The sequence below is a fragment of the Paraburkholderia phytofirmans PsJN genome (assembly GCF_000020125.1).
GTDB classification, from domain to species: Bacteria; Pseudomonadota; Gammaproteobacteria; order Burkholderiales; family Burkholderiaceae; genus Paraburkholderia; species Paraburkholderia phytofirmans.
Genome location: NC_010676.1, coordinates 57,672 through 115,342, shown reverse-complemented (window position 1 = coordinate 115,342; position 57,671 = coordinate 57,672). Strand labels below are relative to the sequence as shown.

Genomic DNA, 57,671 nt, shown 5'->3' with positions numbered 1-57,671 from the left:
CCGCGCTCAGGTAATCGGGGAATGCAGCGATGATCCGGCCGGCAAGCGAAATATCGCGCGTTTCGACGATCACGTCGGACGAGCGCGTGAACGCCTTCACGATCGGCAGCAGCGAGTAAGTCGCCAGAGCAGGCGCTTCGTCGGTCAGGGTGTAGATGATCTTCGGCGGTGTGGACATGTTCGGTGCTTTGCTAGGTGAAGTGTTAGACAGAGCGTTGGGCGGTGCCGACCAGCGCGTTGCGGCAAAACAACGTTGCGGCGCGACGCACGGCACTACTTTCTACGGCCAAGCCGTGAGTATATGCGTGTTTTCCTCTACTCGCTGCTAAACAAACATATCGCGGAAACGTTGCTCACAGGGTCGAGCCCCGCCGGATAAGGCTTTCGGCAGATTTAGCTACGTCTTATGACAGATGTCTTATAGATGACTAACGACCTTCGACAAATATATTGTTAATGCGAATCAGATGCATTAACATTTGCACGCAGCCGTGTTCTTACGTTTCGATTACTCCAACCACTCGCTTTCGATGAGGCCTCTCCGCACAGTTCCAGGTGCGCGACCGGCGTCGTCCTGTCCAAATTCGAACAACATGCAGAAATTCTTTGTCGCCGGCCGACCGGCGTTTGTGCGCGGCCCACGCCGCACTCCCTCGCTGTTGAGCGCGGGCCTTCTGGCAAGTGTCGGTTTGACGCTTTCCACGCTGTCGACTTCGGGTTGGGCGCAGGTCGCGGCCAGCGACGCCGGCACGACGCTGCCGGCCGTGAGCGTCTCGGCGGCAAAAGACACCACTGTGGCCCAGGCCGACACCATCAGCGCGGGCGCGCTGGGTTCGCGCAAGCAGGTGGACACGCCGTTCTCGACCCACGTCGTGACGAGCGACGAGGCGCAGGACCTGTTCGCGACAACCGCCAACGATCTGTACAAGTACGATCCGGCGGTCTCGGTGATCAGCGACAACGGTGTCAGCGAAAACTCGATGTTCACCGTGCGCGGCATGCCGATCGACACGCTGAACAGCGTCAAGGTGGACGGCCAGACTTTCCCCTCGTGGGATACCGACCTCTCGCTGGAGCCGTTCGAGCAGGTCGAATTGCTCAAGGGCCTGTCGGGCTTCATGTACGGCTTCGGCTCGCCGGGCGGCATCGTGAACTACGTGTTGAAACGCCCCACCGACACGCCGTACCGCAGCATCTCGGTCGGCTACAAGTCGGCCGGCGTGTTCAGCGAGGCGGTGGATCTGGGCGGCCGCTTCGGCAATGACGATCGTTTCGGCTACCGCCTGAACCTCGCCAACGAAAACGGCAACACCGCCGAAGACCACGGCCACGTGCGCCGCCAGGTCGCGTCGCTCGCGTTCGACTTCCGCATCACGCCGGACCTGACGTGGAGCGCCGACGCGTTTTACCAGAAGCGCAGAACCAACGGCACGCTGTTCGGCCTGATGTTCGGTGGCGACGCCGGCGGCATTCCCGACGCGAGCAAAGTCACCCACGCGCTCACGCAACCGCAGAACTACTACGAGACCGAGATGGCCTCGTTCGGCACGGGCCTGGATTACCGCATCTCCGAAAACTGGCATGCGAGCATCAAGTACCGCTTCGCCAAGGAGAACCGCACTAATTCGGACAGCTTCCTGTTCGTCACCGACCCCGCAGGCAACTACTCGAACACGCTCTATGCGGCCCTCACGCGCTACTTCTATCAGAACGTCGACGGCATGGTGCAAGGGCATTTCAACACGGGCACCATCAAGCACGATGTGGTGGTGGGCGCAGGCTTTCTGACGCAAACCAGTGAGTACAGCAACAGCACGGGGTGGAACGAAGGCTACTTCCTCGGCAACGGCAATCTGTACGCCAGCACCTTGCTGACCAACGACGAAGTCAGCATCAGCTCGAACCTGTACCGTCAGCAGCGCACCACGCAAGCCGCCGTGTACGCGAGCGACACCGTGCAACTTACGTCGCGTCTGGCGGCGCTGGTCGGCGTGCGCTATACGCAATACCAGCAGCACGTGTACGACCCGAGCGGCGCGGTGTCGTCGCAATACCAGGCGGACCCGGTCACGCCGACCTTCGCGCTGATGTTCAAGACCGATCCGTACTCCACGCTGTACGTGAGCTACGTGGAGTCGCTGGAACAGGGCGGCGCGGCGTCGAACACCAACCTCAACTACCCGGACACGTTCGGCCCGCTGCGCAGCAAGCAGTACGAAGTCGGCTTCAAAACCGATCACGCGAAGTGGGGCGCCAACCTCGCGCTGTTCCGCGTCGATCAGGGTTACAACTACACGAACGTCGACAACATCTTCGTGCAGGACGGCACCAAGCGCTATCAAGGCCTCGACGCGAGCGGCTGGCTTGCGGTCACGAGCGAATGGCGCGTGCTGGGCGGCGTGATGTGGCTCGACACGAAGGCCATGGACGTGAACGATCCGACCGTGGAAGGCAAGCGCATCTACGGCGCGCCGCGCTTCACCGTGACGGGCCGGATCGAATACAACCCGTCGTATCTGCGTCCGCTGACGCTGGCGTTCGGCGGCAAGTATGTGGGCAACCAGGCCGTCGACGCGCAGAACACGCAGTTCGTGCCGGCTTACACCACGTTCGATCTGAGCGGACGGTATGAGACGAAGATCGCCGGCAAGGACGTGACGTTCCGCGCGGGCATCAACAACCTGTTCAATCGCCGTTACTGGACGACGGCGTGGGGCTACTACGTGGCGCCGTCGGCGACGCGCACTGCCGTGGCCAGCGCAACGCTGCAGTTCTAAGCATCGCGTGAACGAGGGGCGCCCGGAGCGGGCGCCCCGATCATGGCGGGAATCTCCGCGACCAACGCATCGATCGCACAGCGCGTTTTCAGCGCCAGATAGCGACTCTTCGGCCACACCAGATGAATCTCCTGAGCAGGCCGGAAACAATTCTCCATCACTGTCACCAGCTCGCCCGTTTTCTCATAACGGGTCAATAGCCAACTCGGCAGCCACGCGAGGCCGAAGCCAGCGAGAGCGGCATCCACGATCCCCTTCATGTCGTCGAAACCGAGCTGCGGCTGAACCTGCGCGCGGCGAATTTGGCCGTCGACATCGACCACATCCCACGGCTGCGCCGATCCTGCTCGCAAGTAGCCGATCACAGCGTGACCGCGTAATTCCTCCACGTTGCGTGGCGTGCCATGACGCGCCAGATACGCCGGCGCGGCGCCGATACTCGCATGCTGCATGCCGAGCTTGCGCGCGGCGAGACTCACGCTGTCGGCCAGCGGGCCCACGCGCACCACGAGATCGAAACCCTCTTCGATCACGTCGACGAAACGATCGGTAATCGAAATGTCGATCTTCAATTGCGGATGCTTGCGCGCAAGTCCGAGCAGCACCGGCGCCACGCAGTAGTGACCGAATGCCTGCGGCACGCTCACGCGCAAACGGCCTTGGGGCTCGCGACGGCCGGAGTCGAGATCCGCCTCCGCGGCTTCGAGCTCGGCCAGCGCGCGCACGCAGCGGTCGTAGTAAGCCTGCCCGTCTTCGGTGAGGCTCTGGCTGCGCGTCGTCCGATTGAGCAGGCGCACGCCGAGGCGCTTCTCCAACCGCACGATCACTTTGCCGACCGCCGAGCGCGTCAGGTTCATCCGCTCCGCCGCGAGCGCAAAACTGCCTGTTTCGACCACGCGCACGAACGTCGTCACACCATCGAGGATGTCGCTCATCTGCTTTGCCCTATTGGTTCCCATGGAGACGCATTTCCGGGACTTTCACGCGTCAATCGGGACCTGAATTCCCCCTATATTACACAGTCCATGGTGGGCGAGCCCATCGACTAACGAGGTAAATTCCATGTCCCATGACCCGATCGCGCCGCCACGGCGTGAAGAATGGCGCAGCACAAACGCAGCAGTTGGGCATCAACCGACTTCGCACGAAGCGCATCGCGCAGGAGCGGTCGCGAGCGACAAGACCCCGCAATCAGCCACTTTCCTCTCGCTCCGCAAAAACACTTTGGCGTTGGGCGCGGTGTGCCTCGCCTCGCTGATGTTCGGCCTCGAAATCTCCAGCGTGCCGGTGATCCTGCCAACGCTCGAACGCGTACTGCACGGCGACTTCAAAGGCATGCAGTGGATCATGAACGCCTACACGCTCGCGGTGACCACCGTGCTGATGGCGACCGGCACGCTGGCGGACCGCTTCGGCCGCCGGCGCATCTTCGTGGTCGGCATCGCGCTGTTCGGCATCACGTCGCTGATCTGCGGACTCGCGCAAAGCGTGCCGACGCTGATCGTCGCGCGCCTGTTGCAAGGCGCGAGCGGCGGCGCCATGCTGATCTGCCAGGTGGCCGTGCTATCGCATCAGTTCAATGAAGGCCCCGAACGCGCTCGCGCCTTCAGCGCGTGGGGCATTATCTTCGGTATTGGACTCGGGTTTGGGCCGATCATCGGCGGGGCCATCGTGGCGTTGTCGAGTTGGCAATGGGTCTTCTGGGTGCATGCGCTGCTCGCGGTCGTGACCTTGATGCTCGTTTTCAGCGGCGTGCAGGAATCGCGCGACCCGCATGCGCATACGCTCGACGTTGCCGGCATCGTCACGTTGTCGTTGGCGGTGTTCGGGCTCGTGTATTTCATCACGCAGGTTCCGGCGCTTGGATTCAGCAATCCGCGTGCACTCTTCATTATCGCGGCAACGTTGGTCGCATTCGTGGCCTTTCTGTTTGCCGAGAGACTCAATACGCGGCCCATGTTCGACTTTTCAGTGTTCAGGATTCCGCAGTTTTCCGGCGCACTGATGGGCTCGGCGGGCATGAACTTCAGCTTCTGGCCGTTCATGATCTATCTGCCGATCTATTTCCAGATCGGCCTCGGCTACGACAGCGTGAGCGCCGGACTGGCGTTGCTCGCTTACACGCTGCCAACGCTTCTCTTTCCGCCGCTCGGCGAACGTCTCGCACTGCGTTACGGCTCGGGAATCGCCATACCTGCCGGCCTGTTTACGATCGGCCTCGGCTTCATGCTGATGCGTTACGGTAGCGGCGCCGCGCATGCCGACCTATGGACCTTGTTGCCCGGTTGCATGATAGCGGGCGCGGGCCTCGGTCTCACCAATACGCCCGTCACCAATACGACCACAGCCGCGGTTCCCGCGGAACGGGCGGGCATGGCGTCGGGCATCGATATGAGTGCGCGGATGATTACGCTCGCGATCAACATCGCGTTGATGGGTGCAATCCTGGTCGGCGGAATTCTTGCCAGTCTGAAGACGCGCTTGCCGAAGACGCTCGACACTGCGCCGCTCGGCAGACTCGCAGAGAAGATTGCGGCGGGCGATGTCGAAGCAGTCAGAACGGGGATGCCCGCGCTGGCGCAAATCGACCCATCAGGAAGCGCCGTGCATGCCGCGTTGATGCACGGATTCGGCTGGGTGATGGTCTACGGCGGAGTCGGCGTGTGGGTGCTTGCCGCGCTCAGTTTCGTGATATCCGGCAGCGCGTCGAGAAGGCTAAGCGGCGAGAAATGCGCGCCGGCGCAAAAGCAGCAGCATCAACCAGCTCAATGCGACGCGTGTAGCTAGCGCTTCTTCGACGGCACCGTGCACAAGTGGATAATTTCAGAGCGGCGCCTGTGCACCGCTTCACCGCTCATGCCTCGACTTGCACCGTTTGCCCCGCCATTATCGCGAGCCCTTCGTTCAGAGCCGGGAAAAGACTTCGGTTGAAATTGTTCCAGCGCAGTTCGAGGATCGTATCGTCCTTATCGATTTCGGTGTTCAGCACGTCGTGAATCACCTCGCCCGAATCGATTCCGTTGTCGACATAGTGAAACGATGCGCCCGTCAAATAAAGCGGTTCGACCGCCACGGTTTCCATCGTCTTCCAGTTGACCACCTTCTTGCCGCGCGCGCCGTAGAGCGCATCGAGCGTCGCATACGCGCCGCGCCGCTCGTATGGCGATTCGGCGCGCGTCACGCCCGGGTGAATGTTCACGATCTTGCGATAGAACGGCGCACCCGGCCGAACCAGTTCGTCGAGAATGATCAGCAACCCGTCGAGCACGACGATGTCGGCCTTCAACGCCACCAGCGTGTCGAGCAGATGCTTTTCGAAAGCGCTCTTGCCTGCCGGTCGTCCGGGTGCATCGAGCGGCTCACGCCGGTACGTCGATGGAATGGCGAGCAGAAGATCGTTGACCGGCTTGCCCTGCACACGCAGATTCGGCGGATACAACCAACGCTTGCCCGGTTCGTAAGCGAAGCCGTATTCCTTCAGTTTCTCGCGATCCACGCTGGAGCCGGCGTCGTCGTCGTAAATGACTTTTTCGAGCGAGTACTGATCGCCCAGTTCGGTGTCGTTGAGCGCCTCGACGAGCGACTCCAGCACCGACTTCATGTAGCGCGTGCCGCTCTTGTATGCAATCTCCTGGCCGGCCTTGTCGGCGGCGGCATTTCTCAGCGACCAGATGTAAACGAGTTTCTTCTTCGACATGGTGGGTTCCTATGTGTGTGTCATTGCCACATGCTTACCAGTCGTATCTTGCAGTTGCTATCACTGTGCGTGGATTCCCGTAAAAACAGGTATTCACGGACTGGCAACCGCTCACGAACCGGCGATTGAAAATATTCTGACCGTTCACCGCGAAGCGCCAGTTGCGCGTTTCGTAGTGAACCGCCGCGTCGTACACGGTGTAGCTCGGCACGTACAGCGAGTTGTCGGCGGCGCCCGCCGCGCCACTCTGATAGCGAATGCCCCCACCGAAGCCGAGGCCTGCCAGCGGCCCGGCGTGCCATGTCCAGTCGCCCCACAGCGACGCCATCTGGCGCGGCCGCGGAATATCCACCGGCCACTTGCCCAACGTATCGTCGCCGGCCTTGATGTTCTTCACGTCCTGGTACACATACGCTGCGATCACCGAAAAGTTGCGCGTGACATTGCCCACGCCGCTCAACTCGATCCCGCGTGAACGCACCTCGCCGGTCTGCACGCTCGTGCCGCCGGTCGGATCGATGCCGAAATCAGGCGTCACGACGTTGGTCTGATTGATCTGATAAACCGCGGCGTTCAGCATCAGGTTCTTGCCGGCCGGCTGCCAGCGCAAACCCGCTTCGATCTGCTTGCCTTTGGTCGGCTCGGCAATGCCGCCGCCGACGATCTTCACGCCAACCAGCGGATTGAACGACGTCGAGTAGCTGATGTACGGCGACAATCCGTAATCGCCGAGATACACGACACCCACACGCCCGGAGAATGCATGATCGTTCTGCTCGAGACGGCTGCCACCGGCGATATCGTTCTGCGTGGTGTTGCTCCAGTCCTGGCGTGCGCCGAGCGTCAGCACCCAGCGCTGCCACTTGATCTGGTCCTGCGCATACACGCCGAACGCGTTCATGGTCGACTTCGTGTCGGTACGCGGGAACGCGTCCGGTCCGCTGAAGATCGCGTTGGTGATCGGCGTATAGACCGGGTTATACATGTTCAGACTCGGACCGGTCGCCATCGATTCGCTATCGGTAGTCGCCTGCCGGTTGTATTCGAAGCCGAGCAGCACCGTATGATCGAGCGGACCGGTGCCGAAGCGAGCCAGCGCCTGATTGTCGACATCGAAGCGGCTGTAGTTCAACTGATACAAACCGACATAGCGCAGCAGCGACGCCTCGGTCGGATCGGCCGGATCGAGACCTCCGCCGAACACCTGCCCCTGATCGAGCGAGAGGTGCATCAAGCGCGTGTTCTGCCGGAAAGTCCACACCGGATCGAACTTGTATTCGAACTGATAGCCCACCGACCACTGCTTCTTGCGATAGTGCGAGAACTCGGGATCTCCCGTGTACAGGTCCGGCGAAATCTTGCCGTTCGGATTCGGCAAGACCGTGCCCTGCGCCGGCAGGAAGTTATTCGACGCGTCGCCCCAATCCTGCAGATAGCTCGCCTCGACCGTCAGCGAAGTCTTCGCGTTCGGCTGCCATTTCACCGAGGGCGCCAATGCCACGCGTTGCTCCGGATTGGGTCCGGTCTGCGAATTGCCATCGCGTCCCACGCCGAGGAAACGATAGGACAGCGTGCCGGCCTGATCGACCTTGTCGCCCACATCGAATGCGATCTGCTTGCGCGCGTAGTCGCCCAGTTGCATTTCCACTTCGCGAATACGCTCGCCGTTGGCAAGCTTGCTCTGCACGTCGATGATCGCACCCGGATCGCCCTGCCCGTACAGCACCGAGGTCGGGCCGCGCAGCACGGTGATGCTGTCGATCATGAACGGATCGACACGCCAGCTCGCGAGATTGAGCGTATTGGGCACCTGCAGGCCGTCGACGAACACCGTCGGCGTGAAGCCGCGCAACACCGAATACCAGTCGGAGCGCACGTCCGCGCCATAGGTCGAGAAGCCCGGAATGTAGCGCAGCGCCTCGTTGATGCTGGTTGCGCCGGTCTCTTCGATCTGCTGCGCCGTGACGACGTTGATGGTCTGCGGAATTTCCTTCAGCGGGGTATCGGTCTTGGTGCCGGTGTTGCTACGGCGGGCAACCAGGCCCACCGTGCCGTCGTTGCCGGCCAAGCCGTTGACGCTGATCGAGGGCAGCGTAGCGGGCTGCGTCGCAGCCGGTTGGCCGCTACGAGCTCCTTGCTGTGCATTGCCCTCGGATTGCGCCGGCTGTTGCGCCGACTGTTGCGCCTGCGCGCTGGCGGCTGCCGCCGCATAAAACGCCACGCTCGCCGTAACGGCGGTTGCACTCCGGCGCGTGCCTGTTGCCCACTCCATCTCTCGATGCTCCCAAGTTTATAGGCGGCCAAACAAGCCGCTTTCTGTTAAAGAGCAAAGGCCATGCGGCCCACGCCCGTCGCGTTTTCTTGTGCTTGTGGTGTCCGGCCGCCAGATCGGTCTTGCGATGCATGGCGTGCGAGAGACGTGGCGATTTCGTCCGAGCGCAGCGCGAGCACCGACAGCAGCGTGTCGGAGAGCCCATGACTATCTTCGCAACAGCCCTGCAGATAAACGCGCGGCTTGAAACTCGCCGGCGTGGCGAGCCGGTAGTCGCGCTCGACGTTGCCTTGCGCAAGCGCATCGCCGAGATGCGGCGCGAGCCCATCCAGCAGGTCGAAATGCGTGTCGCGGCGATAGCCCGTCGCGAGCACGAGCGCGTCGAATTGCTCGGCTCGCGCGTGGCCGCTCAGACGATCACGCAGCGTGAGTTCGATCTGCCCGCCCGCCGTGCGCACCGCCGTTTCGATGCCGGTGTTCGCCAGCAGCCGGTGCCGCGGATCGGCGGACACGTTCTGCAGATAAAGCATTTCGTAGATCTGCTCGATGAGCGGACGGTCGACCACCGCGTAATTGGTGTCACGAAAGCGCTCGATCAGCGAACGGCGGCCGTCGCGCGGCTGCGCGTAGACGATATCGGTAAAGGCGGGGCTGAAGATCTCGTTGACGAAGGGGCTGTCGTCGGCGGGTTTCAGCGCGCTCGAGCGGATGATGAGGCTCGCATCCACGTGCGGAAAGCGGCGCGTCAGATCGACGAACACCTCGGCCGCGCTCTGCCCCGCGCCGATCACCGCCACGCGTTTTCGCGCGCCGTCAGCGGGTCCGACCGCACGGTCGATGGACGTCAGGTACTGCGACGAATGCACGATGTTATGCGTGCCGAGCGCGGCAAATGCTTCCGGCACTTGCGGACCGCCGCCGATGCCGACCGACAGCGCCCGTGTCACGCGCTGCCACTCGCGGCCTTCGCTGTCGCGCGAGAAAACCCGTAGTGCTTCGACGTCATTCGTATTCGCAGTGCTCCTGACCGCTTCGATGCCGGTGACGGTTTGCCCGTAGTTCACGCGATCGTCGAACGACGCCGCGACCCAGCTCAGGTAATCGTGAAACTCCACGCGCGTCGGATAGAAGTTCTTCAGATTGACGAAATCCGCCAGACGTCCATGCTCGAACAGATAATTGATGAACGTGAAGCGGCTTTTCGGATCGCGCATTGTCACGAGATCCTTGAGGAAGGAAATCTGCATCCGGCAATCGTCGAGCAACATGCCGCGGTGCCAGCCGAATTCCGGCTGACGTTCGATGAAGCAATGCGCGAGGTCCGACACGCCGGCCTCTTCGGCGAGGCGAACGGCAAGCGCGAGATTCGACGGTCCGAAGCCGATTCCGATCAGATCAAATACGGTGTCTCTGTGCATGTCGCAGGTCCTTATCGGTGGAAGCCGGCGCGCCGCATGCGCGGGCCGGTGAAAAATCTTTCGTGATTGATGCGGTTTTTATTGACTGCATTTTTTTGCCGGCTTTCTTTTTTTGCCGGCGTTCTTACTGGTCTCATGCGCCGTCCCGTAACTCGACGACACGCGATCCCCGCGCAACGAGCCTTGCCGCAAGCTGTGCGAAGGTCGGCGCGGCGAACACATCGGCGATTTCCAGTGCATGGCCGGCGGAACGTGCGGCATCGACGAAGCGGACCACGTCGAACGAACTCGCGCCCGCTTCGAACAGGTCGTCGTGATGCGCGGGCGTGTTGCCTTCAAAGAGCTCGCTCCAGACGCGTTCAAGAACCTCGGCTCGCTGCGATGCTTCGTTGTGAGATGACGCACTCGCTTGCGCGCCCGCCGCAACACTCGCGGACTGCAATGCAAAGCGCGCGGCTGAAGCGCCCAGTTGCTCATGCGGCGCATCGACGAACTGTTGCACCACGCCCAGATAGTCAGCGGTCAACACCTCGACGAAGCGGCCGTCCACCAGTTCGTTCGCATACGAGAAGGCGCCGGTCACGCGTCCGTCCGCATGCTCGACTACATCCAGTTCCAGTTCGAACACCACGCGGTGCCGCACGTCGTTGAATTCGTCGAGCGTGAGGCCGGCCCAGTCGCGTTCCGCGGTTCCGGCCGGGCGCAGGTAGTTGAACATCACCGAGAACAAAGGATTGCCGGCTTCCGCACGACGCGCGCGCAATGCCGCGACCACATCGGCGAACGGCGTGTCAGCGTGCGCATAAGCGGCGAGCGCGGCGTCGCGAACCTCGGCGAGCAGCGTTGCGGGCGTGTCGGTTTTCGCGAGCCGCGTGCGCACGACAACCGCATTGATGAAGAGTCCAAGCGCGCGGCGCGCGGCCTCGCCGGTCAGTTCGCGCGTCGAGGCGAGAACGCCGACCGGTTGATCGGTGGCGCCCGTCGCGCGATAGAAGGCAACGTTCAGCGCGGCATGCAGCAACATGGGCAAGGTGGCGTGAACTTCGAGCGCCATCGAGCGGGCGCGGCGCACGAGCGCCGGGCTGAATTCAAACGCGAGACGGCCGCAGCTCCAACTCGGCGACGCGGCACGGCCCGACGACGGCGACGGCAGCACGTGAGACGGCGCATCCGTCAATGCATCGCGCCAGAACGACAGGCGCGCTCGCGGCGCGGCGACCGGCAAGACCAGCTCCTTATTCGCCGCCGTTCCCAAACCTGCAGCGCTCGGCGACGCGCCGCGCACGATCGCGACATATGTGGTGCGCACGTCGTCGAGCCATAGATCGATCGACTGACCGTCCGACACGATGTGATGCACGACCAGCGACAACACATGATCGCGCTCGGCAAGACGTAATAAGCGCGCACGCCAGAGCGGCGAGTTGTCGAGCAGATGGAATGGCGTGAGCGCGTCTTCGTCGGTGAGCGCAACAGCGGCGCTCTCGCGGGCGGTGGCCGAAGGATCGTCCGACAGATCGACCACGGGCAGATCGAACGGCGCCGGCTCGGCCACGCGCTGGCCCGGCAACTGTCCAGCGCGTTCAACGAGCCGCACGCGCAGCGCCGGATGTCGCGCGGCCGCTTGAGCAAACGCTTCGCGCAACGCATCGGCATCGAGCGCGCCACGCAAACGCAACGCGACAGGAATGTTGTAGGCCGCGCTGTCCGGTTGCGAGCGCCACAGGAACCACAAGCTCAATTGCGCGGAAGAAAGCGGCAGCACGCCGTTCGCGTCCGCTGTCGGTTGTGAATTCGAAGCGCCACCCGAAGCGTCGTTGCCCACGTTGGCCAGCGCTTCGCTGCGCGCCGACGCGAGCACCCGCTGCGCGTATTGCGCGAGCGTGGGTGCTTCGAAAAGCGTGCGCACCGGCACATCGCGAGCGAGCCGCTCGGCCACGCGCGTCGCCACGCGGACCGCCGCGAGCGAATGCCCGCCGAGTTCGAAGAAATGATCAGCGCGACCGACGCGCTCCACGCCCAGCACTTCGCGGAAAATCTGCGCAAGCGCGGTTTCGAGTCCCGCTGCGGGCGCCTGATAGGCCCGTGCAACCCGCTGCGGCTCCGGCAATGCCGCGCGGTCCACCTTGCTGTTGGCATTGCGCGGCAACGCATCCAGCACGACGATATGTGCGGGCACCATGTAATCCGGCAGCGTATGACGCAGATGCGCGTCGAGCTCGGCCGCATCCGCGCGCGTGCTGCGTTCACGCGCTTCGGCGCTCAATTCGACATACGCCACCAGCGCCGCTTGCGCGCCCTTGCCATGCACGATCGCCACGGCTTCGCGCACATCGTCGTGCGCGGCGAGTTGCGCTTCGATCTCACCGAGCTCGATCCGCAAGCCGCGCAGCTTCACCTGATGATCGACGCGGCCGATAAAGTCGAACACGCCGTCCGCGCGCCGCTTGACGAGGTCGCCCGTGCGATAGAGCCGTGCGCCCAGCGCACCGAACGGGTCCGGCACGAAGCGCTCGGCCGTGAGCGCCGGCCGGTCGAGATAGCCGCGCGCAACACCCACGCCCTCGCCGCCCAGATACAACTCGCCGATCACGCCGACGGGCAGCGGATTCAAGCGCGCATCGAGCACGTGCGCCGAACGCGCGCCAACCAGCGTGCCGATCGGCAAATAGGCGCTGTCCGCGAGTTTGGCGGTATCGTCGGTCGGATAGAACATCCATAGCATCGGCGTGATGACGGTTTCGGTCGGCCCGTATCCGTTGACGATGCGCGCATTCGGAAACGCCCTGCGCATCAGCGCGAACGCTTCGCGCGAGGTGGCTTCACCGCCCACCGTCAGCGAACGCAAACTCGGCGGCGCGCCATGCGAGAGCGCCCATTCGGCGAGTTGGGTCGCGCAACCGGGCGGCACGTAAGTCATGGTCACGCCTTCGCGCACCATCATCCGGCAGGTTTGCGCGGGCGGCCACAGCGTGTCGGCCGTAATCGCCACGGCTGCGCCGGACATGTACTGCGAAAACCAACCTTCATGCGCGCCGTCGAAATTCACCGACTGGAACAGCAGGAACACGTCACGTTCGCCCGCCCCATAGCGCTCCGCAATCGCCGCGCAATGCAGCGCAAACGAACCGTGATCGACCACCACGCCTTTCGGTTTCCCCGTCGAACCGGACGTATAAATCACATACGCCGCCTGATGCGGCGACACGCGCGGCAACTCGACATGCGCTGCCGGGGGCTCGTCAGCCTGCGGTTCCTCGTCGATCAGCCACAACCGCAAACGGTCCGACGCCGGCAACGCAGCAAGACTCCCGCGTTCCGTGATGACGTGCGTCATCTGCGCATCGTCGAGAATCTGCGCGAGACGCTCACGCGGATGGCTCGGGTCGAGCGGGACGAACGCGCCGCCCGACTTCAGCGCCGCGATCAGACCGACCAGCAGATCCACCGAGCGGCTCAGCGCGACGCCGACCCGCATCTCCGCACTCACGCCTGCCGCCACGAGGCGTTGCGCCAAACGCGTGGCTCGCGCGTCCACTTCGCCGCGCGTGAGCGAGCGGTTGATATCCGCGACGCCACGAGCATCCGGCCGCGCGATGGCATGGTCGGCGACACGCTGATGCACCGGTCTAAACGCTGCTTCAGCGGGAAATGCCGTGCTATTCCATGCATCGAGTTGCGCGCGCTCCGCTTCCGGCAGCCATTGCAAATCGCCCACCGCGGTCGCAGGCGCCGCCGTCGCATTCGACAGCAACTCGATGAATCGCGCGGCGAGGCGCTCTATCGCATCGGCGTCGAACACATCGAGTGCGTAGATGAAGTAGGCATCGATTGAATCGTCGTCCCGTTCCTCGAAACTCAGCGTCAAATCGAACTTGGCGAACGGCGCACCCGAAGGCAGCTCCGTCATGCGCACTTCCGCAAGCGACGGCAAACGGCGCCGCGCGCCATAAGCGGCCATCACCTGAAACAGCGGATGATGACTCGCACTGCGCACCACGCCGAGCGCTTCGACCACCTGTTCGAACGGCACGTCCTGATGCGACTGGGCGTCGATCAACGTTTGCTGCGTCGCGCCGACCAGCCCGGCAAATGGCTGCGTCGCGGGAACCGGCGTAGCGAGCGTGAGCGTGTTCACGAAGAAGCCGACTAGACCGGCCACTTCGCCACGCTCGCGATTGGCCGCGGGCACGCCGATCTGAATCTGCGTTTCACCCGACGAACGCGCGAGCAACGCACTCAATGCCGCCAGCAATACGGCGAACGGCGTCGCGCGCTGCGCATTGGCGAGTGCCTTCACTTGCTGCACAAGTGCGGCATCGAGGGCGAAGCGATGCCGTGCACCACGCGCGCTACGCTGCGCCGGACGCGGTGCAGCGCCAGGCAACGTCAGCACGTCGCGATTCGCATCCAGCCGCTCGCGCCAGAACGCCAACTGACGTTCACGTTCACCCGCGTCGAGCCAACGGCGCTGCCACAGCGCGAAGTCGGCGTACTGGATCGGCAACGGCGCGAGCGAGACCGCTTCGCTTTTCGCATACGCGCGATAGAACGATGCCAGTTCCGCCAGTATCACGTCCGCGGACCAGCCGTCGGAGACGATGTGATGCGTCGTCAACGCGAGCCAGTGCGTGTTCGTATCGAGACGGATCAGATGCGCGCGCATCAGCGGACCGAGCGACAGATCGAAGGACTTCGCTTCGTCGGCCCGCGCGATGCCAGCGGCACGCGCTTCGCGCTGATCGGCGGGCCACGTGCTCACGTCGCTCGCGTGCCACGGGCAACGCGACGGCGCATGCACCGTCTGCAATACGCCGTCGCCGCTTTCGGCGAATGTCGTACGCAGCGCTTCGTGGCGCGCGATCAGCGCGTCACACGAAAGACGCAGCGCGTTCGCGTCGAGCGCGCCGTCCAGATGCAGCCGTTCGGTGATGTGATACGCGGCCGGTTCGTCGATCATCCGCGCATGCAGCCACAGACGCGTTTGCGCGAACGAAGCCGGCACGCTCGCGGTGCGCTCGGCGCGCGGCGGAATCGGCAGCACGCGGAAGTCGATGCCGGCAGCGTCGAGCTTCGTGAGAAAGGCCTTGCGCTGCGCATCCGGCAACAGCGCGAAGCGTGACGCGAGGGACAGCAGATCCGGTTTGGCAGTGGTCATGCTAAGTGGTCTCAGTACGGGTCGACGTGTTGGCTTATTGCAGTTCGAATTCGTCGAGCAGCGCATCGATCGCGCTAGCGGTATCGCCTGCGCCATGCGCGTCGCGCTCGGCGAGCGCGCGGTCGATCGCGGCGGCGCAGCGCTGCAACGTGCGCTCGTCGAACAGGGTGCGTAGCGGCAGGATCAGCGTCCAGTGCAGATTCGCCTGCGCGTTGGCTTGCGTCGCGAGCAACGAGTGGCCGCCCAGCGCGAAGAAGTCGTCGTCGCGGCCAATCGTGTCGACGCGCAGCACGCGTTTCCAGATCTCGGCAAGTTCGCGCTCTGTCTCGGTGGCGGCCACGCATGTAGCGCTTTCTGAAGCGGTGCCACGCACGGGAACCGGCAATGCGTGACGGTCGCATTTTCCGTTCGGCGTGACCGGCAGAGCATCCATCGCGATCAGGTATGACGGCACCATGTATGACGGCAGTTGCGCACGCAAATCGTCGAGCAGCGCCTGTGTATCGAGTGCGTTGTCCGCACCGCACGCCACGTAGCCGATCAATTGCTCGTCACGCACGATCACCACGGCATCGTGCACGCCCGGCGTCGCGCGCAGCAGCGCTTCGATTTCGCCGGGCTCGATCCGCTGGCCACGCAATTTCACTTGCGTATCCATGCGGCCGAGATAGTCGAGCGCACCATCCGCGCGACGACGCGCAAGGTCGCCGGTTCGATACAGCCGCGCGCCGCGCGAGAACGGATCGGGAACGAAGCGTTCCGCCGTCAGCGCGGCACGGCCGAGGTAGCCGCGCGCCAGGCCCACGCCGCCCAGGTACAGTTCGCCGATCGCGCCTTGCGGCAGCGGTTGCAACGCCGCGTCGAGCACTTGCAATTGCAGGTTGGCAATCGGGTGACCGATCGGCACGGATGCCGCGTCGGCATCGCGCGCGTCGCACGTCCAATGCGAAACGTCGATGGCGGCTTCCGTCGGGCCGTAGAGGTTGTAGAGCCGCGCGTGCGGCAATTGTCCGGCGACGCGCGCCACCAGTTCCGGCGCAAGCGCCTCGCCGCTGGCGACGATTCGCTCGACGCTCGCACAACGCGCCGCCGCACGAAAGTCTTCCAGATGCGCGGCGAAGGCCGCGAGCATCGACGGAACGAAATGCAGCGTCGTGACGCGATGCGTTTCGATGGCTGCGACCAGTCGCGCCGGATCGCGATGGTCGCCCGGCGCCGCGATTGCGAGCTTCGCGCCGATGGCGAGTGGCCACACGAACTCCCAAACCGACACGTCGAAACCGAACGGCGTCTTGTGCAACACGACGTCGTTGGCGTCGAGGCGATACACGTCCTGCATCCACGCAATGCGGTTCGCCAGCGCGCGATGCGTATTGCCAGCGCCTTTGGGCTTGCCTGTGGAACCGGACGTGTAGATCAGGTAGGCCAGTTGATCGGGCGCGACCGGCACGGGAGCGCTGAGCGTAAAGTCGGCGCCGCGTAGTGCGTCGACGGCGAGGATGCTCACGCGTGTTCTGTCGACCGCTGCCATGACACGTTCCAGCAGATGCGGCTGCGTCAGGACAACTGCGGGTTTCGCGTCGTCGAGCAGATACGCGATGCGGTCCGCCGGATAGTCGGGATCGATCGGCAAGTAGGCCGCGCCCGCTTTGAGCACGCCGATCAGCGCCACGACCATGTCGAACGAGCGCTCGACACACAGCGCCACTGCCGTGTCCGCGCGCACGCCGGCTTGGATAAGCGAGGCGGCGACGCGATCGGCATTCGCATCCAGTTCGCCGTAGCTCATCTGCTGCGTGTGCCCTAGCGCATCGACAAATTCAAGCGCAATCGCCTCAGGCGACGCCAATGCCTTCTGTTCGAACTGGCGATGCAGCGCCTGCTGCTGCGTGCCTGGCCACACTTGCTCGGTCGAGTTGAAACGCGCCAGCGCGGCCAGATCGTCGGCGGTGGAAATCGAAATCGTGCCGAGCGGTGCATCCGCATCGGCGATCAACCCCGCGAGGCACGCGGCAAATGCGCGATGCAATGCGGCGACGCGCGCTTCATCGAGTTGCGCGGCGTCGTAGCCGTAGTCGATCGTGAGCGTCGCGCCCGCTTCGATCACGAGCGTGAGCGCGAAGTCGGTCGCTTCGATATTGCGCAATTCACGCAGCTTGAGCGCGCGCTCGTCGCGGCCTTGCCATGCTTCGTCCACGGGATAGTTTTCGAACACGACCAGCGTGTCGAACAGCGCGCCGCCACCTTGTCCCGCCCATTGCTGGATTTCATAGAGCGGCGTATGCGCGTGCTCCGCGGCCGCGGCGTTGTCTCGCTGCAAATCGTGCAGCCATTCCGATGCACGGCGTTGCGGCAACGGCGCCGTAATCACCGGCAGCGTGTTGATGAAAAGACCCAGCACGGTATCGACGTCCGGCAACGCATCTGGACGGCCGGCGACGGTCGCGCCGAACGCGACGGCCGTGTGATGCGTCATGCGCTGCAGTGCTAGCGCCCACGCGCCCTGCACCATCGTGTTGACCGTGACTTTCAGACGGCGCGCGGTTTCGGTAAGTCGCGCCGTGGTCGCTGCGTCGATCGTTTCACGCCGCGTGAGATGCTGCGATTCCCGGCCGCTCGCGGACTCGCGCTCGGCAACCAGCGTCGGTTCGTCGAGCGACGCGAGACGCTGCAGCCAGAAAGCGCGTTCACTGTCCGTGTCGCGCGCGGCCAGCCACGCGATGAAGTCGCGATAGCGCGTTTTCGCGGGCGACGCGAAGGGTTGCGGACGCGGCGGCTCGATATAGTCGCGCAGCACGTCGGCGAAGAAACGCGCCGTGCTCCAGCCGTCGAGCAGCAAGTGGTGACGCGTCCAGACGAGACGCCAGGCGTCATCCGTGATGCGGATCAGTGCGACGCGCATCAGCGGCGGCGACGTCAGATCGAAACCGCGCGCACGGTCGGCGCGGAGCCAGGCTTCGAATGCATCATGCGCGTGCGCGCCACGCTCGCGCCAATCGAGAATGTCGACCGGCATACGCGCCTGGCGATGCACGATCTGCATCGGCGTCGCTTCGTCCGGCGTGAAGCTGGTGCGCAGAATGTCGTGGCGTGGCACGGCGGCTTCGAACGCCGCGCGCAGACGCTCCACGTCCGGATCGATCAAGGTCGCGACCAGTTGATTCACATAGGTGGACTGCTCGGGCGCGAACAACGAGTGGAACAGAATGCCGTGCTGCATCGGCGAAAGCGGATAGATATCGTCGATGCTGCGCAAATCGAGCGGCAAGCGTTCGAGCGCGGCCTGCGTCAAGCCGCCCATGCGCGCGAGCGGATAGTCGCCAGGCGTCGCGCCACCGCCGCGTTGCGCGAGACGCGCCGCGCATGCCGCCGTCAAAGCCGCGAGCGCGCTTTCAAAGCGCTGCGCGATGGCCTCCACGGTAGCACGCTCGAATTGCGTCGCTCCGTAGACCCAATGGATTTTGAGCGTTCGTGTGGCGTCGCCGTCGATATAGGCGTGAATCGCCAACGCATTGCCGATCGGTCCCGCCGGATCGCGTTCGCGGCCCGCGCCGCCGAAACGCGGCACGAGCGCCGCTTCGCGCGGTGCGTCGAACTGGCCGAGATAGTTGAACGTCACATGCGGGCGCGGCACGGCGGCGAGCGTCGCACGCGTCGCCGGGTCGCCGTAGTGGCACAGCACGCCAAAACCGAGGCCCTTGTTCGGCACCGCGCGCAGCGTGTCCTTGACTGCGCCGAGCGTGGCCGCCGGCGTGCTTTCAAGCGTGAACTGCACCGGGTAATGACTCGTGAGCCAGCCAGGCGTGCGGCTGACATCGACATCGTCGAACACAGCCTCACGGCCGTGGCCTTCGAGTTCGATACGGCAAACAGGCATGTCAAGCGACTGCGCCAGCGCCGCGATCAGCAGTTCGATCATCTGCGTGCGGTACGCGGCGTTCGCTTCCGTCAATGCGGCGCGTGTCAGATCGGCGTCGATGGTCTGGATCACGGATTGCGCGTCGGCGTTGGTCGCCTTGGCTTGCGGACGGTCGAGCGGCAGATCGTCGTAGGGCGCGGCGAGCGCGGCCCAGTACGGTAGCTCGGCGGCAAACGGCGAGTTCTTGATGTCGAGTGCTGCGCGTGCGAGCCGTGCCGCCCATTCCTGCGCACTCGTTCCCGTCGACGCAAGACGCACGCTGCGACGCTCGCAAGCGGCGCGATAGGCGGCGTCGAGGTCATCGAGCAACACACGCCACGTCACGCCGTCGACGATGATGTGGTGGATCGCCAGATAGAGCTTCGTGGTGCCGTCCGGCAGCAGCGCGGCCAGCGCGCAGACGAGCGGGCCGTGCGTCAGATCGAGCGTGCTCTGCAAGGCGTCGAATTGGGCTAGCGCATCGGCTTCGTCGCGCGCGGAACTCGCGGCGAGCGGCAGTGTTTCGAATGCGCGCTCGGCTAGCTCTAGACGCCATTCGCCTTGCGCACCGACTGGCGTGAAACGCTGACGAAAAATCTCATGATATGTCAGCAGCGTTTCGAATGCGCGCGCGAACGCATCGAAGTCGAACGGTACTTGCGTGTCGAGCTCGATGGATTGATTCCAGTGACCACGTCGCGGAATATCCAGTGCGAAGAAACGCAGTTGTGCGGGCGTGAGCGTGGCGGAGTGCTCGGCTTTGGCTGGTACAGGCTGTGACTTCGATGCAGCCGGCGCGGCCTGTGCGGTGACGTCCACTGTCGTTGCGACACGTGCGAGTTGCGCGAGCGTTGGCGCATCGAACAGTTGCTTCGGTGTAAAACGCACACCGCGCTTGCGCGAACGGGCGATTACCTGCAACACCAGAATCGAGTCGCCGCCCAGTTCGAAGAAGTTGTCATCGCGGCCCACGCGTTCTGCTTTGAGCACGTCTTTCCATACCGCGGCGAGCGCTTCTTCTGTTGCGTTTTGCGGCGCGTCGCCCGCGGCTACCGCTGGCGCCGGTGCAGTCGCCAGCGCCCGCAATGCCGCGCGATCCACCTTGCCGTTGGCGGTCACCGGCAACGCAGCGACATGCTGCAATACCGCCGGCACCATGTAGTCCGGCAGACGCGCGCTCAACGTCGCGCGCAATGCGGCTTCGTCGAAGCGGGCGTCGCTCGCCAAGGCGACGAACGAGGCCAGACGCAAGCGCCCATCGTGCTCTACGGCCAGCGTTTCGGCCTGAACGATACCGTCGAGCGCACGCAGTGCCGCACTGACTTCGCCAGGTTCGACGCGGTAGCCGCGAATCTTGACCTGATCGTCGAGGCGGCCCAGAGAATCCAGCCGGCGGTCGGCACGCAATCTCACGCGATCGCCCGTTCGATAGAGACGCTCGCCAGGCGCAAACGGATTCGGCACGAAACGCTCTGCGGTCGCCGCAGCGCGATTCAGATAACCGCGCGCCAAACCTGGTCCGCCGAGATACAACTCGCCGATCGCGCCCGGCGGCACGCTCGCGCCATGGCTGTCGAGCACGCAAGCATATGCGTTCGGCAACGGCAGACCGAGCGGCACCGCTTGTGCGCTACGCGTGCTCAGCGTACGCAACGCGGCTTGAGCGGACGCGGATGTGTCGCATGTCAATGCGCCTACCGTTGCTTCAGTCGGACCATAGTGATTGATGACGCGGCAAGTCGGATTCAGTGCCGCGATCCGCTCGACCAGCGACCACGGCAACGTTTCGCCTCCCATCACAAGCGCATGCGCGGGCAGCACGTCGGCCGGATGCTGCGCGTCGAGCAGTGCATGCAAGTGGCTCGGCACGATCTTGAGAATGCCGACGTTGCGCGTGCGCATTTCGTGGGCGAATCGATCGGGATCGAATGCGCATTGCGCGGGCAATAGATGCAGCGTGCGGCCCGAACAGAGCGCACCGAATAACGTGGTGTGGCCGAGATCGGCGGCGACGGTGGAGACCATTGCCATGGATGCATCGGCGGCGAATGCGAGTTCGTCGAGCATGCCTTCGACGTAGTCGGCCAGCGCTCCGTGCGAGATGACGACGCCTTTCGGCGTGCCGGTCGAGCCGGAGGTGAAGATCAGGTAGGCGGCCTGGTTCGCCAAAGGGGTCGCGGGTGATGCGGTTGCCTCTTCCACGCTCGCCGGCGATGACGCTTGCGTGAGCGCATCGAAATCGAGCGTGCTTGCCGCGCCTACCGCGGCCATAGCCTGCGTTTGATTCGCCGTCAAAATCCATCGCGCGCCACACGCTTCGACGGAAGCAGTCAGACGCTCACGCGGCGCGGCAGGATCGAGCGGCACGACGTACGCACCGGACTTCATCACGCCGATCAGCGCGACGGCAAAGCGCACCGACCGCTCGATACATACCGCCACCGGCTGCTCCGCGCCGACCCCACGTTGACGCAAAGCAAATGCGATACGGTCGGACGCCGCATCGACTTCGGCGTACGTGAGTTGCGTCTCGGCATCCGCGAGCGCCACGCGATCCGGCGTCTTACGTGCGTGCCGCGCGAACAGCGCGAGCACGTTGTCGGCCGCCGGCTGGAATTCACGGCCACGCCGTGCAGCGCGATAGTCGGCGCTATCCGCGCAATCCAGTTCGGCAATCGCGCGCTGCGGATCGCGCACGGCATCGGCGACGAGCGCGGCGTAGCTGTGCAGCCACGCGTGAGCGGTCGCTTCATCGATACCGTCGAGCGCATAAGCGACGACCAGTTCGATGCCGCGCGAATCGTCGGTGAAATCGAGTGCATAGTCGAAGCGGGCGGCAAGATCCAGACCCGGCGACATGCGCACCGAAGCGCCCGGCAATTCAGCCGACAACTCCAGATCGAACTGCTGCGCGAACTTCACCTTGAGCCACGCATCGCCGCGCCGCACCGGCGGCTTAACGGCGTCGAGCACCTGATCGAACGGCACATCCTGATGCGCGAACGCGTCGAATGCGGAGCGGCGCACGCCATCGAGCAGCGCGGCGAACGATTGGTCCGGCGCGACACGCGCGCGCAGCGCAAGCGTGTTGAGGAAAAGGCCCACCAACGGCGCGGTCTCCGCGCGTTGCCGATGCGCGATCGGCGCGGCCACGACTATATCGCTCGTGCCGGTCAACCGGTAAAGCCAGGCGTCGAAGGCGGCGAGCAGTACAGTGAACGGCGACGCCTGCACGCGTCGCGCAGTTTCGCGCACGGCCTCGGAAAGCGCAATAGGCAACCGCAGCGCAACCCGGCCGCCGCGATAGTCGTGTTCCGGTGAGCGTGGGCGGTCGAGCGGCAAGGCTAGCGCTTCGGGTGCATCGCGCAGTGCGTCGCGCCAGTAAGCCAGTTGCCTGTCTGCTTCGCCGGCTGCGAGCCAGTCGCGTTGCCATTGCGCATAGTCGGCATACTGGATGGCCAACGTGGGCAATTGCGGCTCGCTTCCCACAGCGAAGGCTGCGTAGGCGGCGCGCAGTTCGTCGAAGGCGCAGCGCGAACTCCAGCCGTCGCTGATCGAATGATGCGTGGTCAACAGAAAGCGCTGCGTGTCGTTGGTGAGCGTGACGAGCGCGGCGCGCACGAGCGGACCTTTAGACAGATCGAAAGCCGTGCCGACTTGCTGCTCGGTCAACTCCACCAAACGTGACGTGCGTTCGGCCTCGTCGCAAGCCCGCAAATCGAATTGCACGACCGGCACCGGCAAGCGGGCATGAATGCGCTGGATGACGATGCCGTCGTCGGACTCGACCAGCGTGGTTCGCCACGCCTGATGACGGGCGATCAGACAGTCAAGCGCGCGTTGCAGTGTGCCTATCTCTAGCGCGCCCTGCACGTCCCATTGCACGGCGACGTGATAGGCCGCGCCGGCGTCCTGCGTTTGTGCGAGCACCCAGAAACGCTGCTGCGCGAACGAGGCGGCACGGTCGACGAACGGCGCGTCGGTCGTCTGCACTACGGTGATGGCATGCGAACCCATCGACGTTTCGGTCTCGCTGTCATCGATCAAACGCGCTAGTGCTTCGAGCGGTTGATCGTCGAACAATGCGTCGAGCCGCAAATTCACGCGCCATTCGATACGGATCGCTGCCTGCAATTGCATCGCTGCAAGCGAATCGCCACCGCGTGCGAAGAAACGGTCGGCGCAACCGATCGGCGCCGGGTCGCTCAGCAAGGTTTGCCAAAGCGCGGCGAGGCGCGTTTCCGTGGCGGTTCGAGGCGCCACATGATTCACATGGACAACCGCCGGCATCTTGGCAATGAAGTCGCGCAACGCGGCACGATCGAGCTTGCCGTTCAGCGTGTACGGCAGGCGCTCGAAGCGCACCAACCGATGCGGCATCCACGCCTGCGGCAGATGCGCGGCGAGATGCGTTTGCAGCGCGGCATCGTCGAGTTCCTCGTGCAGCACGAAGCAAGCGATCAATTGCGTTCGGCCGCCGGCCGTTTCAGCCAGCACACCCGCATCGGCCACCGCCGGATGCGTCAGCAGACAAGCAGCGATTTCGCCAGGCTCGACGCGCACGCCGCGCACCTGAACCTGATCGTCGATGCGGCCGAGATAGTCGAACGAACCGTCCACGCGTTCGCGCGCGAGGTCGCCGGTGCGGTAAATGCGCTCGCCCGGTTCGCCGCTCGCGTCCGGCAGAAAACGTTCCGCCGTGAGTGCAGCGCGGCCATGGTAGCCACGCGCGAGACACACGCCGCCTAGCAGCAGTTCACCGCTTTCACCCTGTCGCGCCGCGCCGTCGATGCGCGCCACGCGCCGCCCAATTGGCCAACCGATCGGCAGCGATGCGAAGCCGTTGCCGTCGTCGAGCAGCGGTGTCATGCCCGGATCGACGGGCCACAGCATCGGCGAAATCACCGCCTCGGTCGGACCGTAGCCGTTGACCAGACGCACTGCGGGGAACACGCGGCGAATCTCGTCGAAACTGTCTTGCGACATCGCTTCGCCGCCGAACAGCAGCGTGCGCAACGAAGGCGGCACGCCGAGGCGCTCGCAAACGTTCGCGAACTCGCGCACATAAGCGGGCGGCAGTGTCGTATTGGTGATGCCTTCGCGCAGCATGAACGCATGCGTGGTTTCCGGCGCGAACGGCGGCGGGTCGCTGATCACCACGCTGCCGCCGACGGCTAGCGGTACTAACCATGCTTCGATTGAAACGTCGAAATTGACCGATGCGAAATGCAGCACGCGGTCATTTGCACCGATCGGCAACGAGTCGGCCAGCGCTTCACCGTGCGCGGCAAGCGGTCCGTGTTCAACGGCAACGGCTTTGGGCGTGCCCGTCGAACCCGACGTGTAGATCATGTAGGCCGCCGCACGCGGATGCACCGGCGTGTTTGCTTCATCGCCGTCGAAACGCGGCGCTGCTGCATCTGTCGCAGCAGCGCTTGCGACATCGAAGCATTGCGTGAAACGCGCGCGCATCGCCGCATCGGCGGAACCATCGACGATGCCGTGCATGAGCCCCGCATCCCGCGCGACCCAATCGAGGCGTGCCGCCGGATGACGCGGATCAAGCGCGACGAATACGCCGCCCGCCTTCAATACTGCGAGCAACGCGACGAACAGATCGCACGACCTCGCGACGCAAACACCCACGCGCACTTCAGTCGTCACACCCGCCGCGCGCAGTTGCGCGGCAAGGCGCGCTGCGCGGCTATCCAGTTCGCCGCGCGTCAGCCGCACGGTATGTGGCGTAAAAGACGCTAGCGCGGGCGCATCGGGATCGATGCGCGCCATCGCGTGGATCTGGTGGTGCAACGCAATCGGGAAGCTCGTCATGGGCATGAAATCCGTTAGAACTGGCCGCATAGGCCAAGTCGCAGGCCGCAATGGGCCGCTTCATTGGTGTGACGATCCGCAATCGCAAATCTTTACCGCGCGCGCTGTTTTTATTTGGACTGCATCTTTTTGACGTGGCAGATGAACGCGCGCGGGTAAATCGCGGTAAATGTTTGCTTCGCCCATTCGTCTATCAGGCGAGGGGCGTGTCTTTGCGCCCCGCTGAATGGCCGCATGCGCGCATGCGCGGCCGTTCGCCGATCCATTGCGACCCACTGCGACACATTGCCGATGACCGCTGCCAACGAGCGCTACGACGCGCCACCCTCGTCTGCTTCACCTCCCTCTAACTCCGCGGGCAAGCCCGCCATGCGCCTGATCGTCGCGCTGCTCAAGCGCTCTCGCGGTTCCTTCGCGATCGCGCTGACCGCGTGCGTGCTGAACGGCATCGCCAGCGTGCTGCTCGTCGCGACCTTGAGCCGCGCCCTGTCGCAAACAGGCGTCGCCGATCTGTCGCTCGCCTTGCGTTTCGCGGTGTGCGCGATCGTCGCGCTCGTCACACGCGTTATCACTGGCGTGCTGTTCGCGCGCCTCTCGCAGGACACGATGGCGCAGTTGCGTGAGCACGTCGCGCGACGTGTCGCCGAGGCCGAGTTGCGCGATGTCGAACGGATCGGCGCGGCGCCCGTGCAGTCCGTGCTCACCGACGACGCCACCAACGTGTCGATGCTGTTCTTTGCGCTGCCCAATCTGGTGATGCACGGCTCGATTGTGTTCGGCTGCCTCGGTTATCTGGCGTGGCTGTCGTGGCCTGTTTGCCTGCTTGCGGTCGCCGCGATCCTGGTCGGCTCGTTCGGTTATCACGCCGGCGACAAGCGCGCGATCGCTTCGCTCGAAGCAGCAGGCCGTTCGCAGGACAAACTGTTCGGCTATCTCGGCGCGCTCTTCACGGGCGCGAAGGAACTGAAGCTGCATCAGGCGCGTTCGCGTCAATTCGTGGACGGCCAGCTCGGCTCGGCCATCGACGAAGTGCGCGATCATCGGCGCCGCGCATTCAGCGCGTATGCAGTCGGGGTCGGCTGGATCGTGTTCCTGTTCTATGTGTTCCTGGGCGTCGCGGCATTCTGGCCGGCACTCGGCGTGCACGCGGATGCGCCGTCGGCATCGGGCTATGTGGTGGTGTTCCTGTTCATGCTGCTGCCGCTGGACGGCCTGCTCAACAACGTGCCGACATTGAATGCGGCGCGCGTCTCGCTCGATCGCATCGAGAAGGTGATGGGCGAATTCGGCGCGCTGCGCACCTCGCCGCCGCCCGACGAAAATGCTTCGCATGCGCCGTATCGCACGCTCACGCTCAGCAACGTCACGCACTCGTACTTTCATGAGCGCGACGAGCGGATGTTCCGAGTCGGGCCGGTCAATCTGACTTTCAGGCCGGGTGAGCTGGTGTTCATCGTCGGCGGCAACGGCAGCGGCAAGACGACGCTCGCGAAAGTGCTGACCGGTCTCTACGAACCCGAAGACGGCACGATCGAATTGGACGGCAAGCGGGTCGGCTTTGCTGAACGCGCCGCGTATCGGCAGCGCTTCACGGCTGTGTTCAACGACTTCCATCTGTTCGACGCGCTGCTTGGCATCGTCGATCCGAACGATGCCTCGCGCGCACAGGCGGATGCCCGCGCCAACGCGCTGGTTGCAAAGCTTGCGCTCGATCACAAGGTGCAGGTCGTGAACGGCGCGTTCTCTACGCGGGCGCTTTCCACCGGTCAGCGCAAACGCCTCGCGCTGGTGGTCGCGTATCTGGAAGACCGGCCGTTCTATCTGTTCGACGAATGGGCCGCCGATCAGGACCCGCAGTTCAAAGCGGTGTTCTACGAGCAACTGCTGCCGGAGTTGCGCTCGCGCGGCAAGACCGTGCTGGTGATCAGCCACGACGACCGTTACTTCCATCTCGCGGATCGTGTGTTGAAGCTGGAAAATGGCAGTATCGTGAGTGAGACGCATGGTTCGGCACAGGCAGTGCAAAGCCCGGCGGTGGCCAACGGTACGATGGGGTGATGAAGTGGCGGATGGCTCGCTGGGCGTTGGTGGTCAGGCGCTCAGCGGGGCCTTCAGGCGTCGTGCGTAACGAAGAGGGACGCGTCGCTCGCCTGCGCGTCTCGCTCGACAAATTTTTTGGACCATCGAGCCGCCGCCCGAACCCAATGCCGAGCGACTCGGAAATCGAAATTCGCCCCTTCTGCGAGCCCGCGGACTTTGGAGAGGCGTTCACGCCGGAACTTCAGGAAAGCGAAGCGCGGTTGCAACGGCAGATTGAGGCCAATCAAGGTAAAGAGCGCCGTTGACAAAAGCGTCGGCCAAGCGGCAATAAACGACCGTGTCGGAAGCTAGCCGGATTCCCGAGCCCGCCTTCTGCGCGAACCGGCTCTTCGTCGAGTTAGCGTTCTTGCTTGTTGACGCCCGGCGCCGGCAACGACAACAACGTATCGGTCATCGTATTGGCAAGTCGTAGCGCTGACATCGGTCCACCAAAACCCCAGATATTCCGCTCGACAAGCCCAACGCGCCCCGCGCTGCGAGCCGGCACGAAACGCCAGATCGGTGAGTCGAGTTTGGTGGCGAGCGGGACATCCTTTTCAGTCGCACTGACGAACAGCACGGTCAGCTTCGGCTTCTTCAATAGATCTTCCGAACTCACGTACGCGGTGCCTTCGCGCGTCGCTTCAGCGGGCCACAGGTTCAGCCCGAGCGCATGCGCGACACCCGCTGCCGTGCTGTTGCCGGTGAACGCCCAGTAGCGGTCCGGCAAGCCCAACTCCTGCAACCACGCTACCTGTTCGCCGCGACGGCCCGCTTCGGCGAGACGCTGCGCGTCGCGGGCGAAACCTGCGTCGACCTTGGCTTCGACTGCGCGCGCCGCCTCCTCACGTCCCGTCAGACAGCCGATAGTGCGCAGAATCTTGCGGCCCCAATCGAGTTGCGTGACGCGCGCGCCGTCTTCGGTAAAGTTCGGACCGTATTTGAACAGCACGGTCGGCGCGATGCGTTCCAACGCCGCGAAGATCGGCGCATGGCGCAATCCCACGCCGAGGATCAGATCGGGTTTGGCCGCCGCAATCGCCTCCAGACTCGGCTCCTGCCGCGTGCCGATGTCGGGCACCGACGCAAGACGCGCATTGTCGTAACCGATCCACACCGGGTAGTACTCGGGATCGGCCATGCCGACCGGCGTGATGCCGACTGCCGCCAGATCTTCGGCGAACATGAATTCGAGGACAACGATGCGCTTCGGTTGCGCGGGCAACGACGGACTGGCTTGCGAGACGATTGGGTTGTCGGCGAGCGGTTTGCAGGTTTGCGGCTGCGCTTGTGCGGTGTTTGATTGAGTTGGACTGGCCGCAGTGCCGTTGCCTTGTGCAAACGCATACGCGTTGGAAAACAGCGTGGCCGCCATCACAGCATTCATGCAAAACTGCGTGAAACGCGGGCGTTTCTTCTCGCCGCGCGACCCTCGCGCCGAAGGTGTGGTCGACGTCATCAGTGTCAATGCGAAGCGGCCTGCAATGCGATTTCCGCATCGCTCATCGTCAATAGCAGGGGGCAGCGTCCACACAATTGCGTCTCTCCAGGAATTTCATAACGTACGCAGCACACGCGCCGTGCGCTGAACGGATTCGGCAGACTCGCGGCGCGCGGTTTTGCCAGGCGCACGGGCAGACGCAGCGGATTGGTCTCGCCATCGGCGGCGATCGGACCGAAGAGCCACGCGATATCGTCGGTCAGATCGAACTGCGGCGCGCATTGTTCAAACAGGTAGTCCAGCAGATTGCCGGCGTTGCTCCACAACACGCGCGGCGCGATTTTTGTCATTGCGCACAGCGTCTCGATCACCGTATTCAGATGATCGACGAGCGGCGCGTAACGGCGTGCCGGAGCGCACTCAACCGGCTGCAATGCGTCGGGCGCGAAGTACGCGGCGATGGGAAGACCGTCGCGCAGCACGACATGGGTTGTGTCCGGCGACATCGCGAGCGGCCGGCGCAGCAACGCCGCCGCAACGAATCCGGCCGTCGCCGCGAAACCGAAGTAGTACTTGGTCCATTGCGACAACAACGCACGTGCATGCATTTCGCGCTCGCCGCCGTACAGCGTGACCATGGCATCGAGCAATTCGGTGCGGTAACAGGTCAACTCGCTGACGCAAATCACGCTCAGCGAAGTGGTTGCGTCACCGGCGAATGCGGGTTCCTCAATCGCGTTCGGCGTGCCGAGCCACACGTGCTCGAGATAATGCGCGATCGACTCCGGCGCGAATTGCGCGAAGCACTGCGCGCGCTGATCGTTGTCGAGTTGCCGCGTCACCGTTTGCCCCGCTTCTCGCGCCGAGCCTCCACGATCAGCAGCGCGAGCAGATAAGGCGCGCCGATCAACGCGGTCAGGACGCCGGCGGGAATTTCGCGCGGCGCCAGCAGCGTGCGCGCCGCGATATCGGCCACGACCAGCACCAGCGCGCCGCACGCCGCCGCCAGCCACAAGCGCGTGCGATGAGCCCGCGCACCGAGCATCGACGCCAGATGCGGCGCCATCAAACCGATAAAGCCCACCGGTCCCACCGCGGCCACCGCGGCGCACGCGGCGAGCGTCGCCACCGTCAGCACCAGCGGACGCAACACGCCGATCGGCAAGCCCAGCGAGGCCGCCTGGTCGTCGCCCAATGCAAGCAGATCGAGCGGCCGCGCGAGTAGCGCGAAAACCGGCAAGGCCAGCACGCACCACGGCAGCAACGTCGTCACTTCGCCCCAGCTGCGCCCATATGTGCCGCCCACCAGCCACACGACGAAGCGCGCGGGCTGCACGCTTTGCTGCGTGATCAGCCATTGCGACAGCGTCGTCCACAGCGTGCCGATGACGATGCCCGTCAGCGCGACCGCGAGCGGCGCATAGCGATGCCGGCGATTCAGCAGGAGCGTCAGAGCCAGCGTGATGCCGCCACCCGCGAGCGAAGCGGCGGCCAGTGTCGAGTGGTTCGCAAGCGGCCACATCACGAGCGCGGCGAGCGTCGCGAGGCCCGCGCCCTGGGTCACGCCCAGTACTTCAGGTCCGGCGAGCGGATTGCGCACGATGCTTTGCATCAGCACCCCGCTCGCGGCGAGCAGCGCGCCCGCGAGCAACGCGCAGATGAGGCGCGGCAAGCGCAGGTCGAGCAACATCCGCGCGAGTTCGTCGCGGTGATCGAACGCGGCGAGCCAGCGCTGCGCACCGATCGTGGTGGGACCGAACGACGCGCCCGCACACACGAGCACGACGCCGAGCAGCACCAACGCGCTGGCCGTCAGCGGCCACGGCCGCGCATCGATCGCGCGCACGAAACGCGTGCCCGCTCGCGCGACGGCGCGCTCCTGACCGGCATGCAACGCGCCCGACCATGCGGCGCCGCTGCGGATCATCGCGAGCATCAACGGCGTGCCGACGAAGGCAATCGCCACGCCGGTCGAAAGCGTCGCGTCGAGATCGAGCGCCTGCACGGCACTATCGGTGACGAGCACCAGCGCGCCGCCGACCAGCGCGGACAAGGGCACGAGCGCGGCCAACCGCGACGCTTTCGCACCCCGCATCTGACGCAGCAGGTTCGGCGCGATCAGGCCGACATACGAAAGCGGTCCCGCGACACTCACCGCGACGCTCGCGAAGCCCACCGCAACCACCATCGCCGCGAGGCGCGTGGCATCCACGCGAACGCCGGCTGCCGCCGCGGCGTCGTCGCCCAAGGCGAGCGGATCGAGCGGACGAATCACGAAGGGCAACGCGATCAGCGGCAACACGAGCCAGGACGCGGCGATCTTCAAACCCGCCGCGCCGGGTTGATAAAGACTGCCACTCGCCCACAACGACACGCCGACGATACTCTGCTCGAAGAACGCGAGAATCAGCGTGGTCAGCGCAGAGAACAGCAGCATGCAGACGCTGCCGGCGAGCACGAGCCGCAACGGCGTCGCGCGCCAGCCGCCAGCCGCCGCGGCCACGCAGGCGGCGGCGCCCAGACCGCACGCGAACAGCAGCGGCACGGACGCCACGCCCGCGAGCGAGGGCACCAGCATCGCGGCGAGCAAGCCGAGTTGCGCGCCGCCGGTGATACCGAGCAGATCGGGCGAAGCCAAAGGGTTACGCGTCAGCGATTGAAACAAGGTGCCGGCCACCGCGAGGCAGCCGCCCGCCACCAGTGCCGCCAGAATGCGCGGCACGCTCAGGTCGAACAGCAGAATGCCGGCGAGCTGCGCGGCGTCGCTGCCTGTGGGCGCGGCGAGCCATGTGCGGAAGCCGGGCGCGAGCCGCATCACCGCCACGATGACGATCAACGCAACGAGCGCGGCGCCGATTGTCGTGACGCGGCTCTTGACGGGCGCGCGATAGCTGTCCATCGCCTGGGTGCTGCGGCTCAGGCGTTTGCGTGCGGCAAGCGTCGTCATGCGGCGACGTCCTTGCTTATCGCTTCCTCGCGGAGTGAAGCGGCGTCGGCGTTGCTGTCCGTGAAGTCGCCTTCATACGCCGGCACGCACATCGGCGCGCCCGTTTGCGGATGCGCGATCTTGAGCATCGGCACGCTGAAGGTTTCGTTGAGATGACGCGGGTCGAGCATTGCATCGGGCGAGCCTTGCGCGACGATGCGGCCCGCGCGCATCAACACGATTTCGTCGCTGTAGGCCGCCGCCTGATTCAGGTCGTGCAGCACCCACACGATCGTCAGGCCGCGCTCGCGATTCAGGCGCCGCAACTCGCGCAGAATATCCAGTTGATGATGGATGTCGAGATACGTGGTCGGTTCGTCCAGCAGCACGATCGGCGCCTGTTGCGCGAGCGCCATGGCGATCCATGCGCGTTGGCGTTCGCCGCCCGAGAGCGCGGCGACGTCGCGCGCGGCGTCGTCGGCGAGACCGCTGGTGACGAGCGCTTCGTCGATCGCCGCGTGGTCGGCGCGCGAGAGTCCGCGCAGCCAGCCGCCGTGCGCGTAACGGCCGTACGCGACCAGCTCACGCACGGTGAGGCCGGACGGGATCTGGTTGAACTGCGCAAGCATGGTGAGCGTGCGCGCCAACACGCGGCGCCGGTGCGAAGCGAGCGGCACACCGTTGACGTCGACGCTGCCGGACAGCGCCGGTTGCAAGCCGGCAAGCGTGCGCAGCAGCGTGCTTTTGCCGCAGCCGTTCGGTCCGCACAAGGCCGTGACGCGCCCGGCCGCGATGTTCAGATTCAGACCGTGGAGCACGACGTGATCGCGGTAGCCGACCGTCAGCGAATGCGCCGCAAGCGCCGCGCCATGCGATTTCGTCATTCCGCCGTCGTCCGCTTCTTGCCTTCGCTTTCGCCTTCGGCTTCGCTGTAGCTTCGTGCCATCGCGACCACGACTTTGCGCGGGCCTTCGAACGGATCGCGCGCGTGCGCCGTCAGCATGTTGTCGAGCATCAGCACGTCGCCGGTCAGCCACGGGAACACGATCCGTTGCTGATCGAGCACGCCGCGAATTTCTGCAAGCGCCTCGGCTTCGAGCGGTTCGCCGTCGCCGTAATAGACGTTGCGCGGTACGTTTTCGACGCCGACGGAATCGATCAGCGCCTCCTGCATGTCTTCGTCGAGCGACGAAAGATGGAATAGATTCGCCTGATTGAACCAGACACGCTCGCCGGTGCGCGGATGGCGCGCTACTGCCTGGCAGCGCTCGCGCGTGCGCAACAGCAGTTCGCCGTCTTCGCTGTCGCGCCACTCGCATTCGATGCCACGCGCGCGGCAAATCCGCTCGACGGTGCGCGGGTCGTCCGATCCGAACGCCTGCTCCCACGGCAGATCGAGTCCTTGTCCGAAGTTGCGCACGTAGAGCAGTTCACGCTTCGTAAAGCGCTCGACTAGCGCCGGGTCTAGCGCGCGATAGATCGCGCGGCTATCGGCGATCGGCGTCGCGCCACCCGTGCGCGCGGCGAGCGCGCAATGAAACCAGATACGCAGCGGCCATTCGCGCGTGTACGACTGCTCGTTATGCAAAGGAATCGAGCGATGCTGCGGATATTCCGTCGACGTATAGACCGCGCCTTCCACCTGGCTGCGCGGCGTCGAAGCGAATTCATAACCGATCAGCGGATGCCCGAACGAGCCCGCGAAACTTTGAAACGCGTCGATCGAGGCCACGCGAAAACCCGTGAACAGTACGCCGCCCGCGCGTTCGAGCGTGTCGTCGACGATCGAACGGAGAAGCGGCGCCGCTTCCTCCAAAGAAATCTCCGCGCCCGCGCGCGGCGAGACGACAGTCGGCAAGCCCGGCTCGATCGATAAATCGGCGAGCGTGGGCAGCGGCTTGGAAAGCGTGGTCATACTTTGAATCCTTTTGCTGAAGCGGCGCGGCCGGCGCATGGCCGACCTGCTCGATTGCACTGCACGTGCTTTAGGCCGCCGCGTTCTTCAGGCCGCCGCGTCCATGTGTCTGCGCAAACTGGCTGGACGCATGTCGGTCCACACGGTCTCGATGTGCGCGAGGCATTCGGCCTTCTGGCCGCGCACGCCCACTTCGCGCCAGCCTGCCGGCACGTCGCGGAAGGTCGGCCAGATCGAGTACTGCTCTTCGTCGTTGATGACGACGGTGTAGACGAGGTCGTCCGCCTCGCCGGCTGCCGCGCTGGAGGTCTGCTGTGCTTGCGTCATGATGAAAGGCTCAGTCGATGAAAGGTCAGGAAGCGCCCGGACAGCCCACTGGCATGTCCCGGCACCGCGGCGCCGGCATTCGCTCGCGCACCGCTTCTATTCAGTTGACGTTTGATGCGCGCGCTTTTTTACCGCCGGCGCGCGCGTCCGCTGCAGAACGCGGGGCCGGCCACGCCGCGATTGCAGGCGTCGAGGCAATCGGCGCAATGCTTCTCGGCGTCGCGCACCATGAAATGCACCAGCGTCTGCGAGACGTCGAGGGCGCGCGCGGTGTTTTGCAGCGTTTCTTCGCGCAGGCGCACCATTTCGAAGGCGGCGCGGCTGCGCGCCGGCAGTTGCTCGAGCGCGTTGTAGACGTGCCGCAGCGTGTCGCGCACGAGCAGCGCCGCTTCCGGCGAAGGCTCCGGCGATGGCACATGCAGGCCGTCGTCTTCGTCCGCGTGATAGGTGTTTTCGAGGCTCTGGCGGCGGAAGGCGTCGATCGACGCGTTGCGCACCATGCGCGTTACGTACGCGACCGGCTGACGCACCGCGTCCTGATCGGGGAAATCGACCAGCTTGATGAAGACGTCGTGCACCACGTCTTCCGCGAGACTCGCGCAGCCCACGAAGCCACGCGCCAGATTGACGAGCATCGGCCGGTTGTCGATCAGCACGTCGAGCAGCGTGCCCTTCTCCCAATCGACCGCACGCGCGTGGTTGCGCGTGCGCCGCGAAACCGGTGGACAGGCGCCTGCGGCGTTGAGAACCGATATCGGCATCGCTGTTGAAGGCTCTCGCCGGACGAGCACCTCAGCCATAGATTCGCTCCGCTTTCTCAAAGGATGGAGCGCCAATCTAACGTAAACGCGAATCATTCTCAATCAAGATTTGGAATAACCTTACATTTCCGATAGCTTTGTCTGATGATTCCAAATGCATAACGGTTGGTTGACGTTTTTTCGCCCCGCCTACGGGCCGTAAAATTATGTTAGGTATCCGCATCAATGGCGACGAAGTGCGTCGCTTGAGCCCGTCGTGCAAGAGCGGAAATCCGTGCGTTGGTCCACGGAAATTGCGTTCGGCTCTCTTGTGCTCCAACGCGTTGCACCTTCGGTATATATCGGAAGTCTTCGCAAAGGAACACTCCACGTTGCCGCGTCACGTCGACGCACCGGAGCAACGCGGTGCGAATCTGGTACAACTGATACCCGCGCCCATGAAGGGCTGCGAGTCGTGAAACCCGGATCCTGAACGTTGAACGTTAAGGTACCCACCCCGTTGGAGTGTGACTGATGGCCCATGCTTACCTGCAGGTGATCGCGCATTATTTCGCCAAGCCCGGCAATGGCGACGCGATCGTGAAGCCCCTTACGGAACTCGCCGCGGCAACCCGCAAAGAGCCGAAGAACATTTACTACGAATTCTTCCGCTCGCCGCTGGAGCCGGACCACTTCGTAATTCTCGAGAACTACAGCGACGCCGACGGGCTCGCCGAACATCGCGAAACCGAGCATTTCCAGCGGCTCGGGTTCGGCACCATCATTCCACTGCTCGAGCGGCGCGAAGTCGAAAGCCATATGGTGTCCGGAGACGCGCCATGATGAACGCGTTCCGGTTTCAAACGGTGCCGACGCTCGTCGTCGAGTTCGGCGCGGCGCGCCGTCTCGGCGCTTTGTTGCGCGCGCAATTTCCGGCGCTGTCGCGTGTGTGCGTCGTCACCGATGGTTTTCTGCACAGGAGCGGGTTGTTGAATCCGGCGCTCGCCGATCTTGCGACACATGGCTGGGACGCCACCGTGATCGACGACGTGATCGCCGATCCGCCCGAACACATCGTGCTCGAAGCGACGTCGCGTGCCCGGACTGCCGGCGCGGAAATCGTGCTGGGGCTCGGCGGCGGTTCATCGATGGATGTGGCGAAGCTGATCGCCGTGCTCGCGCCGCAGCAACAGCAGGCGCTCAGCGAGATGTACGGCGTCAACAAGATCACGGTGGCGCGTTTGCCGCTCGTGCAGATGCCGACCACCGCGGGCACCGGCTCTGAAGTCACGGCCGTGTCGATCGTGACGGTGGGTGAAGCGAAGAAGATGGGCGTGGTCGCGCCGCAACTGATCGCGGATCTGGCGATTCTCGACGCCGAACTCACGCTTGGCCTGCCCGTCGCGGCGACCGCGGCGACCGGCGTCGATGCGATGGTGCATGCCATCGAGGCGTACACGTCCGCGCATCTGAAGAATCCGGTTTCCGACCTGCTTGCGGTGAAGGCGCTCGACCTGCTCTCGCGCAACCTGCTGCCCGCTTGCGAGAACGGTGACGACCGAGCGGCGCGTGAGGCGATGCTGCTCGGCGCCACCTTCGCGGGCCAGGCGTTTGCGAATTCGCCGGTTGCCGCGGTTCATGCGCTCGCGTATCCGATCGGCGGCATTTATCACGTGCCGCATGGTCTTTCGAACGCGCTCGTGCTGCCGCATGTGTTGCGGTTCAATGCGGATGCGGCGGCGCCGTTGTACGCGGAACTTGCCGAGGTAGTCGTGCCCGGCGTTACCGGCAGCGACGAGAGCAAGACGCAAGCCCTGATTGAACGGCTCGAACAGATGATTGCAGCGACGGCGATTCCCGCGCGTCTGCGTGACGTCGGTATCGAGCAAAGCGGGCTCGAGCGGATGGCGAGCGATGCGATGTTGCAAACGCGGTTGCTGGTGAATAATCCGCGGCCGGTGACCGAGGCGGATGCGCTGGCGATTTATACGGCTGCGTTTTGATGCGGGTTTGTGGCGGGTATTTGCCGTTCCTATGCGAAGGTGCTGCGCGATGATTGCGGCGTGTTTCGCACCGTTACGGTCTGCGCTCGCGTTACGTAGCACGCGCGCGGAACACGGGTTTGTCGTTGAGACGGAAATTGGGATTCTGTCGGAGTAAATTCTTCTTGTGTTTTATTTTTTCGATATACCTGCGCTTTGAAAGCAAGATCACGCCATAAATGACATTTGGCGTGCAACTTGCAGCAGTGTCCCCGCCAATAGTCGTTCAACGGGGACATCATGAAAAAATTTGCCGGTCGGACAGCCATCGCTGTCGCGACGTCTACATTACTCGCGCTGTACGGATGCGGATCAACGCTTAACACCCCAAGTCCCGGACTCGGCGGTGGCGGTTTGGGTGGTACGTCGGGGTCGGGGACTTCGGGGACTTCGGGGACTTCGGGGACTTCGGGGACTTCGGGCACCTCCGGGACTTCAGGCACCTCCGGTACTTCGGGCACCTCCGGTACTTCGGGCACCTCCGGTACTTCGGGCACTTCGGGCACTTCGGGCACTTCGGGTACTTCGGGCACTTCGGGCACTTCGGGCACTTCGGGTACTTCGGGTACTTCGGGTACTTCGGGTACTTCGGGTACTTCGGGTACTTCGGGTACTTCGGGTACTTCGGGTACTTCGGGTACTTCGGGTACTTCGGGTACTTCGGGCACCTCGGGCACCTCGGGTACCTCGGGTACCTCGGGTACTTCGGGTACTTCGGGCACCTCGGGTACTTCAGGCACCTCCGGTACTTCGGGCACTTCGGGCACCTCGGGTACTTCGGGCACCTCGGGTACTTCGGGCACCTCGGGTACTTCGGGCACCTCGGGTACTTCGGGCACCTCGGGTACTTCGGGCACCTCGGGTACTTCGGGCACCTCCGGTACTTCAGGCACCTCCTCCACCCCCATCGGCAACATCATCACTCAGGCCAGCAATCTCATCACCGCCGTCGGCACGACCACCGCCGATACCGGCACCAAGATCACCGGCACCTCGGTTCCCGGCGTCAACGGCGCAACGACCTCGAACCTCGGCAACGCGATCACCGACCTCGGCAACGGCGTAAAGGTGCTGGGTAACGGCACCGCCGCGGGCCTCGGCACCGTCGGCAGCGCGGCCAATCCGCTCGGCCCGACGCTGACTTCGACTTCCGGCGTCGTCGCCAATACCGGTGCCGCCGTGACCGCGCTGGGCGGCGTGGTGAACAGTCTGGGCAGCGGCCCGCTGAAGCCGCTTTCCCCGGTGACGTCGACGCTCGGCAGCGTCGTCGGCGGCGTGGGCAGCGGCGTCACGGCAGTGGGCTCGGGATTGAATACCGCGCTCACCAGCGCGCCAGTCCAGCAGATCGAAACCCAGTTGAGTTCGGCGATCAACCCAATCACCACCACCGTCTCCAATACGACGCAGACGCTCGGCAACGCGACAGGTCTCGGCGCACCGCTCAACACCCTGCTCGGCACGCTCGGCAACGGACTCAACGCGGCGGGCCTGAAAGTGTCGGGCGCCACCGGCGATCAGGTCGGCAAGGACGTCGGCGGCGTCGTGAGCCAATTGGGCAAAACCGTGACGACTACGGGCGGGCTGTTCACTGGCGCGACCACCAATCCGCTCGCGCCGATCACGGGCTTACTTGGGCCGCTCGGCGGCCTCGGCGGCGCAGGCGGCTCGGGTGGCTCGGGCGGCGTCTCGATCCCGCCGCTGACCGGCCTGATCGGCAACCTCGGATCGCTGGGCGGCGCAGCGGGCGGCACGGGTGGCGCCGGCGGCGCGGCCGGCCTCCTCGCGCCGCTTACCGGCCTTCTCGGCAAGGTCGGTTCACCAGGCGGGACATCGGGTGCGGGCGGTCCGCTGGCACCCGTCGCCAGCGTGATCGGCTCGTTGACGGTCAACGTGACCGGCGGCGTTAGCGCCGGCGGTTCGTCGGGCGGCGCGGCCGGCAATCCGGTAACGGGCCTCATCAGCGGCTTGACCGGCGGCTCGGCCGGCGCCGCAGGCAGCAGCGGCTCGGGTAACAAGAATCCGCTCGCGCCGGTGACCAACCTGGTCGGCGGACTGCTCGGCGGCGTCGCGGCGGCCGGCAAATAAGCGTTACGCAAGCACGGCGGCCGGGCACCAAAAAAATCAACAGCCCGGCCGCCTTCAATGTCATGACAACGAGGGATGACATGAACTCCACTTTCGATACCGTCGCGCGCGTGCACGACCCGCGGCCGCGCTCGGCGACACCCTTTTCGATCGGCCTGCTCGGGATCGCCGTCGGATTGCTCACGCTCTGGTTGCTGCGCGATAGCAGCTCGTTCGATGGCGCGACGCGCAGCACCGTTGCCTGTCTGGCGATCATCGCGACAATTGCCGCTTACGAGCTGTTCGTCGCGCGCGTCTATTTGCGCCCGAGCGCCGGTCTCGCGAGCCGCGCGGTGCGGCCGCTGAGCATTGTGCGCGTCGAATTGCGCCTCGCGGCTCTGGCCTCGGTGTACGCGGGCATCGGCGCGCTTTACTGGCTGCTGCCTGAATATCACGGCGCCTTCTACAACCCGTTCTGGTCGCTGCTCGGTACGCTTGCGCCTTATGTGCTTATCGCGGCACCCTTTTACTTCGCGTGGATGGACCGGCATCAGCGCGAAACCGACGACGCATACCTGCTATGGGCGCGCTTCCTATTCCGCGGCGAGCGTCCCGCGAACTGGCGCCCAGTGCGCGAGATGTTGGCGGGCTGGATGGTGAAGGCGTTCTTCCTTCCGTTGATGATCGTCTATCTGTCCACCAATGCGGATCACCTCGACGCGTCGTTGACGACCGCGCTGAACGCGCCGTTCTCGCTTGCGACATTCCGATTCATGTACGACCTGTCGTTCGCGATGGACTTGATGTTCGGCACCGTGGGTTACCTCTGCACGTTGCGCATACTCGACAGTCACGTGCGCAGCGCAGAGCCGACGGTGTTGGGTTGGCTCGTCGCACTGATCTGCTATCAGCCGTTCTGGTCGCTCATCTCGAACCAGTACATTCACTACGAAGGCTCGGTGTTCTGGGACAACTGGCTTATTTCGATGCCGGTTGTACGAGTTGTGTGGGGCGCGGTCATTGTCGCTTTGCTGCTGTGCTATGCGCTTACGACTATCTCGTTCGGCTTGCGGTTTTCGAATTTGACGAATCGCGGGATCATTACTTCGGGACCCTATCGGTTTACCAAGCATCCCGCTTATATCGCGAAAAATCTGTCTTACTGGATGGTGACGGTGCCGTTTATCGAGCCGCTGGGATGGCGAGCGGCGGTGACGCATTGCGCGGCGCTACTGGCTGTGAATATGCTTTATTTCTTGCGCGCCAAGACAGAAGAAAAGCATTTGATGAATGATTCGGAGTACCGGGAGTACGCGGCGTGGATTGCGCGCAATGGCGTCTTTGCGAGGTTGTCGCGAGTGTTTGATTGAGTAACGAAGTCTGAGAAAGACTGCGTTCCAATACCTTTTCAGATGAAACAATGTCGACGCCTCACAAGGCCTGCTGACTATAACCGACTCAACTACGAGTTGCTCATCGCTAACGCCAATCGAGCGAGGGGCGACACCGGACACATTGCAAGACAACCGTAAGCGAGTCGATTTTTTTGTGGAGGCAGTTCACTGACACGATGCTCGTATTGGCCGGCGCGTAAGAAACAGCAGATCATGCAGCGCAGCAAATGCATTTGCGTCCTCGAGCATTAGAAACCTTGACCGAAAGATTGCGGCTTTGTAGGATGATGGCCGCCGCAACCGGCTCACACGGCAGGATAGATCCAGTCCACCCGCAACATAAGAACAAGGCCACTGCTAATGAATGGTGAGGTCATCGGGGTTATGGCATGACAATGGATGAAGATATCGCACACGTGGCGCGTGTGATGGTGCCGTCGCTCAGCGCATTTCGCGGTGAGCCCGTATTGCAGCCGGCTTATTGGCGCAGGCGGCTTCAGCGGATACAAAGCGAATTCCGGTTGACCGAAACGCAAGCATCGCAGATCCAGCATTTGCTGGGGGACCTGGATAGGTTTGAGGCGGAAAGCAGTACCAGGAGAACGCCACTCGGTACTAAAATTCGTGCTCCTTGGATACCGCGGCAGTGTGGAGATGATGCGCAGGGATTGATGCGATATGGAAAGCAATTTCCTCATGTAGAGTGAATTCGCACCGCGGTGGATCCAGCTCCGTGCTTTCTTTCAACACAACCCGCGGCATCTGGATGTGTCATGTTGATCAGATTCCAAATCGGCGACATCCGTCTTCACTCCAGTTAATCCACAGCAGCAAAAACTCCGGCTCGCATTCAACAGCATTCCTGTGAGCGCTGGTTGGGGCCGATGACTACCGTGCGCCGCAAGCGAAAACGATGCCCCACGCACGTCAAGCTCAGCACCTTCCGTCTTCCGTTCCCGGCTTGGGCGAGCCGTTACGCGCCAAGTAACGTGACGAGCCATTGCGAACGCTCAGGCCGGGGCTGCGGGACTGCTGAAGACAATTTACGGCATTACTCTCTTACGATACCTTGCTGGCGCCCGGCGCGATTGCGAGTGACGGGCGGCACGGGTACAACCGCGAAGTAGCGCAGCGGACCCCACAAGAAGGCGCCCCGCAACAACAGTCAGATCGCAGGTCGCCAGCAATACTGCCGGCTTTTTTAGCCGCTATCGAGCCGACACAAAACCAGGACGTTACGGCGCGCTGTTACGTTACGCCGCCCCGATACCGACGGCGCAGACCGCTACCGATCCCGGCGCTCGAACCCGGAGCCGTCGCCAGGCTTGACTCCGCAGCAAGACAGCAAACCTTCCCAACCAAAATCGCTTCCTGGCATGCTTGCTGCTTTAACCCTGTTGCTGCGCAAAAGACGCAAGCTAAAGAAAATGGGGAAAGTTAATGAGTGTCTCTTTCAATAGCTCGATCTGGCTCGGGGTGGGCCAGTTCTCTAGCAGCTCACGCCAGAGGAAAGCACCGAGCACGGCAACGCACTTTCGACCATTAAGCGACCGCATTTTTTGCGACCGCGCTGGGCCTTCGCAGTGGAGTACGAAAGTTTGTTCGTAGCCGATCAGCGAGCAGCCGAACCATCCCCTCAGGATTCAGCAAGACCACGATGTCGTCGGTAGGCTGATTTCCTAGAACAGAGGAATACTAAAAACAGAATCCATCTTGTCACAAGACGGATTTTTTCTGGGGCACCACGTGCGCCTGGAAAGCGTATAGGACACGGCCATAGCATGAACGCCATCTCAACCGCACATGAGAGCAGGAAGTCAACGGGCTTTCAAGGATTGCTCGCACGGATCCTCGACATCTCGTTGATTGTCGGAGGTGCAGTTGCAGCTTCACAGATTCGCTTTGAGGATCTGACAGGGAATCATGTTGATACAGGTTTCATCGCATTTGCCGCAGCTTTCGCTTTGGCGCTGTTTCCAGTGTTCGGCGTGTATCAATCGTGGCGAGGGCGTTCCATGCTCCGCCTCATTAGCCAGATCTCCCTCGCGTGGCTAGTCGCGCAGAGTTGCGGGCTGATCCTAATGTTCTCCCTGCATCGGACGGATCTCATATCACGACTTTGGTTCGCCTATTGGACGGGCATGACCGGTGCGGCACTCATCGTTTCCAGATCATTGACGTATGCGCTGTTGCGCCGCGTGCGTGACGCAGGCCTGAATTTGCGCAGTGTCGCGGTGGTTGGGCGCGGCTCGCATTGTCAGCAGGTGGTACGCAGCATCCAGGCAGCACGGGCGAGTGGCTTCCGGGTGTCAGCGGCATTCGACCTGTTTACATGTGTTGAGCGTTCTATCTCGAACACTCCGCTTTTCGATGAGTTCACTGAGTTCTCAGACTTCGTTCGAACTGAAAGCATTCAGGAAATCTGGCTTGCGCTCCCACTGTCGGAAGAAAGCATGATTTCGCGCTGCTTGCAGGAATTCCGTGACGACCTGGTCAACATTCGCTTCCTTCCAGACGTAAGTAGCCTGGCCCTGTTCGACAGCAGCGTTATTGACCTGATCGGCGTGCCGGCTATCAATCTCGTTGCGTCGCCTTTGTCGTCGCATGCGTTATTAAAGAAAGAGATTTTCGATCGGCTATTTGCAATCGCGGCGTTGTTCTGCGTGGCACCCCTTATGGTTTCCGTTGCGGTCGCGGTCAAGCTGTCGTCACCCGGACCGGTCTTTTTCGCACAAAAGAGAAAGGGAGCCGACGGGCAGGTCTTCAGGATCTACAAGTTTCGGACGATGCGCATGCACGCCTCCGAGCCCGGCGTCGTCAAGCAGGCGTCACGCAACGACCCACGGATCACGCCAGTAGGGGCCTTCTTGCGGCGCACGAGTCTGGACGAATTGCCCCAATTCCTGAACGTGCTAAGGGGCGATATGTCGATAGTCGGGCCGCGTCCGCATGCCATTGAACACGACGAACTCTATCGGACGATTGTAGATGGATACATCCACCGGTACCGGATCAAACCCGGGATCACCGGATGGGCACAAGTGAACGGCTACCGCGGAGAAACAGACCGCGTCGAAAAAATGCAAAAGCGAGTCGAGCATGACCTGTACTACCTGCGGAATTGGTCCTTCGGGCTAGACATGAAAATTGTTTTGGCTACGGTAGTACGTGGATTTACGCATAGAAACGCGTACTAGGGCTGCTTGAACCGATTCCGGCGCAGCAATAACTAGAACAATGGCTAGCACGTCTCTCTAACGAAGTTAGTTGCTACATCGACGACTCCAGCCAGCTCGCCAAAAAATTGAACAATACGAGGATTCATTCTATGGGCCATTCGAAGAGAACTTTTGAATACGGCGTCTGGCGTCAATATCGTCGGCGTTTACGCAGAGCTTTATGCGTCGCATTCTGTTACGGACTCGTGGCATGCGCAGCCGCGCCCGGCATGCGGATGCCTACATCAGCAAGCTTGCCAACGGGAAACAGCAATGCACAAGGTCAGCAAGCGGATCTGCAGATTCCGATCGTCGACATCAACACGGCATTGATCAAGAAGCTGCGCGATGCCTCGGATCAGACGAGCACGGATCAGACCCGCGAATTGTCGGGACAAACTGGCCCCTACACGCTCGGCGTGGGAGATGTACTGCAGATCACCGTCTGGGACCATCCCGAATTGGCAGCCGCATTGGGCAACCAGAACCAGAACAATTCAAGACCTTTCGATCCGGCCCAAGGCTTTGTGATCGACAACGGCGGAAACATACAGTTTCCGTACGCAGGCTCAATCCACGTGGCTGGTCTTCGCGTCGAACAGGCTCAACAAGCGGTCTATGCGGAGCTGTCGAAAATCTTCATCAAGCCGCAGCTCACCGTTCGAGTCACATCATTTCGCGCCAAGCAGATTTACGTGGATGGCGAAGTCAGAACCCCTGGCGCTGTGCCAGTCAACGACATTCCGTTGACACTCTATGAAGCGATCAACCGCGCCGGTGGCTTTAGTCCGGCCGCTGATCAAAGCCGGATGATCCTGGTACGCAACGGCGTTTCTTATCGCCTCAACCTCTCCAAAATGCTCGAGAGCGACCAAAACCCATCCGGGATCATGCTTAAGAACGGCGACCTGCTGAGAGTCGTATCGCGCGACGACAACGGCGTATTTGTCATGGGCGAAGTTAATAAGCCCGTAACAGCACTGCCAATGAAGAGCGGCAAGCTCACATTGAGCGATGCTCTCTCGCAAGCCGGCAGCCTGAATACCGCCAGCGCGGACGCGGCACAACTCTACGTGATACGTGGGTCGACAGACTCGCAGGCAGAGGTTTTCCATCTCGACGCGCACTCCCCGGTATCGATGATCCTGGCGAATCAATTCGAACTGCAACCGAAAGATGTGGTGTACGTCGACGGCAACGGCCTCGTGCGTTTTAGCCGCGTGCTGAGTCTGCTTCTCCCAGCCATCAATGCGGGTCTAACTACAGCGATTGTGACCAAATGATCAATACGGTACTCATAGTCTGCGAGGGTAACCTCTGTCGCAGTCCGATGGCGCAAGGGCTTTTACAGCGGGAACTGTCCGACATCGAAGTGACGTCAGCCGGTCTTTCCGCCGCCAAAGGTGCACCGATGGACCGCTTCGCGCGCGAGATGCTAGCGGACCGGGGGATCGATATGTCGTCACACGTAGCCAGACGTCTCAACGAGCGAGTGTGTGGCGCGGCGGACCTGATTCTTGTCATGGAGTTGGCTCAGAAGCAGGCAATCGAAAAGTTCTATCCGACTGCACGCGGTCGGGTCTATCGACTGGCAGATGCCGATCACGTCGATGTGCCAGATCCGTTTGGCCGATCCGCGCGCATCTACGATCAGGCTATGACCTTGATTGAACGCGGCGTGCTGGATTGGACAAGACGCATTGTGGATCTGTCCCGGGGCTTGCGTGCATAGCACGATGAGCCGGTGCATCGCGCCAATAAACCGCTGAAATACGAGCCTACAAAAAAATGAAAAATCAATTTTCCCGTGACGAGGACGAAATTGACATCCGTGCACTCATAGATGTCATTTTCAAGAATAAGAAGCTGATCATTGCGGTCACTATCGTGTGCACGCTCATCGGGGTCATGTACGCATTCCTGGCAACGCCGATTTACCGGGGTGATATAACGGTTCAGGTAGAAGACAACTCAGACCTTGCAGGCGCGGCAGCCGGCAACCTCATGAGCGGATTGACGTCCCTGTTCGACATCAAATCAACAGACGACGGCGAAATGCAAATCCTCGACTCGCGACTTGTCACCGCAAACATGGTCGACGAATTGCGCCTCTACATCGACGCCAGACCCAAATACTTTCCGTTGCTTGGGGCATTCATTGCGAAGCATCGGACTTCGCTATCTCAGCCGGGAATTCTCGGCGTAGGCGGCTATGCGTGGGGCTCGGAAAGCATAGTAGTCGACCAATTCGACGTGCCTGGTGAGTTTGAAGAAGATAAGTTCTCCGTCACCACGCTGGGCAACAACCGATATCGGCTCTCGGGCAGCGATCTCAACGCCGATGTCGTTGGTGTGGTCGGCGTTCCCTTGTTGGCGAACACCTCTTCCGGGCCGATCAAGCTGCTGGTGTCGCGGTTGAGCAGCAGAGAGAACGCACAATTCGAGTTGCGACGCTTTTCCCGAATTCAAGTCCTCGAACAGTTGCGAAAGGATCTGGTGATCACAGAGATGGGCAAGGATCAATCCGGCGTCATCGGCGTGACTTATGACGACCAGGACCCAGCCCGCGCAGCGGCAGTATTGAACAAGATCGCAGAAAACTACGTCGCGCAAAATGCCGACCGCAAGGCCGCGGCGGCGGAAAAGTCCCTCGTTTTCCTGAAAAGCCAACTTCCGGACGTAGAGCGCAGCCTGAGGCTGGCTGAAGACCGTCTCAATGCCTATCAGAACCGCCACAAAGTCGTCGATCTCAGCGAGCAGGCGAAGGCCGTGCTCGGCCAGGCCGTCGAGGCGCAGTCCAGCCTGTTCCAACTCGAGCAAAAACGTAAGGAACTTGCAACGATCTATAGCGCTCAATATCCCGCCGTGCTCGCACTGGATCAACAAATCGCCGCCGCGCGCGCGCATATCGACAATTTCAACGAGTCGATCCAGCGCCTTCCTGACGATCAGCAAAATATCGTCCGACTGAATCGCGACGTGACTGTTCAAACAAGCCTGTATGTCGGATTGCTCAATAGCGTTCAACAACTGCAACTTGCTACGGCAAGCAAGATTGGGAACGTCCGCGTAATCGATCACGCACTGGTCGCCGACAAACCGACAAAGCCGAAGAAAGCCCTCGTTATTGCATTGGCAGCCGTCATCGGGTTGTTTGGCGGAATCGGTTTCGCCTTGGCGCGTTCAACGCTGTTTGGCGGCCTGACTGACCCGATGGATATCGAACGTGATCTGTCTCTTGACGTCATTGCCACTATCCCGCTGAGCGATACCCAGCGTCAACTGACGCGAGTCAGGGAACGAGGCGGCCGTCGCGGTCCGTCGATTCTCGCACTGGCGCGCCCACAAGAACCCGCAGTCGAAGCCATTCGAAGCCTCTGCACCGCGTTGCAGTTCGCGCTGCTGGAGAACCCGAAGAATAACGTCATTTTAATGACTGGACCTTCCGTCGGTATTGGCAAGTCATTCACATCCGCAAACCTCGCGGCTCTGCTGGGAATGTCCAAGAAACGTGTGCTCTTGATGGATGTCGATCTTCGCCGGGGCCATCTGGCTGCTGAGTTCGATGTGTCCGGCAAAGTCGGACTCTCCAACGTGCTCCGGGATGACATGCCGCTGGAGGCGGCCATCATCAAAGATGTGTCTCCGAACGTGGACTTCCTCGCTACGGGTCCGTTGATGGCGCAGCCGGTCGAGTTACTGTCTTCGGGCGGCATCGCCAAAATTCTGGCAGACGTGTCCGGCCGATACGACATTGTCCTCCTGGATGCACCGCCGGTGCTTCCGGTCACAGATGCGACGGTCTTCGCGCCTTTCGCCGGAATTGTTCTTCTGGCGGCACGTTCGGGCATGACCAGCAGTGGCGAGCTTCTCGAATCCGCAAAACGAATCGAACGTGTCGGAGCAAAGATTACCGGCATCGTCTTCAACGGCTTCAAACCAAGCTTGCGCTCTGCACAGTACGGAGACTATGGCGGTTATGCGTATTTGAGTAACGCGTCGGACACGTGAAATGAGCGACCGGTTCACGATGGGACGCGCTAGAAAACTTTGCGGTAACAGCGCGACAAACAAGGGGAACGCTAACGTTTTATCCGTAACACCGGGCGTCGCGCAGACCGCGTAACAGTCCGCAGCTTTTCTCCATTAAAAAACTTATCAAGCGACGAGACCAACGCTATGTCATTCGATGTCGTTTCCATTATTGGACTGGGTTATATTGGTTTGCCCACCGCTGCGGCGTTTGCCGCGCGCCGAAAGAAGGTTATCGGCGTCGATGTATCGCAGCGCACGGTCGATACGATTAACAAAGGTGAGATTCATATCGTCGAACCAGAGTTGGACATGCTGGTTCACGCCGCGGTGACACAGGGATATTTGCGCGCAACACAGACGCCAGAGCCGGCCGATGCATTTCTTATCGCCGTTCCAACGCCGTTTTGTGACGGGAATAAGCCCGATCTGAGTTATATAGAAGCAGCAAGTCGCTCAATTGCTCCCGCACTCAAAAAGGGCGATATCGTCGTCCTCGAATCGACCTCACCTGTGGGAACGACCGAAAAGATGTCGGCGTGGCTGGCCGAGTGCCGTCCCGATCTGACCTTCCCTCAGCATTCCGGCGAGCAGTCCGACATACGCGTTGCTCACTGTCCGGAACGCGTACTCCCGGGACACGTCATCCGCGAACTCGTACAAAACGACCGTGTGATCGGCGGCATGACCCGTCGATGCGGCGAGTTGGCTCGCGAGCTTTATCAGATCTTCGTTCAGGGCGACTGTATCCTGACGGACGCGCGCACCGCCGAAATGTGCAAGCTTTCTGAAAACGCGTTTCGTGACGTCAACATTGCGTACGCGAATGAATTGTCGATGATCTGCGATCGGCTCGATATCAACGTGTGGGAACTCATCCGCCTCGCCAATCGCCACCCTCGCGTAAGTATTCTCCAGCCTGGGCCGGGTGTCGGCGGGCATTGCATCGCTGTCGACCCATGGTTCATCGTCGACTCGGCACCTGAAGAAGCCAAACTGATTCGGGCAGCCCGTGGCGTGAACGACGGCAAACCTCACTACGTTATCGATCAGACAAAGCGCTTGGCGGCGCGCTTCAAAACACCTGTGATTGCCTGTCTCGGACTCGCATTCAAGGCCAACATCGACGACTTGCGTGAAAGCCCGGCGATAGACATCGTCAGTCAACTCGCGGACGAGCATGTGGCGGACATCGTTGTTGTCGAACCCAACGTGTCGGTTCTTCCGGACGCGCTTCGCGGCAAAGTTGAGCTAACCAGCCTGGCGAGCGCAATTGAGGCAGCTGATATTGTTCTGTTGCTGGTCGATCACCGCGAGTTCAAGGACATTAACCGGCGCCGCTTGCAGTCGAAGCTTCTTGTGGATACACGGGGAATCTTCGCGTGATGAAGCAAGGAAACGCGAATGCGGTGCGCCGGCGTCTCAGGTTCGACGCGCTGGCCGGCGCCGTGTCCGTCGAACGCATCGAAGCCCTGATCTGTACCGGATCGCCAGGGCTTTACCGCGTGGTTGTTTTCTTCGCGGTTCAGCATGTCTATTCGCTTGCGGAGCTCGGACGCACTGCATCGAGCATGTCGATCGCGCAGATGGTTGCGTTCTTTACTGCAATTGGATGGGCGACATTGATACTGGTGCGTGTGCCTGCGGCCACGACCGAGCAAGGCGCGATCGCGGTATTTTATCGAGTCGCGACGATGAGTCTTGCCACGACTGTCTTGTGCACCCTTCTCGCACTGACCATCGCTTTCTTCAAAACAGTTCAGTTTGATCTGCCCGCATTCGTCGCGTTGCTGTGGGGTTGGACGGCTTACCAGATCGCGCGCCACTACTTTGTTGCTCTAAAACGCTTCCGCATCGCGATTGCCTTCGATATCGCACTGATCGCCAGTTCGGGGGGCATGCTCGCCCTTTGCCATCGTGGCGGACTGTCGGCCGACAACGCGGTGGCAATGGCACTTGGCGCAATTGCCATTGCGATGTTCGTCCGAATCGGTCGACCAGCGCTCGACGTGTTGCCAAAGAGACTGGACACCGAGGGACTCCAGTTCGGACTTACAAATTTCTTGTCCGGTGGAATTCAATTGGTCTTCGTGCCGGCGGCGACAATCATGTGTGGCGCCGCGTTTGCCGGGATGCTATCGCTACTTTCGTCAGTTACCGCGATCGGGATGCTACTGCCGCGCGCGATATCAATGACGCAGTTGGCAGATCTCGCCAAGCGCAAGGCAGCCTCGCTTTCTCTCGACGATTCGCTTCATACGATGAGCCGCAATATTGGTTGGTGTAACGGAGCGATGCTGGTTTTCAACGTCATTCTGGTTCTGCTGCTAGCCGCGAGGCCGGTACACGGTGCCGCGCATCAGTCGGGCATCATCGTTGCCGGCCTGTTGCTTGCAATCCAATGCGCGGTCGGCATGATGGGTATCGCAAACAGCAGCATCATGATGGTGTTCGAGCGAGGCGGCTCGGCGGCGAAAATAAACATCTTCACGACGTCGGCGTTCGCATTGCTCGCTGTTCCTTGCTATGCATACGGAGGCCAAAGCGGTCTCATGATGATTCTGTGTGCGGCGATAGCGGTCACAGTCTGGCGTAATTGGCTGATCAGATGCTGCGCCCGCCAGATTCATAGCCGATACGTCGATCTCTGCGGATCGGCCGCTGTTTCCGACGTGAAATGCCAAGTACAACCGCTAGCCTGTGGAGCGTCCCGATGAACGCTAGCATTGCGTTTGTGCCTTCCTATCGCGAATCGCAGCTGACCGGATGGCATTCCGTGGGCGCGTGGGCGATATCTTTCTCCTATCTGCTATTTTGCATCAGCGATACGCTTCTTTCACTTGAAATGGACGGGTCCCAGCTCGTCAAGCTCGGTGCATTTGTCTTGCTGGCCGTCGCGATTTTGCTTCGCCCGAGATTTCACAAGCTCATCGCATTGATCGTCCCTTTCATGTTGGCGCTCTATATAGCCATGTGGCGAGCATTCAACGTCAATGCGGGTGGGGAAGAGTTTTTGCGGTTTCTCGCACCCATGGCGATCACCGTCGCGATATTCGCGTACAGAAGCAAGCTTGCGCCGGTCCTCTTCATGTTCTTTGCCGTCGTATTGAGCAACGATTTATTTCAATGTTACTTTTACCTTGCTTATGGATTGAAACTTCCGCTGTTTTTGCCAGTTAAGTTTGATTCGGGTTTGTATCTGAGGGCACAAGGATGGATCGGATTCTTCTCAGAATTCAGTTTCATCAATTTCTGCGCGTTTCTTGTGTGCCGCCACTACCGGCCGACCCGGCGATCACAGCGAGCGGCGTGGATTTTTCTGACATTTGCCCTCCTGGGAGTCTCATTCAAAATCTTCGCTACGATCGCAATGTATTTCATCGTCGCGAGAAAGCTGACCGTACGCTCCTTCATCGCCGCGTTATCCGCGATTGGCCTCGTGCTGTTTGCTCTGATGGCGGGGCTGCTTGATTCGTTAATCAAGATCGCAATGACCAAGATCTCCTTCTACGTCGTAGCTGGGAATTCGGCGCGCGCGGAGTCGTATCGCGTCATGTTCCAGTCGCTGATGAAAGGGAACATTTTCGGTGAAGGGCTCGGCTCCTTTGGTGGACCAGCCTCCGTCAAGTACCACTCACCGCTTTACAGCATCTATCACTTCAACTGGTATGGGCTCGGAAATACCCTGACGACTACCGACACGTTCTATCCACATCTTTTTGTTGAACTTGGTGTATTGGGCGCCATCTTGTGGCTCGCATTTATGCTCCTGTATGGACAGGTTAGCAAGCGTCGACGTGTCTGGCTATTTTTGGTCGGTGCGTTTTGCTTCGACAACATCTTCTCAATGTCATTTGTTTCAGCATCCTACGTCTTCTCAGCGCTCATGCTCATGTATCTGTTTTCTGACAATGGGTCCCTGATCTCGCGACCCCCGTCGGCTGCGGGGAAACGTGCCGGAGCCATGCGATGAGCATTCGAGTATTGCAGGTAGGGCCGGGGCATGGGCAACAAGGAGGCATAGCGTCGGTACTTTCTCAGTTAGCCAGGAGTCGGGAGCAGTTCGGGCGCGCGGGCGTTGCCGTTTCGTTCTTCGAAACGCGCGGGTTTCGAAATCTGGGTGATCTGCTGGCGTTTGCCTTGATCGATATGCCGTCCTTTGTACGGGCCACCATCCGGGCTGACGTTGTGCATTTCCACGTCTCCGAACGCGGATCGTTCTATCGGAAGTTTGCGCTCTTCGTTGTCGCGAGACTCCTCGGAAAACGCACTGTATTTCAGCTACATTCCGGGAATTTCGAACGCTTCATCCAAGATGCCGACAGGGTGACGCGCCTACTGGCGGGATTGTTCATTGATAAGACCGACTGCGTTATCGCCGTTTCAACGCCTATAGCAAAGTGCCTTCAACATTGGCGTCGAACCGATGCAGTCCAGGTCGTTGGGAATATGGCGCTCGATGCAGAGCACGGCGCGCCAACGGCTACTCCCCTTGCTTGTTCGAGGCCGTACATTGCATTTGCCGGGCGCTTGAGCGAAGCGAAGGGACTCGATGAACTAATTCGAGCAGTCGCTGACCTGGTCCGCAGAGGGCGGGATATCGAAGTCCGGGTGGCTGGAACCGGTGACATGCTGCGCTGGCAGCGCATCGCTGCGGCGCACGGACTCGATGAGCGGGTAGTCTTCGAAGGATGGCTCGATGGCAATGCAAAGTTGGCGTTTTATCGCGGAGCACGTCTATTCTGTATGCCAAGCCATTTCGAATCGTTCGGCATTGCCACACTCGAAGCAATGTTCTGTGGTCTGCCGGTCGTGGGCACACGTCTCGGCGGATTTCTCGATCTCGTTGAAGACGGTGTCAGCGGATATCTGGTCGACGGGCACGATTCGCGTGGGCTAGCGGAGGCGATATGCAAACTGGTCGATGATCCGGAACATGCAATGCGTATGGGTTGCGTAGGACTGGTTCGCGCTCAAACCTGCTTTCGGGCCGCATCGATCGTTGATCGATATGTTGATTGCTATAGGCGGGTCGATACACGCGGGAGGAGCGAACGATGAATCCAAGACGCTACGTCACAGCCGTCACGCTAACGTTCTTTGCAACCTGCTCGATCGCTCAAACGGTTGACGATCCAGTGCGACAGCTTGCCGGCTTTCAAACGCTGTTTGCCACGAATTGGACGCACGGCTTCGATCCTACGGTCGACATTCAAAGCCCCGATACTCGTGACCTCATGGTAGTCAAAGATCCGTTATCTCCAGATCGGCATGCAGTCAAAGTCAACATCCGGCGCAGCGAGGATTTCTCTCACGTCGCCAATGGCACGCCACGCGGCGAATTGGTGTTCGCACGGGCCGCGAAAATTGCTTCTGGGCACGAGTACCGTATTGAATGGTCGACGCTGCTACCGGCCGACTTTGTGTTCGACGATGAACAGATGCAAATCATAATGCAGGTCCACCAAACGGACACGTGGGTCGGTTCGCCACCGCTCATGTTGCAACTGCAAGGGGGCGATTACCTGTTCTCAGAACGCGGTGGGACTGACACCAAGCACGGTCATGACATTCTTCTGCCAGACGCGAGCGCGGACCGCGGGAAATGGGTTCATTGGATTCTGCGTTATCAACCCGACGCGACTGGCAAGCGTGCAGTGACGGATTTATGGAAAAACGGGGTGCCCGTATTCGCTTCCCGCGGTTTCCCGAATGCGTATCCTCACGAACGCCACGCCTATTTGAAGCTTGGAGTCTATAAGCCAAGCTGGCAAAATTTTCAATCTCGGACTAGTGAGACTGGATTGTTTTATGGACCTGTCTCTATCTCGGAGCGCGCGGAGGGCGGCGAATGACTATCCATCTCGACGCCGGCCCGCTCGCCGACGCGCTGGTTATGCAATGCCGTTCAACCGGCTACGCCGGCTACGACCCTTTTGACGGCCTCAATAGCGTATTGTTCGAGAAGCTAGGACTTGGCTGTCTGCCGTTCGCAAAGATTGCGTGGCTACAGCTTCACAAACGCAGCCTCGCAAACTTGCGCCCACTTGTCGGCGTTGCGCGCCGCCGCAACCCCAAAGGCATCGCATTGATCATCCTTGGACTTCTTGAACGTGAACGAAGGGTGGGCGACGGATGGTCAATTGAAGAAGCTGTTGGGCTCGCGGATTGGCTGCTGGACCAGCGTTGCGATCGGAAGAAATGGACGCACAGCGCCTGGGGTTACCACTTTGACTGGGCCGCGCGCGCTTTCTTCGTGCCTCGCGGCACGCCCAATGCAATCACGACATGTTACATAGCCCGGGCACTGACCGCACTCGGAGATGAGACCGGTGAGCGGCGATTTACAGATGCGGCGACAGACGCCGGATTCTTTATCGATTCACTCTACCGGGAGGGGGATGGCTATTACGCATACATCCCCGGTGAATCCGCCTTCGTACACAACGCAAACTTGTGGGCGGCTGCGGTTGTCGGCGAAACCGCGAGTCGCGTGGGTAATGGTGCGCTGATGCAGCGCGCGCTCGGCGCTGCCCGCCGCTCAGTAGCAATGCAACGTGAGGACGGCGCGTGGCGCTACGGCACTCGCGACCATCACTCTTTCGTGGATGGCTTTCACACCGGCTACAACCTCGAAGCACTGTCGGCACTACAACGATCGGCCGGAACTGATGAGTTTAGCGACGCCATCGGTCGCGGAATGGCCTACTACCGACAGAATTTCTTTTTGCCAGATGGCACTGTTAAATACTACGACAACGCTATCTGGCCGCTCGATACGCATTCGGTAGCTCAGGCATTGCTTACGCTGCTGAACGTTGGCGCGTCCGATGAAGATCACAGGTTGGCGGATCGAGTTTTCAAGCGAGCGCTCAACACGCTCTACATGCCGCGTGAGCGCCGTTTCATGTACCAGAGAGGAAGACTGACAAAGAATCGAATCAACTATTTACGATGGACGCAGGCGTGGGCCTTCTACGCCATCGGCGCCTACGCAAACAGCGCCCGATTCAAGTGAGAGAAATAAAAAGATCAATTAATACTAGGGGAAGACAGTGAAACGAATCGAGCTATTTGGATGCCCGATGGACATTGCCACCATGCAGGAGACAGTAAACATCATTGGCGATCGCATTGAGGCCCGGCAGTTTACGCAGCACGTTGTGGTTAATGTTGCGAAGCTCGTCAACATGCAGACAGACAGCGTACTTTATTCATCGGTCCGTGCTTGCGACATTGTAAACATCGACGGCATGGGTGTAGTTTGGGGCGCACGCCTGCTGGGTCACGCCGTGCCGGAACGAGTAGCGGGAGTCGATCTCTTCGACCGTCTCTTGCAGATGGCGGCGGCACGCGAGCTGCCCGTATTCCTCCTTGGCGCAACTGATGAGGTGGTGGCACGGACTGCGGCGGTCGTGACGCTGCGACACCCCGAACTGAGAATCGCTGGCTACCATCACGGGTACTTCTGGGATGACGAAGAGGGTATGGTCGAGACGATTCGGAAATCTGGCGCCAAACTCCTCTTCGTCGCGATCACATCGCCGAAGAAAGAGAGCTTTATCAATCGATGGCAAGATCGTCTCGGCGTCGACTTCGTAATGGGTGTCGGCGGCACTTTCGACGTCGTCGCGGGCAAAGTACGCCGGGCTCCGCAGTGGATGCAACGGCACGGTCTGGAATGGGCTTACCGGGTCATTCAGGAGCCAAGGCGTATGTGGAAGCGCTATTTCGTCACCAACAACAGGTTCGCGGTGATGTTGTTGAGGGCACGACTCGCCTCCGCGTTCAAGCGGATGGCAGGCGAACACTGACACTCACCATGGAATGTGGCCGCAGCGCTCCTAGTGAGCGCTGTTTTAAACGCACCCGCAGATCGACTAAGTGGCAAGCCAATCTCTTCGAAGCGAAACCAAGGAGTGGTGCCGTCGGACAGCCACTTGTTTTGCAGACGCCACCGCGGCTAACCTTCTGGGCATCTAGAAGCAGTTCGTACCGTAACTCGGTCCGTCACGCCTCCCACCTTAGCTCCAACACCCGCGCCAACCCCACCTTCGGACGCCCGAACAACACCCCCTGCACGAGCGCTTCCGGCCATCGGCACAGCCACCGAAACTGTTCTTGTGTATCGACGCCGCTCACCACCACTCGCAGATCGAGCGCGTGCAGCAGGTCCATGATCGCGGTCATCACCGCGGCGCCACGCTTGTCGCCCGGAACTGCCGGCATCAACTCGCGCGCGACAACGACGGTGTCGACATCGAGCGACCCGAGCGAGGCCAGCGACGACGCGCCATTACCCCACTTGCCTATCGAAAGACCAATACCTGCTGCGCGAAGACCCTCGGTCAACGTACGCAAAGACAATAGCTTTGCTGCTTCTACGCTATCGGTAACTTCAATTTCAAGCAGAGACGCCGGCACGCCATACGAACCGGCCACTCGCACAAGTTCTTCTGCGAACGAATCGAGCAACGCCACTTGAGCGGGCACCGTAATCGCAATGGGCTGCAACGGCAACTTCGCGCGGAGAGCGTCGCGCAATTCACGGCAAACGCTGTCCACGACGAATGAAACCATCTCGCGCGCAACTATCGGATGGTCGAGCGGCATCATAAAAATGCCCGGCAACAGCAAGCCGTAATCCGGATGCATCCATCGAACTTGCGCTTCAAGGCGCGCCAATACGCCACTCGCGGCGCGATACGCGCCTTGAAACACAAGATGGAATTCGCCCGCATGCAGTCCATCGCAAACACGGCGTTCGAGTTCGCTCAGGCGCAAGGAAGCATCGCCGGAAGTCTCCGCGTCATTCTGCGCAACAAAGTCGACGCGTGAGTCCAACGCGTTTGCAAGCGATTTGGGTTGTGCATAGTCGAGCGTGTACATGGCGGACATGATATTCAAACCCCGCCAACGTATGCACATGTCATGCCATGTACACCGCTCAATGCATAAAGAGAGTGGATTAAAGATGAGAGAACCACGCCGCACGGGCATTCTCGATAAAAAGAATGAACCGCGCGGAGGCGCGAATTGCGTTGCCAAACGTTTGCGCGAATGCGAGCGTAACGTAGCATTCCACGTGACGTTACGCTGCTTCGCTCGCCACGCAATTGCGCGCGAAGACGTCCAGCAGGAAAATTTGACCGAGCGGAATAGATTGACTAGTATCAATGCCAACCGCAGCACGTAAAGACTACCAACACCCACACAGTACTCAGACCAGATCGATGCTAGAAATCCCGCTTTCAGACGCCGATTGGGCCCGCGTCCAAAGTCTTTTCCCCGTGCTTTCGTCAACACGCGGACGGCCTCGCCGCAGCGATCGCGACATCCTCAACGCGATACTCTGGCTGCAGCAACGAGAAGAAAAATGGCACAGACTTCCAGCGACTTTCCCGCCGCAGCAGACTTGCTATCTTCGGTACATGGCGTGGAAGAAGACGGGCGTGCTGGAACTGGTGAACGAGCGCCTTCCTCTGCATGACCCGGAGATTTCGAACGTTTGATTAATACGGTTTAATTCGTTCGAGTCCCGTAACGACGGGTAAGTGCCGCGCTTTCTAACGGCCCAACTCCACAATCACGCAGCATTCCCGCATCAGACTTTACCGCTCATGCGATCCATGACCGCCATGAGATCGGCGAGCGACTGTTTGCATTCCACTGCACTCGGCGCACTCGCACGCAACGCGCTCAGCGCGCGATCGATTGCTTTATCGACCTTATGCCAGTCCGCGCCGGCGCGCGGCTTCAGCGACGGCTCGGCGTCGTCCCACGCGAGTTCGAGGTTCTTGATGCGCGCCTTGCAGCCGGCGTAATAGATCGAACTCACCAGAACAATCAGCGTACCGAATGCAATCGCGCCGATGACAAAGCCAAGTCCCAGCGCTTCGGTTGCGAGATCGCCGGCCGCTGTGCGCGACGCGAACGCAGCAAACACCGCAGCCCAATAAAAAAGCTTTCTGCGTGTCGTATAAATGGTGTGAATGGAGAGCGTTCGTTCGCTGATATACCAGAGCGCGAAAACCAGAATGAGAGCCAGAGCGAATACGGCCGTGCCGGCGTAGAGACTGACACCGGGTTTGTCCGTTAGCGCGTCGGTGATCTGCGTGCCGACTATGCAATGGATAAGCTTAGGGAAGCCTTACGTGAGTTGCCTGCGGAAACGAAACCGCCGCACGACATCGGCGGCGGTTATCGGAAACAACCCTTAGAAACGCGTGCGAATGCCCGTCGTCAGTTCCAACTGGTTCTTCGCGCCAAACGTCGACGCGATGACATAGCCCCGGTGCAGCTTCATGTAGTCGCCGGCCACGTACACTTCCGTGCGCTTGGAAAAATGATAGAACACTGAGCCGTACAACGTTTCCTTATAGCCGCTGCCGGTTCCCGTATCCGGATTGAAGCCGAGGTTGGCATTGGCGATGCTGCCATTGTC

Annotated in this window: 37 protein-coding genes and 1 pseudogene (2 of these 38 cut by a window edge); 21 read left to right on the top strand and 17 right to left on the bottom strand. The window is 61.8% G+C overall.

The features are described from left to right. Positions 1-178, bottom strand: the start of a protein-coding gene (locus tag BPHYT_RS20300) for an NADP-dependent isocitrate dehydrogenase (RefSeq protein WP_012425980.1). Its footprint begins 2,051 nt before the window's first position; 178 of the gene's 2,229 nt are visible here — the first part of the coding sequence; the start codon lies at positions 176-178; its stop codon lies off the left edge, out of view. Between the two features lie 415 nt (positions 179-593). Between BPHYT_RS20300 and BPHYT_RS20295 the strand changes: the two genes are divergently transcribed. After that, positions 594-2,777, top strand: coding sequence for a TonB-dependent siderophore receptor (locus tag BPHYT_RS20295; RefSeq protein WP_012425979.1), 2,184 nt, complete (start codon positions 594-596; stop codon positions 2,775-2,777). Here the strand turns inward: BPHYT_RS20295 and BPHYT_RS20290 are convergent. After that, the gene (locus BPHYT_RS20290) at positions 2,774-3,712 is read right to left on the bottom strand and encodes a LysR family transcriptional regulator (protein WP_012425978.1); all 939 of its coding nucleotides are present in this window, start codon (positions 3,710-3,712) and stop codon (positions 2,774-2,776) included. The genes BPHYT_RS20295 and BPHYT_RS20290 overlap by 4 nt on opposite strands. A 127-nt stretch (positions 3,713-3,839) precedes the next feature. On the opposite strand from BPHYT_RS20290, the gene BPHYT_RS20285 reads away from it, so the two are divergent. Then, positions 3,840-5,564, top strand: coding sequence for an MFS transporter (locus BPHYT_RS20285; RefSeq protein WP_012425977.1), 1,725 nt, complete (start codon positions 3,840-3,842; stop codon positions 5,562-5,564). A 67-nt stretch (positions 5,565-5,631) separates the two neighbouring features. Here the strand turns inward: BPHYT_RS20285 and BPHYT_RS20280 are convergent, their stop codons facing one another. From BPHYT_RS20280 to BPHYT_RS20260, 5 genes are all read right to left on the bottom strand, one after another. Continuing rightward, entirely contained in the window at positions 5,632-6,474 is an 843-nt protein-coding gene (locus BPHYT_RS20280) for a hypothetical protein (protein ID WP_012425976.1), read from the bottom strand. Between the two features lie 34 nt (positions 6,475-6,508). Then, positions 6,509-8,746: a TonB-dependent siderophore receptor gene (locus tag BPHYT_RS20275; protein ID WP_012425975.1), complete on the bottom strand. Its 2,238-nt coding sequence runs from the start codon at positions 8,744-8,746 to the stop codon at positions 6,509-6,511. Between the two features lie 47 nt (positions 8,747-8,793). Further along, positions 8,794-10,164, bottom strand: a complete 1,371-nt coding sequence (locus BPHYT_RS20270; RefSeq protein WP_012425974.1) for a lysine N(6)-hydroxylase/L-ornithine N(5)-oxygenase family protein — start codon at positions 10,162-10,164, stop codon at positions 8,794-8,796. A gap of 133 nt (positions 10,165-10,297) precedes the next feature. After that, positions 10,298-15,322, bottom strand: coding sequence for a non-ribosomal peptide synthetase (locus BPHYT_RS20265; RefSeq protein ID WP_012425973.1), 5,025 nt, complete (start codon positions 15,320-15,322; stop codon positions 10,298-10,300). Between the two features lie 34 nt (positions 15,323-15,356). Next, entirely contained in the window at positions 15,357-25,049 is a 9,693-nt protein-coding gene (locus BPHYT_RS20260) for a non-ribosomal peptide synthetase (protein ID WP_012425972.1), read from the bottom strand. Between the two features lie 291 nt (positions 25,050-25,340). Between BPHYT_RS20260 and BPHYT_RS20255 the strand changes: the two genes are divergently transcribed. After that, complete coding sequence (locus tag BPHYT_RS20255; protein ID WP_012425971.1) at positions 25,341-27,107, top strand: cyclic peptide export ABC transporter; 1,767 nt, start codon at positions 25,341-25,343, stop codon at positions 27,105-27,107. A 131-nt stretch (positions 27,108-27,238) separates the two neighbouring features. Next, a pseudogene (locus BPHYT_RS37895) lies at positions 27,239-27,394 on the top strand (YciI family protein); the annotation flags it as partial. A gap of 92 nt (positions 27,395-27,486) precedes the next feature. On the opposite strand, the gene BPHYT_RS20245 reads toward BPHYT_RS37895, so the two are convergent. The 7 genes from BPHYT_RS20245 to BPHYT_RS20215 all read right to left on the bottom strand — a co-directional run bounded on the left by BPHYT_RS20245 (position 27,487) and on the right by BPHYT_RS20215 (position 34,537). Beyond that, positions 27,487-28,515 (bottom strand): ABC transporter substrate-binding protein, encoded by a 1,029-nt coding sequence (locus BPHYT_RS20245; RefSeq protein ID WP_012425969.1) that lies wholly within the window; start codon positions 28,513-28,515, stop codon positions 27,487-27,489. Positions 28,516-28,592: 77 nt separating this feature from the next. Further along, positions 28,593-29,411, bottom strand: a complete 819-nt coding sequence (gene fhuF, locus BPHYT_RS20240; RefSeq protein WP_012425968.1) for a siderophore-iron reductase FhuF — start codon at positions 29,409-29,411, stop codon at positions 28,593-28,595. Continuing rightward, positions 29,408-31,516 carry a Fe(3+)-hydroxamate ABC transporter permease FhuB gene (gene fhuB / locus BPHYT_RS20235; RefSeq protein WP_012425967.1) on the bottom strand — a complete coding sequence of 703 codons (2,109 nt, stop codon included), beginning with the start codon at positions 31,514-31,516 and terminating at the stop codon, positions 29,408-29,410. Before fhuB ends, fhuF begins: the two co-directional genes overlap by 4 nt. After that, positions 31,513-32,379 (bottom strand): ABC transporter ATP-binding protein, encoded by an 867-nt coding sequence (locus tag BPHYT_RS20230; RefSeq protein ID WP_012425966.1) that lies wholly within the window; start codon positions 32,377-32,379, stop codon positions 31,513-31,515. Before BPHYT_RS20230 ends, fhuB begins: the two co-directional genes overlap by 4 nt. After that, entirely contained in the window at positions 32,376-33,410 is a 1,035-nt protein-coding gene (locus BPHYT_RS20225; protein WP_012425965.1) for a TauD/TfdA family dioxygenase, read from the bottom strand. Before BPHYT_RS20225 ends, BPHYT_RS20230 begins: the two co-directional genes overlap by 4 nt. A gap of 87 nt (positions 33,411-33,497) precedes the next feature. Next, positions 33,498-33,737 (bottom strand): MbtH family protein, encoded by a 240-nt coding sequence (locus tag BPHYT_RS20220; protein ID WP_012425964.1) that lies wholly within the window; start codon positions 33,735-33,737, stop codon positions 33,498-33,500. Positions 33,738-33,865: 128 nt separating this feature from the next. Next, positions 33,866-34,537: an RNA polymerase factor sigma-70 gene (locus BPHYT_RS20215; protein ID WP_012425963.1), complete on the bottom strand. Its 672-nt coding sequence runs from the start codon at positions 34,535-34,537 to the stop codon at positions 33,866-33,868. Between the two features lie 474 nt (positions 34,538-35,011). Here BPHYT_RS20215 and BPHYT_RS20210 point away from each other — a divergent pair, with 474 nt between their 5' ends. From BPHYT_RS20210 to BPHYT_RS20135, 16 genes are all read left to right on the top strand, one after another. Next, complete coding sequence (locus BPHYT_RS20210) at positions 35,012-35,320, top strand: putative quinol monooxygenase (RefSeq protein WP_012425962.1); 309 nt, start codon at positions 35,012-35,014, stop codon at positions 35,318-35,320. Continuing rightward, entirely contained in the window at positions 35,320-36,480 is a 1,161-nt protein-coding gene (locus BPHYT_RS20205; RefSeq protein ID WP_041759435.1) for an iron-containing alcohol dehydrogenase, read from the top strand. The genes BPHYT_RS20210 and BPHYT_RS20205 overlap by 1 nt, the downstream gene beginning before the upstream one ends. A 279-nt stretch (positions 36,481-36,759) precedes the next feature. Continuing rightward, complete coding sequence (locus tag BPHYT_RS37410) at positions 36,760-38,604, top strand: collagen-like triple helix repeat-containing protein (RefSeq protein ID WP_083772081.1); 1,845 nt, start codon at positions 36,760-36,762, stop codon at positions 38,602-38,604. Positions 38,605-38,684: 80 nt separating this feature from the next. After that, entirely contained in the window at positions 38,685-39,953 is a 1,269-nt protein-coding gene (locus BPHYT_RS20190; RefSeq protein WP_012425958.1) for an isoprenylcysteine carboxylmethyltransferase family protein, read from the top strand. Between the two features lie 419 nt (positions 39,954-40,372). After that, positions 40,373-40,684, top strand: a complete 312-nt coding sequence (locus BPHYT_RS37405) for a hypothetical protein (protein WP_148225134.1) — start codon at positions 40,373-40,375, stop codon at positions 40,682-40,684. A 1,074-nt stretch (positions 40,685-41,758) separates the two neighbouring features. After that, positions 41,759-43,174, top strand: coding sequence for an undecaprenyl-phosphate glucose phosphotransferase (locus tag BPHYT_RS20185; RefSeq protein WP_012425956.1), 1,416 nt, complete (start codon positions 41,759-41,761; stop codon positions 43,172-43,174). Positions 43,175-43,305: 131 nt separating this feature from the next. Then, the gene (locus tag BPHYT_RS20180) at positions 43,306-44,478 is read left to right on the top strand and encodes a polysaccharide biosynthesis/export family protein (protein ID WP_012425955.1); all 1,173 of its coding nucleotides are present in this window, start codon (positions 43,306-43,308) and stop codon (positions 44,476-44,478) included. Continuing rightward, the gene (locus BPHYT_RS20175; RefSeq protein WP_012425954.1) at positions 44,475-44,927 is read left to right on the top strand and encodes a low molecular weight protein-tyrosine-phosphatase; all 453 of its coding nucleotides are present in this window, start codon (positions 44,475-44,477) and stop codon (positions 44,925-44,927) included. Before BPHYT_RS20180 ends, BPHYT_RS20175 begins: the two co-directional genes overlap by 4 nt. A 56-nt stretch (positions 44,928-44,983) precedes the next feature. Next, entirely contained in the window at positions 44,984-47,206 is a 2,223-nt protein-coding gene (locus tag BPHYT_RS20170; protein ID WP_012425953.1) for a polysaccharide biosynthesis tyrosine autokinase, read from the top strand. A 168-nt stretch (positions 47,207-47,374) separates the two neighbouring features. Continuing rightward, complete coding sequence (wecC, locus tag BPHYT_RS20165) at positions 47,375-48,613, top strand: UDP-N-acetyl-D-mannosamine dehydrogenase (RefSeq protein WP_012425952.1); 1,239 nt, start codon at positions 47,375-47,377, stop codon at positions 48,611-48,613. Continuing rightward, entirely contained in the window at positions 48,613-49,944 is a 1,332-nt protein-coding gene (locus tag BPHYT_RS20160) for a hypothetical protein (protein WP_012425951.1), read from the top strand. Before wecC ends, BPHYT_RS20160 begins: the two co-directional genes overlap by 1 nt. Further along, a complete protein-coding gene (locus BPHYT_RS20155; RefSeq protein ID WP_012425950.1) occupies positions 49,941-51,200 on the top strand; it encodes a hypothetical protein in 1,260 nt (419 codons plus the stop codon). Before BPHYT_RS20160 ends, BPHYT_RS20155 begins: the two co-directional genes overlap by 4 nt. Beyond that, positions 51,197-52,288 carry a glycosyltransferase family 4 protein gene (locus BPHYT_RS20150; RefSeq protein WP_012425949.1) on the top strand — a complete coding sequence of 364 codons (1,092 nt, stop codon included), beginning with the start codon at positions 51,197-51,199 and terminating at the stop codon, positions 52,286-52,288. The genes BPHYT_RS20155 and BPHYT_RS20150 overlap by 4 nt, the downstream gene beginning before the upstream one ends. Then, the gene (locus tag BPHYT_RS20145) at positions 52,285-53,082 is read left to right on the top strand and encodes a polysaccharide lyase (RefSeq protein WP_012425948.1); all 798 of its coding nucleotides are present in this window, start codon (positions 52,285-52,287) and stop codon (positions 53,080-53,082) included. The genes BPHYT_RS20150 and BPHYT_RS20145 overlap by 4 nt, the downstream gene beginning before the upstream one ends. Then, complete coding sequence (locus tag BPHYT_RS20140; protein ID WP_012425947.1) at positions 53,079-54,245, top strand: hypothetical protein; 1,167 nt, start codon at positions 53,079-53,081, stop codon at positions 54,243-54,245. The genes BPHYT_RS20145 and BPHYT_RS20140 overlap by 4 nt, the downstream gene beginning before the upstream one ends. A 67-nt stretch (positions 54,246-54,312) precedes the next feature. Further along, positions 54,313-55,041, top strand: coding sequence for a WecB/TagA/CpsF family glycosyltransferase (locus BPHYT_RS20135; RefSeq protein WP_012425946.1), 729 nt, complete (start codon positions 54,313-54,315; stop codon positions 55,039-55,041). A 196-nt stretch (positions 55,042-55,237) separates the two neighbouring features. On the opposite strand, the gene BPHYT_RS20130 is transcribed toward BPHYT_RS20135, so the two are convergent. Next, entirely contained in the window at positions 55,238-56,533 is a 1,296-nt protein-coding gene (locus BPHYT_RS20130) for an EAL domain-containing protein (protein WP_238535726.1), read from the bottom strand. Here BPHYT_RS20130 and BPHYT_RS39675 point away from each other — a divergent pair. Next, positions 56,461-56,739, top strand: coding sequence for a transposase (locus BPHYT_RS39675; protein WP_095211898.1), 279 nt, complete (start codon positions 56,461-56,463; stop codon positions 56,737-56,739). The two genes, BPHYT_RS20130 and BPHYT_RS39675, sit on opposite strands and share 73 nt — an antisense overlap. Positions 56,740-56,831: 92 nt before the next feature. On the opposite strand, the gene BPHYT_RS39150 is transcribed toward BPHYT_RS39675, so the two are convergent. Both BPHYT_RS39150 and BPHYT_RS20120 read right to left on the bottom strand, forming a co-directional pair. Next, entirely contained in the window at positions 56,832-57,353 is a 522-nt protein-coding gene (locus BPHYT_RS39150) for a COG4705 family protein (RefSeq protein WP_167315790.1), read from the bottom strand. A gap of 90 nt (positions 57,354-57,443) precedes the next feature. Further along, a protein-coding gene (locus BPHYT_RS20120; RefSeq protein WP_012425943.1) for a porin crosses the window boundary here: on the bottom strand, positions 57,444-57,671 show its 3' portion. It continues 897 nt past the right edge of the window; only the last 228 of its 1,125 coding nucleotides appear in the window; the start codon falls outside the window, past its right edge — the gene reads right to left on this strand; it ends in the stop codon at positions 57,444-57,446.

Bases quoted from the DNA above. Each gene is read 5' to 3' on its own strand.
- BPHYT_RS20295 (WP_012425979.1), top strand. From the start codon at position 594: ATGCAGAAATTCTTTGTCGCCGGCCGACCGGCGTTTGTGCGCGGCCCA.
- BPHYT_RS20290 (WP_012425978.1), bottom strand. From the start codon at position 3,712: ATGAGCGACATCCTCGATGGTGTGACGACGTTCGTGCGCGTGGTCGAA.
- BPHYT_RS20285 (WP_012425977.1), top strand. From the start codon at position 3,840: ATGTCCCATGACCCGATCGCGCCGCCACGGCGTGAAGAATGGCGCAGC.
- BPHYT_RS20280 (WP_012425976.1), bottom strand. From the start codon at position 6,474: ATGTCGAAGAAGAAACTCGTTTACATCTGGTCGCTGAGAAATGCCGCC.
- BPHYT_RS20275 (WP_012425975.1), bottom strand. From the start codon at position 8,746: ATGGAGTGGGCAACAGGCACGCGCCGGAGTGCAACCGCCGTTACGGCG.
- BPHYT_RS20270 (WP_012425974.1), bottom strand. From the start codon at position 10,164: ATGCACAGAGACACCGTATTTGATCTGATCGGAATCGGCTTCGGACCG.
- BPHYT_RS20265 (WP_012425973.1), bottom strand. From the start codon at position 15,322: ATGACCACTGCCAAACCGGATCTGCTGTCCCTCGCGTCACGCTTCGCG.
- BPHYT_RS20260 (WP_012425972.1), bottom strand. From the start codon at position 25,049: ATGACGAGCTTCCCGATTGCGTTGCACCACCAGATCCACGCGATGGCG.
- BPHYT_RS20255 (WP_012425971.1), top strand. From the start codon at position 25,341: ATGACCGCTGCCAACGAGCGCTACGACGCGCCACCCTCGTCTGCTTCA.
- BPHYT_RS20245 (WP_012425969.1), bottom strand. From the start codon at position 28,515: ATGAATGCTGTGATGGCGGCCACGCTGTTTTCCAACGCGTATGCGTTT.
- fhuB (WP_012425967.1), bottom strand. From the start codon at position 31,516: ATGACGACGCTTGCCGCACGCAAACGCCTGAGCCGCAGCACCCAGGCG.
- BPHYT_RS20230 (WP_012425966.1), bottom strand. From the start codon at position 32,379: ATGACGAAATCGCATGGCGCGGCGCTTGCGGCGCATTCGCTGACGGTC.
- BPHYT_RS20225 (WP_012425965.1), bottom strand. From the start codon at position 33,410: ATGACCACGCTTTCCAAGCCGCTGCCCACGCTCGCCGATTTATCGATC.
- BPHYT_RS20220 (WP_012425964.1), bottom strand. From the start codon at position 33,737: ATGACGCAAGCACAGCAGACCTCCAGCGCGGCAGCCGGCGAGGCGGAC.
- BPHYT_RS20215 (WP_012425963.1), bottom strand. From the start codon at position 34,537: ATGGCTGAGGTGCTCGTCCGGCGAGAGCCTTCAACAGCGATGCCGATA.
- BPHYT_RS20210 (WP_012425962.1), top strand. From the start codon at position 35,012: ATGGCCCATGCTTACCTGCAGGTGATCGCGCATTATTTCGCCAAGCCC.
- BPHYT_RS20205 (WP_041759435.1), top strand. From the start codon at position 35,320: ATGAACGCGTTCCGGTTTCAAACGGTGCCGACGCTCGTCGTCGAGTTC.
- BPHYT_RS37410 (WP_083772081.1), top strand. From the start codon at position 36,760: ATGAAAAAATTTGCCGGTCGGACAGCCATCGCTGTCGCGACGTCTACA.
- BPHYT_RS20190 (WP_012425958.1), top strand. From the start codon at position 38,685: ATGAACTCCACTTTCGATACCGTCGCGCGCGTGCACGACCCGCGGCCG.
- BPHYT_RS37405 (WP_148225134.1), top strand. From the start codon at position 40,373: ATGGATGAAGATATCGCACACGTGGCGCGTGTGATGGTGCCGTCGCTC.
- BPHYT_RS20185 (WP_012425956.1), top strand. From the start codon at position 41,759: ATGAACGCCATCTCAACCGCACATGAGAGCAGGAAGTCAACGGGCTTT.
- BPHYT_RS20180 (WP_012425955.1), top strand. From the start codon at position 43,306: ATGGGCCATTCGAAGAGAACTTTTGAATACGGCGTCTGGCGTCAATAT.
- BPHYT_RS20175 (WP_012425954.1), top strand. From the start codon at position 44,475: ATGATCAATACGGTACTCATAGTCTGCGAGGGTAACCTCTGTCGCAGT.
- BPHYT_RS20170 (WP_012425953.1), top strand. From the start codon at position 44,984: ATGAAAAATCAATTTTCCCGTGACGAGGACGAAATTGACATCCGTGCA.
- wecC (WP_012425952.1), top strand. From the start codon at position 47,375: ATGTCATTCGATGTCGTTTCCATTATTGGACTGGGTTATATTGGTTTG.
- BPHYT_RS20160 (WP_012425951.1), top strand. From the start codon at position 48,613: ATGAAGCAAGGAAACGCGAATGCGGTGCGCCGGCGTCTCAGGTTCGAC.
- BPHYT_RS20155 (WP_012425950.1), top strand. From the start codon at position 49,941: ATGAACGCTAGCATTGCGTTTGTGCCTTCCTATCGCGAATCGCAGCTG.
- BPHYT_RS20150 (WP_012425949.1), top strand. From the start codon at position 51,197: ATGAGCATTCGAGTATTGCAGGTAGGGCCGGGGCATGGGCAACAAGGA.
- BPHYT_RS20145 (WP_012425948.1), top strand. From the start codon at position 52,285: ATGAATCCAAGACGCTACGTCACAGCCGTCACGCTAACGTTCTTTGCA.
- BPHYT_RS20140 (WP_012425947.1), top strand. From the start codon at position 53,079: ATGACTATCCATCTCGACGCCGGCCCGCTCGCCGACGCGCTGGTTATG.
- BPHYT_RS20135 (WP_012425946.1), top strand. From the start codon at position 54,313: ATGGACATTGCCACCATGCAGGAGACAGTAAACATCATTGGCGATCGC.
- BPHYT_RS39675 (WP_095211898.1), top strand. From the start codon at position 56,461: ATGCTAGAAATCCCGCTTTCAGACGCCGATTGGGCCCGCGTCCAAAGT.